The following is a 57,671-nucleotide window of genomic DNA, read 5'->3' as shown; positions in this document are numbered from 1 at the left end:
GTCATTCTCTACAACTTCCCCGCCCGCACCGGCAACGATCTCAGCCCCCAGCTGGTGGCACAGCTGCAGAAACGACATCCCACCATCGTCGGGATCAAAGATACGGTGGACACCATCAGTCACACGCGCAAGGTCATCAACGCAGTCAAGCCGACGAATCCCGACTTCTCGGTGCTCTCCGGCTATGACGAGTACTATCTGGTCAATCGGGTCTCCGGCGGCAACGGCGTACTGTGCGGACTGACCAATGTGGAGCCGGAGACCTTCGTCGCCATGCATCGCGCATATCAGGCCGGAGACTACGCCACAGCAGTGAAGGCTGCTCAACGCATCAGCCATCTCATGGCCATCTATGATTGCGCAGACCTGTTCATCTCGGCGATCAAGGGAGCCGTCAAGGCCAAGGGCCTGCCGATCTCCACACTCGTTCGCGAACCGGCCGTACAGCTCACCGACGAACAGTACGAAACGATTCGCCAGCTGTGCCAGCAGGATGACTGAGGGCAGTTATAGACAGTTACCGATCGACCGATTATCGGATTGTCTGATTGTCATGGCGGCGGAATTGACTTCATGACAATTGGATGCCATCGATGGACCGCAACACATTTTTTGCAGGATGCATTGCAGTCCATGACAATCAGCTGGATTCCGATGGACTACGTCGCATATCAGGAGTTTTGCGGAGTAGTCCATCGGAAAAGCGCGGCATGAAATCCGAGACCGTTGGAATCATGCGGTTTCTTGGAGAACGATAGTCTTCGGCCGATGGACTGCGTCGCATTTACCGCGAAAAACGCCCCAGTCCATGGAAATCGGGCCAATATTGATGGATTGCGCCGCAAAACCATGAATACGCGACGCAATCCATCACATCGAACCAAAACCTCAGACCGGGACCTTGACGACGACCTTGCGCACGTGTTCGCGATTGCCCGGCCGAGCGGAGCAGCGCGGCTTGTGCGCGTCCTCCGGCGCGACCACGACGAACGAACCGGCTTCGAGCAGCAGGCCGCCGTCGATGGCCGGATCGTCATACAGCGAAAGATCGATGTCGTCGTCGCGCTCGTGCAGCGCGAGTCCGTTGCGCTTGCACAGGTACACGCGTTCGCGTCCCTCGATGACGTAGTGCACGTCGAAGAAATGATCGTGGGTTTCGAAACGGCCTTCGTCGGCCTCGCGGGTGTCGTATTCCTGCACGTAGGCGACGCTATGCGAGCCTTCGATCGGGTACGTGCCCGGCTCGAGCGACGCGAGCGCCGGATCGCGCAGCCAGGCGTAGACGGTCTTGAACTCGTCGTCGCAGTAGTCGTATCGTTCCGCGGCGTCGATGCCAGCAGCGAACATATGGATTCCTTTCGTTCGATGGTGGAATTATCCGCCGTCCACCTTACTCGGAGGAACCCTGAAAAATGGAATCGGTTTCATGCATCGACGATTCCATGTCCACAGACGTGTCACCGACGGACGGGCCATCAACGGACGGGCCACCAACAAGTGAATCGCCAACAAACGAATCGCCAACAGACATGCCGACAAACAGACATGCCGCCAAACAGCCGAGCCGTCGGCCGATATCCCGGACCAAAGCCCAAGCGAAACTGCGAATCATGGACCCACGACTCAGACCCATGAAGAACGTCTATGGGGAAAAACAAACAGAGGCCCGGAACATCACGAGGATGTTCCGGGCCCCCTTGGGCTAATGGCCGTTAGGCCATACATCCGGCATGGAATCATTTCGAAGGCGATCCCATGCCTTCAACTGCATGTGAAGAAGCTTGACCGGACACCAACCCAAGTATGAGAATCCCGGATTGGGTCGTTACCGGTCAGGCGCGCTTGCGCAGCTGCAGGACGACGGCGGCACCGGCGAGCGCGACGACCGCGAACACGGCCACGCCGGCGACGGCGGAACCCGTCTTGCTCAGAGTGGCGCCGGTGTTCTGCTTCGCCGCGGCCTTTTTGGCCTCGGACTGCTTGGCTTCGGCCTTCTTCGCCTCGGACTTCTGGGCCGGGGTGAGGGTGGCGGCGGGCACGACCTTGGTCCACTGGGCCACGAGCTTGTACACGTCGCCGCTCACGGTGTCCGTGGCCTTCACCGCGGTGCCGTCCTTGTCGGTGCCGGTCTCGGCGTAGGCCCAGCCGGAGAGCTTGTAGCCGTCACGCTTGATGGTGGAGGAGGTCGGCAGCTTGTCGAGAATGGTCTCGCCCTTGCCGAGCTGCAGGGAGAAGTCGCCGGTCTCGCCGTCGATGTTGCCGCCGTTCGTGTTGTACACGACCGTGTACTGGGCGACGTTCATGTTCGGGTCGACGTCCGCGGCATCCCACAGAGCGACGACATGCTCGTCGGCGGTGAACACGTCGTCCTTGCCGACGGTGGTGTTCGTGCCGTGCGCCTTGGTGTCGGCGTAGTGCCAGCCACGGAAGGTGTAGCCATCACGCTTGAGCTGGGGCAGCACGGACAGCACGTTCTGGTTCTCGCCGACGGTGTACTGCACGTCACCGAACTGGCCCTTGAACTCGCCGTCCTAGATGGTGCCGCCGTTCGTGGACACGGTCAGCGTGTAGGTCTTGACGGAGGCGCCCGGATCGACCACGGAAAGATCCCACGTGGCGTAGACAGCGACGTCACCGGAGATGACGTCGTTCTCGCCGACGGTGGTGGAGGTGCCGTGACCCGTCGCATCGGCGTAGTGCCAGCCGTGGAAGTCGAAGCCGTCACGCTTGAGCTGAGGCAGCACGGACGACAGCTTCTCGCCCTCGCCGACGGTAAGCTGCACGTCACCGGTCTCGCCCTTGAACTCGCCGTCCTGGATGGTGCCGCCCCTGGTGGAGACGGTCAGCGTGTAGGTCTTGACGGAGGCGCCGGGATCGACGTCGGCCAGATCCCAGGTGGCGTAGACCGCGACATCGCCCTTGACGACATCGTCGGCGCCGACGGCGGTGGAGGTGCCGACCGCCACAGCGTCGGTGTAGTGCCAGCCACGGAAGGTGTAGCCGTCACGCTTGAGCTCCGGCAGCACGGACGACAGCTTCTCGCCCTCGCCGACGGTGAGCTGCACGTCACCGGTCTGACCCTTGAACTCGCCGTTCTGGATCACACCGCCCTTGGTGGACACGGTCACGGTGTGCGTGGTCACGCCCATACCGGGGTCGACCTCGGCGGCGGTCCACTTGGCGAACACGGAAACGTTGCCGGTCACCGTATCGGAGGCGCCGACGGCCTTGCCGTTGTCGTAGTACCAGCCGCCGAACACGTAATCGAGACGGTTCAGCGTCGGCAGCGAAGCGGACAGGTTGGCACCCTCGTTGAGGGTGAGCTGCACGTCACCGGACTGGCCGGCGAATTCACCGTTCTGGATCACACCGCCCTTGGTGGATACGATCACGGTGTGCTTGACGGGAGCCGGGGCCGCGACATCCTTCAGCACGGCGTCGAGCGTGGCGCCGGGAACGCCGGCGACGTTCGTGGCCTTGAACTCGGGCTCGCCGATCTTGGCGCCGGTGTTCACACGCTGGCCGTTCAGCGTCCAGTAGTCAATGGCCTTGCCTTCCGGCACGTCAACGGAACGCTCGACGTTGGCGAATGCAGTGGCGACGGTGGCGTCGCAGCTGGTCTGCGATGCGACGATATACGTATTCACACGGAAATTGACCGTGCACTCATTTGCGGGGTTCTCTTCGGCCTGCGCGGTAAACGGTGCCGAAACCGTCAGAGCGGCCACTGCTGCGACACCCGCAATAACCTTCTTGAAACTCATAATTGGACCTCGACAGTACTTCCTACTATCTCCTTGCTTAAACCATCCCAATAGGAAGCCTTCGAAAATCCCCTGGGAGATGCGCGACCCCTCTTCACTTGAACCGCACGGTGAAAAAAATACCCCCCCCCCATGACAATCCTGTTAATTACCGCAGCCGAATACAAATGGAGGGGCGGACACCGAACATAGTCGGTGTCCGCCCCTCCATGGGTCAGATCACATGCGGATCCGCAAGAGGACCATCAGTCCTCGAATGCCGAGCCGTTAAGCGGAGAACCCGGCAGGCTCTCCGTAGGCAAGGGGAGCGACCGCCAAGGTCGCGCACGGATCCGTGAGAGGACTATCAGTCCTCGAACGGATCGAAGTCACGACGGACGCGACGGCGCGGACGCTCGGAACGCTCCTCGCGATCGGCGCGGTACTCGTCGTAGGAGTCGTCGACGGCGTAGCGCGGAGCCTCGCGACGGCCGCCACGACGGTCATCACGGTAGTCGTCGCGACGACGATCGTCACGGTCGCGACGGCCGCCACGGCGGTCATCGCGATCCCTGCGGTCATCGCGATCGCGACGGTCATCGCGGTCACGACGACGATCATCGCGGTAGTCACGGTCATCATCGCGATCGAAATCGCGGTCGTCCTCATAGTCGTCGTAGTGACGGCGACGGCCTCGACGGTCATCGCGGTCACGACGGTCATCGCGATCGCGACGGTCGTCACGGTCACGACGGCCACGACCACGGTAGCCGCGATCGTCACGGTCTCCACGGCCGCCACGACGGTCGTCGCGATCGCCGCGTCCACGGCCGCCACGGTCGCCGCCGCGACCGGCGCCGGACTCCTGGTCCTCGAAGCCGGGGATGGCCAGCGAAATCTTGCCGCGGTCGTCCACGCCCTGGACGATCACCTCGACGGTGTCGCCTTCCTTGAGCACGTCCTCGACGGCGTCGATGCGCTCGCCGTTGGCGAGGTTGCGGATCTGGCTGATGTGCAGCAGACCGTCGGTGCCCGGAGTGAGGTTCACGAACGCGCCGAACGACGTGGTCTTGACGACCTTGCCGTTGTACTGCTCGCCGGCCTCCGGCACGTGCGGGTTGGCGATCTGGTCGATGATCTGCTTGGCCTTCTCGGCGCCCTCGCCACCCTCGGAGGAGATGAACACGGTACCGTCGTCCTCGATGGCGATCTCGGCGCCGGTGTCCTCCTGGATCTGGTTGATCATCTTGCCCTTCGGGCCGATGACCTCGCCGATCTTGTCGACCGGAACGGTGGTGGTGATGATGCGCGGAGCGTACTCGCTCATCTCGGCCGGGCCGTCGATGCACTCGTTGATGAGGTCGAGGATCGTGGCGCGGGCCTCGTGGGCCTGCTGCAGGGCGGCGGCCAGAATGTCGGCGGGGATGCCGTCGAGCTTGGTGTCGAGCTGCAGGGCGGTGATGAACTCGCTGGTGCCGGCCACCTTGAAGTCCATGTCGCCGAACGCGTCCTCGGCGCCCAGGATGTCGGTCAGGGTCTTGAAGACGTGCTGGCCGTCGACGTCGCCGGAGACCAGACCCATGGCGATGCCCGCGACCGGCGCCTTCAGCGGCACGCCGGCGGCAAGCAGCGACAGGGTGGAGGCGCACACGGAGCCCATGGAGGTGGAGCCGTTGGAACCGATGGCCTCGGAGACCTGACGGATGGCGTAGGGGAACTCCTCGCGGCTCGGCAGCACCGGCACGATGGCCTTCTCGGCGAGGGCGCCGTGGCCGATCTCGCGGCGCTTCGGGGAGCCGACGCGGCCGGTCTCGCCGGTGGAGTACGGCGGCATCTCGTAGTTGTGCATGTAGCGCTTGGTGTTCGGGCCGGAAAGCGCGTCGATCTGCTGCTCCATCTTGAGCATGTTCAGCGTGGTGACGCCCAGGATCTGGGTCTCGCCGCGCTGGAACAGGGCGGAACCGTGCACGCGGGGCACGATGTCCACTTCGGCCGACAGAGTGCGGATGTCGCGCAGGCCACGACCGTCGATGCGGTAGTCCTGCGTGAGGATGCGGCGACGCACGATCTGGCGCTGCAGCTCCTTGAACGCGTTGCCGATCTCCTTTTCCTTCTCGGCGTCGTCCATGTCGGTGAACTCGCCGGCGAGGGTGTCCTTCACCTGCTGCTTGATCTCGGCGATGCGGTCCTGACGCGGCAGCTTCTCGGCGATGGACAGGGCCTCGTCGAGCTGGCCGTGGGCGATCTCGTCGATGCGGTTGTACAGGTCGTCGGTGTACTCCGGGAAGAGCTGGAACTCGCGGGTCTCCTTGGCGGCCTTGGCCTTGAGCTCGTTCTGGGCCTCGCAGATCACCTTGATGAACGGCTTGGCGGCCTCGAGGCCACCGGCCACGACGGTCTCGTCGGGCTTGATCTGGCCGTCCTCGTAGATGAGCTTCCAGGCGTTCTTGCCGGCACCGGCCTCGATCATGGCGATGGCGACGTCGCCGTTCTCGATCACGCGGCCGGCGACCACGATCTCGAACACGGCGCGCTCGCGCTCGCTCCAACGCGGGAAGGCGACCCACTGGCCGTCGATGAGGGCCAGACGCACACCGGAGACCGGGCCTTCGAACGGCAGGCCGGAGATCAGCGTGGAGGCGGAGGCGGCGTTCAGCGCGATGACGTCATAGGCGTCCTCGGGGTTGATGGCGAGGATGGTCTCCACGACCTGCACCTCGTTGCGCAGCGTGTGCGGGAAGAGCGGACGCAGCGGGCGGTCGATGATGCGGCAGGCCAGGATGGCCTCGGAGCTCGGACGGCCCTCGCGGCGGAAGAAGGAGCCGGGGATCTTGCCGGCTGCGTACATCTTCTCCTCGACGTCGACGGTAAGCGGGAAGAAGTCGTAGTTCTCCTTCGGGCTGGAACCGGCGGTGGTGGTGCTCAGCACCATGGAATCATCATCAAGATAGGCGGCTACTGCCCCATCCGCCTGCTGGGCGAGACGACCCGTCTCGAAGCGCAGCGTGCGCTTGCCGAATGAACCATTGTCGATGACGGCCTCTACGGCCTTGATTTCGGGACCCTCCATCAGGGTTCCTCCTTTTGTCGATATTCCTACTATCTATCCATGCCTCTTCTTTTCCCGCCGGCCCGTGCCGGTCCCGGCGGTCCGACGGCTGCACGCCGCACGGCCGGGAAGGCGAAGGCCTCGGGGGGAGCCGGTTTTCTTCCGCGCTCCCTGCGCGTGATATGCCATGGATCACGCGTCTTTTGCATGCCGGGCGTATTCCTCGATGAGATTCCATACCTCATCCGAATCCCAGGCCGCCCCTTTCGGCCGCGCCGCTCTAGCGCCCTTCGCGACCAACCTCCGTGGCCAGGGGGATTCTTCCTCGTCTTTCCTCACAGTCGGCAATCCCCCGACATGCAAAAGCGCCCGAGCAGGTTATGCCCGGGCGGAAGAATTCAATTATCGGCGCAGACCGAGGCGTTCGATCAGGGAACGGTAACGTTCGATGTCGACGCGCTTGAGGTAGTCCAGCAGACGGCGACGATCACCGATCATGAGCTGCATGCCACGACGGGAGTGGTGATCATGCTTGTGCTCCTTGAGGTGCTCGGTCAGATCCGAGATGCGCTTGGACAGCAGCGCCACCTGAACCTCGGGCGAACCGGTGTCGCCCTCGTGCGTCGCGTACTCGGAAATGATTGCCTGCTTTTCAGCGTTGCTAAGAGCCACAGCTCCTCCTTGTGTTCAGTGTTGTTGCGCGGTGCCGTGGGCACGATGCTCACAGCGCTCTCTATCCGCGGGCGAAACACGCCAAAATTTAAGTATACACGCAGGCCGGACGAAGCCTCGGCCTTGCGCCACGCTCACACCGCGGTGACGAGGCCGCCAAGCAGTACGACCAGCAGCGCCGCCACCTCGATGACGAAGAACATCGAAAGCGCCGACCAGCTGCGCGTGAGCGTATTGAGACGCGAATCCTTGTGAATCGTGACCAGCAGGCCCACATAGACCACGGCGAACACCGCCAGCCCCACCGCCGCGGCGATGATGCCGAGATTGGCCGCGTTGATCGGAGGCGCGGCCTCGCCGTACACCACGTACGTGGAATTCCAGAAGTTCAGCCGCAGTAGCCCGACGCCGGCGACCAGCTGCTCCAACGCCAGCGCGAGGATGAACAGCACGCGCCACAGCACGCGCCTCGTCTCCATGACCGCCATGCCCAGCGAAGCGAACATGACCACGGTGATCGCCCACGACAGCAGCGCCATGCCGCGCGGATCGAACGGCTCGACGAAGTCGACGACAAGCTGCGTGCCGTTCATCGCCAGCAGGCGGCCGCCGCCGTACGGCACAATGATGGCCGCGATCAATGCGATGATGAACGCCGCCCAGCGGCCCTTGTGCCAGTGGCGGCGCCCCAGCTCCGCGATGGACGGCTCGCGGGGATGCGATTCACTCGGATCGGTCAGCCGGACCTTCCTGCCGGAGGTCGTCGCGCCGGCGGTCTTGGCATCGGCGCCCTTCATATCAACGGCCTTGGCATCGGCGTCATGCTGCGCTGCAACGCCGTCCGGCGTCCCGTCCATGTTGCGACTCGTCTTGCTTGATTCGGTTGCCATGCACGCTCCAATCGTTCGTCCCCGCGGAAAATCGGGCTTCCCGAATACAAGAAAACCGTTGCCATGGCAACGGTCTCAAGTGGAGCGGATGACGGGAATCGAACCCGCGTAATCAGTTTGGAAGACTGAGGCTCTACCATTGAGCTACATCCGCAGCGGAAGCGCAAACTTCCGAAAAACGATTATTACATACGTTCCTGATTTTGCAAAATCCATTGTCGGACGGCTCCGTCATCCGGAGCCGTCATTCAACATTGTCATAGGTCGATAAGCATTGTTGCGGGCCGGCGCGGCGCGTGCCGCCCGCCGGCCCGATACCGTACTACTATGCGCTACGACTTTACCTCCATCATCGACCGCCGCGGCAAGGACGCGATCGCCGTGGACGGCGTCGGCTCCATGCCCGGATTCGCGCCCGACGCGCCCAAGCCCGGATTCGACGAGATCCCCATGTGGATCGCCGACATGAACTTCGCCACCGCGCCGAGCATCACGCGGGAGATCGTCAAACGTACGGAGCATCCGCTGTTCGGCTATTTCGACCCCAGCGACGACTACTTCAACGCCATCATCGACTGGCAGCGCGACCGCAACGGCGTGACCGGCCTCGAGGCAAAGCACATCGGCTACGAGAACGGCGTGCTCGGCGGCGTGGTCAGCGCGATGAAGGCGTTCGCCACGCCCGGCGACGCCGTGCTGCTGCACTCCCCCACCTACGTCGGGTTCACCATGTCGATCGGCGGCAACGGATACCGCATCGTGCACAGTCCGCTCAAGCGTGACGAGAACGGCGTGTGGCGCATGGACTTCGACGACATGGACCGCAAGATCAAGGAGAACAACATCCATGTGGTGGTGTTCTGCTCGCCGCACAATCCCTGCGGCCGCGTGTGGGAGCGCTGGGAGATCGAACGCGCGATGGAGGTCTACGCGGCCAACGACTGCGTCGTCATCTCCGACGAAATCTGGTCCGACATCATCCTGCGCGGCAGCCATCACATCCCCACGCAGTCGGTGAGCGACGACGCCCGCAACCGCGTCATCGCGTTCTATGCACCGAGCAAGACGTTCTCGCTGGCCGGTCTCGTCGGCAGCTACCACATCGTATACAGCGACTATCTTCGCGATCGCCTGGTGGCCGTGAGCGAGAAGACGCACTACAACGCCATGAACGTGCTGTCGATGCACGCGCTCGTGGGCGCCTTCAGCCCCGAAGGCCGCGAATGGCTCGAACAGCTGCTCGACGTGCTGAGCGACAACGTGGACTATGCCGCCGACTACATCGAACGGCATTTCGATGGGATTGCGGTGTCGAAGCCGCAGGGCACGTACATGCTGTTCCTCGACTGCACCGAATGGTGCGAGAAGCATGGCGTCACGATCGACGAGCTGGAGAAGCGCGGCTCGGACGTGGGCGTCGGCTGGCAGGACGGCCGGCAGTTCCAGCATCCGTGCGCGATCCGCATGAATCTGGCGTTGCCGAAGTCGCGCGTCGAGGAGGCCATGCGACGCCTGAGCGAATACGTGTTCGCGCAGTAGCCGCTCCCCCGAAATCCCCGTGCCGTAGAGCCGCACGCGAAAGGGCCTCCCGAATCGGATGGAAACCGATTCGGGAGGCCCTCTTTGCTGTGAATCAGGGATTCAACGCGTCAGCGTGAACGGCTGCGGCGATTGCCGACGGTAATCGTCCCAGCCGTTCGGCAATCAGTCCTTGCGGCCTTCGTGCTGAATCTGCGCCTTGGCGGCGGACGCCTCGGCGGAGGCGATGATGTCCTCCGCGGCGAGCGGACGGACGAAGTTCCACACGAGGAACAGCACGCCGATGACCAGCATGCCGATGCCGGTCCACAGGTTGATGGCGATGCCACCGGTCTTGGCGACGTCGGCGGCCGGGTCGGCGATGCCGACGATGGTCACGATGACGCCGTAGATCACGAACAGCACGCCAATCAGCAGACGCAGATCGTTGCGACGGGCGGCCTTGACGGCCTGGTCCTTTTCGGCCTGAGTCAACAGGCCCTTGCCGGAAGCACCGGCCTTGGTATCTTCTGCCATTGCAAACTCCTTAGAAAATTATGCTCAAACCGATGTTTAGAAGAACGGGATGTAGAACACGAGACCAAGGATGAAGATGATGGAACCGAGAACGGCCGGCTTCTTGAACCACGGGACCTTGACCAGTGCGGTGTCCTTGACGCCCTTGGCGGCGCGCTTGGCGTCCTCGAGCTCCTCGTCCTTGGCGGCCTTGAAGTACTTCATGCCACCGGTGGAGAAGGTGAGGCCCTCGAGCTCCTCCTCGGTCTTGGCCTTGGTGAACGGCGTGAGGATGGCCGCCACGACCCAGGTCGCGAACAGGGAGATGATGGCGCCGTACCAGGTCTCGGCGGTCGCGGAGCCGAAGATCGGGTTGCCGGCGGCCACGGAGTTCAGGTACAGGATGTAGGTGATGAGCGGGGCGATGATGCCGGCCACGTAGGCGACGGTGCCGGCCACGTTGGAGACGCGCTTCCACACCAGGCCGAGGATGAACACGGCGAACAGCGGGGCGTTGAAGAAGCTGAACAGCGTTTGCAGGTACGTCATGATGTTGCCGAACTGGCTGGCGATCCATGCGGTGCCGACGGAGATGATGATGCCGGCGAAGGTGATCCAGCGGCCGAGCTTGAGGTAGTACGAGTCCTTCTCACCGGGCTTGATGTAGTCCTGCACCAGATCGTAGACGACGACGGTGTTGAACGAGGAGACGTTCGCGGCCATGCCGGCCATGAAGGAGGCCATCATACCAGTGATCGCCACGCCGAGCACGCCGTTCGGCAGGTACATCTTGAACAGGTACGGAATGGCTTCGTTGTACTGCAGCACCGGGTGGTCACCGGCGAACAGGTTGCCGACGGTGGCGGCGGCCACAAGACCCGGGATGATGATGATGAGCCAGATGAGCATCTTCGGGATGGCGCCGATGATAGGCGTCATACGGGCGGCGGTCATGCTCTTCGCAGCGAATGCACGTTGCACCTCGGTGAAGTTCGTGGTCCAGTAGCCGAAGCCGAGCACGAAGCCGAGGCCCATGAGGATGGAGAACCAGTCGCCGCCGACCGGGTTGGTCACGTTGCCGAAGCCGGTGCCGGCCCAGGCGTGGATGGAGCCGGACCAGTCCTGCATGGAGGACAGCTTGGCGGTCAGGCCGCTCCAGCCGCCGACCTGGTGCAGACCGACGATGGTGACGGGGATAAGGGCCGCGACGATGACGAAGAACTGCATGACCTCGTTGTAGATTGCGGAGGTCAGACCACCCAGCGTGATGTAGGCGAGCACGAAGATCGCGGAGAGGATGATTGCGGTCCACTGGCTCCAACCGAGCATGGCCTGCAGAATCAGGGCCATGGCATACAGGTTGATGCCGGCCTGCAGAATCGTGGAGACGGCGAAGCAGAGCGACACGATGAGCTGCGCGCCCTTGCCGAAGCGCTTGCGCATGAACTCAGGAACCGAGCGCACGCCGGAGCCGTAGTAGAACGGCATCATGAAGATGCCGAGGAACACCATGCCGGGGATGGCGCCGATGAGGTAGTAGTGGATGGTCGGCATACCGATCTGGGCGCCGTTCGCGGCCATACCCAGAATCTCGGTGGCGCCGAGGTTTGCGGCGCAGAACGCGAGGCCTGCGATCCATGCCGGCATCGAACGTCCTGCCAGCAGGAAGTCCTCACTCGACTTCTGCTGCTTGTGGATGGTGTAGCCGATCCACACGATCATTGCGAAATAAATAACGAGGATAAGCCAATCCACCCAGCTTAGCGACAGGCGAATCGCAGACTCCCCGACAGCACCAGTAATCATGCTGCTCCGTCCTTCCTTCCATGCGTCCCTCCAGCTGCGGCGCCGGAGTGCAATACCTTCATCGGTTTGCGTGAACAACGCCATTGTGGCCCCAAAAACGCAATTAGTCAAACACGAAGGAAACAAATGGGAACAACAAATATGGCATATACGCTCGCAAAACGGTCAACTAAACAATGAAATATGTTCGATTTGGATAGTTTTCAAGCATCCAAGAGCATTTATCCTATTTTGTGAGATATTTCACAGGAAATATCGTCGTTGATATCACTGTCTTTCGAAGCATAAAACGAACATTTTTGAACGTCTGGCGGCGAAATGTTGATTTGTGAGTTTTTCGGTCGGTATACGACCGTCGTCCAATCGTCATGCGGCCGCCGTCCGACCGACATGTGGCCGTCGCCCGACCGATATCCGATCGTCATTCGTCCAGTATCCGGCTACCGTGCGGTTATAGCGCGCCGCAACCGCGCGGCTGCGAAAAAGCTCCCTCTCCGCGGTCCTATCCGTCGGGTTTTACGCATGCGTGCGTTATAACCGACCCGCACCGCCCCTGAGAGGCGGTTATAACGGATGGTTGCGGAAAACCCTCCCCATGGCGGCTCCACGCGTCGGGTTTTACGCATGGATGCGTTATAACCGACGCATCGAGAGTGAACAGAGCGCCGATCGCGGAAATCATTCGCGGACCAGCAGGATGACGGCAGAGGCGACGGGACCGTCGTGGCTCAACGAAACATGCCACGCCAGTCGGGAGTACGACGAAGAGACCGGCTGAGCAGCCGACGAAGAGACCGGTCGAGCGGCGAGCGACGGAGCGGACGACAACGCCGTCGAATCATCGGCAAGGGACCCATGCAGCGTCCGGTCGACGTCGGCACGCAGCGTCACGCTCGGTCGGCCTCGCGAATCGTCAAGGATCTCGATGCCGGACCAGGGAAAATCGTCGAGCGTATATGGATTCGGACGGGACTCAAGCGCCTCGCTCCACGCCTTGAGCACGGCCTCCTTGCCGGCCCATCGCACGGCGAGATGCGCGGATTCGTCGTCGTGCTTGACGCGGGCGCGCAACGCCGCCTGCCGCAGTTCGCGCGATGAGAACAACGCACGCATGCGCGAGCCGGGCTCGGCCAGCTGCTCGGCGAACGCGGCGATGTCGACCACGTCGTGGCCGAGTCCGAGGACCGTGGACGGGCGCGGGAGGTCAATCGAATCAGCGTTCATGATGCCGTGTCCCTTCATCCATTGTCTCCAGCCGCTCCGGCGGTTCGGCGGCCGCGACCGATCCGACGATTCAGTCGACGTAATCATCTTACGAACGGAACGGGTGGCACGGAATGCCATATTCACGGGCAGACACGTCTCCCCGCCGCATTCCGTTGGCACGGAATACGATTCCCGCAATAGTCGCGATTCGCTGCCGGAATCCGGCGTGCAGCAGCCATCAACATTATTGCAATTTCAACGTTTATCAGGAGGCATATCCCATAGGAACCGCCACGGAATAACAAATCCGGCTCGATGACGCTTCCGTGCCACGACATTGCGGCACAAAGTACGAAAATCAACAAATACGACATCCGATGACACGATTCAACGGCACGGCGCCACCCGGAAATAACAACGGTCGGTTCCTACAGGGAGAAACCGACCGAGGAGAGACGAAAGGCCAAGTCCGGAAACTCACGTCCGAGCAGCCAACCCATGAAACCAAACCCGAGCGCTCAGACCCGACCCCGGAAACTCACAGGTGGATGAGCTTGGCCTCGTAGGGCTTGAGGTCGGTGGAGACGCGGGCGATGAGGCCCTCGCTGCCGTCGAGATGCACCGACTGCTCGAATCCGGAGAAGTTGAACAGGCCGATGAGCGTACGATCGCCGGACTTGCGAATCACGGCGAGGACGGCATTGTTGTGCGTGTCCCACGTGCTCGTCCAGGCGTCGGGCGCGAAGCACGGGTCGTCACGCATCTCGCGCAGGCCCTCCATGCCTTCCCACAGACGGTTCTGCAGGGTGCCGGGCTCCTCGCGCAGCGCGGCCTTCTCCCAGTCGAACTTGCTGCGGTGCAGGTTGCGGCTGTCCTCCACGCGGGCGGAGTCCTCCTTGTAGTCCCAACCGTTGAGCTGGCCGATCTCGTCGCCGCAGTTGAGCATGGGGAAGCCGCGCAGGAACGCCATGGCGCGGTGCATGAGCAGATCGCGCTGGAGGGCTCGCTCGTAGGAGGGGTGGTCATGCGTGATGAGCGCCTTCTCCACGCCGCACAGGCTGGCGGTGGTGCCGCAGCTGCGGGCGTCCTTGGTGGCGGGGTCGTAGTTGTAGAGCTCGCCCATGGCCCAGCTGCCGGGCACGCATCCCTCGTAGAAGTGGTAGAGGAATTCCTTGTGCTTGAGCGGATCGATGCCGATCTCCTCCTCGACGTCCTCATCCAGACCCCAGCCGATGTCGTCATGGCAACGCAGGTAGTTGACGAACCAGCAGTTCTCGGGAAGGGCGTTGAGCTTGTCGATCTGGGTCTTGAGCAGGCGCGTGTCCTGGCTGGCGAGCGCGCTCCACAGGTTCACCATGATGGAGACGTTGTACAGCATGTGGCATTCGGGGGCCTCTTCGGTGCCGAAGTAGGCGGCAAGCTCCTTGGGGGCCATGACGACCTCGCCCTTGAGCACGACGGCCGGGCACACGCATTCGAGGGCGATGCGCAGCATGCGCACGATGGTGTGGACCTGCGGCAGGTTGCGGCAGTTGGTGCCGAGCACCTTCCAGATGTAGGGCACGGCGTCGATGCGCAGCACCTCGACGCCGAGGTTGGCGAGGTGCAGGGCGCTGGAGAGCATGGCGACGAGCACCTTGGGGTTGCGGTAGTTGAGGTCCCACTGGAACGGGTAGAACTGGGTCATGACCCACTTGCCCATCTGCTCGTTCCAGCTGAAGTTGCCGGGGGCGGTGCCGGGGAACACCTGCGGCACGACGGCGTCGTACTGGTCGGGGATGGTACGGTCGTCGTAGCAGAAGTAGTAGTCCTGGTATTCGGGGTCGCCGGCCTGCGCGGCCTTGGCCCAGCGGTGCGACGAGGCGGTGTGGTTCATCACGAAGTCGAGGCAGAGGCTGATGCCGGCCTTGCGCAGCTTGGCGGTGAGGGCGGCGAGGTCCTCGTTGGTGCCGAGCGTGGGGTCGACGTTGTCGAAGTCCTCGACCGCGTAGCCGCCGTCGTTCTGCGGGTGCGGCATCTGCAGCAGCGGCATGAGGTGCAGGTAGGTGAGCTTCTGCTCCTCGAGGTAGGGCACGCGGTCGGCGAGCTTCTTGAGGTCGCCGGCGAACAGGTCGGTGTAGAGGGTCATGCCGAACATGTTGCCGCGCTTGTACCAGTCGGGGTCGGCCTCGCGCTTGGCGTCGAGCTCCTTGAGGTCGTCGGGGCGGGCGGCGTACGCCTCGGCCATGGCGGCCTTGAGGTCGTCGAGGGCGGAGGCGTCGGAGTAGAGTTCGGAGAACAGGCGTCCGAGCTCGTCGGCATGACGGGCGAGGCGCTCCTGGAAGACGGAGTCGTCCACGACGGGCTTGGCGGGTTCCGTTGTCTTTGCGGCGGTTGATTTCGTGACGCGCGTGGAGCGTGCGGCGCTCTTGGTGGCGGTTTTCGCGGTGGTCTTCTTCTCGGCTTTCGGCATGGGAAACTCCTTCGTTCCATCAAACGCCTGATTGTTGTGAATACATCTCTCATCGTAGCGCATCGAACCGTCGTATCAAACCGGTTCGATACCGTGTCGCGCAAGGCGAGCGCTCACATGAGGAAAAGGGAGCACTCCCACGAAAAGGAAGCACTCCTGCGATTCCCGTCCGTCACAATCGACACGACGAACAGGAACGCGGCACCTCGCACGGTTCCCATCCGTCATGCCCGCCACATCGCACAGGAACCCTATTTCCTTGCTCGATTCCCATCCGTTGCCCCCGTCGCAACAAACGAGAACGCTGCATCCCACACGGTTCTCATCCGTTGCCATCACCACAACGCACAGGAACGAAACAACGTCCACGATTCCTATCCGCCGCGCCTTCCACAACACACGGGAACGGGACGTCGAGCGTCCGGCAGCCCGCAATCCGACGCGGCATCCTAGCGGCGCATCATGATGAGCATCATCTTGGAGGGTTCCTCGGCGTAGACCGCGTGGGGCAGACGGGTCGGGAAGTGCAGGATGCCGCCCGGGGTGAGGTCCACGGTCTTGCCGCCGCCGGTGATCCTGAGCCGGCCTTCGAGGCACTGCACGAGCACGGGCATGGCGGCGGTGTGCTCGCTGAGCTCCTGTCCTTTGTCGAAGGAGAAGAGCACCACGTTGGCGCCCTCCACCTGCATCACGGTGCGTGAGACGGTGGACTCGGGCTGCACCTCGACCATGGACCTGAGGTCGTCGATGAACTCCATCGTCATCAGCTGGGGCTGGCCGTTGGATGATGTCACTGAGTTGGGAGACGTTGCGTTAATCGTCGTTTCATTGGCCATATCGGGACTCCTTTGTTCTCAAGAACAACTCTATCCCGAGGAACAATGGCAGAGAAGAAGGAAACAAAAAATAAGAGAGTTGAGAGAGCCTCGAGCGAGAATCGGACTCGCGACCTCTTCCTTACCAAGGAAGTGCTCTACCACTGAGCTATCGAGGCGTGGCGGATAGTGGATTCGAACCACTGAAGCACGAAGCGGCTGATTTACAGTCAGCTCCCTTTGACCGCTTGGGAAATCCGCCGGGCCGTTCCCCTCGCGATCAGGACGCTGTGTTCGTTCGCGTTTGGCCTGCTCGCTTCAGGCAACCTGAATATGATGACACGGGAACGGGGTTCGCGCAAGTCGACGCCTCCACACGTTTCACAATCCAATATCTTTCCCAATATGCACAACGGAGCTCGGGAAGCTATGGAAGATGCGCGACGTGCCGGCCTCCCTCAGTCAGTCTTACGACGGCCGGTTCCCCTCATGCTTGAGGGTCCGAGGGGCGGAAGGCGGGAGGTCGCGCACGGAATCCGGACGCGAACTTGGCACGGAATGACGAAAAGGCGACATATGGAACTCCGTGACAACGACCGTTAAGACCCACGATTGACATTCGTTGCAATTCCAACGTTTTTGATAATCATGGAATGCGGTTTTTCGTCGAAATGCGTTTCCGCGACAGATGGCCTGGCAGGGAAACGCATTATGTGGATTCTCGACGTTCCGTACCGCAAAATCCTGGCACGGAATACGCAAATGGACGGATAAGTGATTGCGTGACATGAAAAAGGCTCCCTTCCGAAGAAGGGAGCCGGATGGCTTGGCGAGACAGCAACTCCCCTCAGTCGGCTACGCCGACAGCTCCCCTCATACTTGAGGGGAGCCGAGGGATGGAGTCACACCTCGTAGTAGCCGGAGGCGCCAAGGCGGGCGTCCAGCTGAGCCGTCAAGAGGACAGTCCAGTGGACTGTCCGTAGGCGAAGGGAGCGGGACGGCAACTCCCCTCAGTCGGCTACGCCGACAGCTCCCCTCATACTTGAGGGGAGCCGAGGGGTGAGGTCACGCCTCGTAGTAGCCGGACTCACCCAGGCGGGCGTCCGGATCGAGGAGCATGGCCTTTTCGACCTCGTGCGAGTCGTAGCGGCCGCCGTCGGCGAGCTTCGTGCCGTCCTCGCGGAAGCGACGGTTGTCGATTGGCTCGTAGAGCGCGGCGCGGCCCATCATGCCTTCCTCGAGTCGGCGCTGGCCGGCGGCGAGGCGGGCGTTGGCGCGCCTACGCCATTCGTCGAGCGCGTCGGCGCCGGCGGTGTTGGCCACGGAGGCCTCGAACGCGCCGGGGTTCACGATGGCGGCGAAACCGCTCACGTGGCCGAAGCCGAGCGAGGTGGCGAGACCGGCCTTCACCTTGCCGATGTGCAGCGGCGAACGCAGCCAGACCATGTGGTCGTCGCGGCGCAGCTTCGGGTCCACGCAGTCGAGCGAGGCGTTGGCGGGGATGACGCCGCTGTTGAACAGCTGCGTCAGGCCGTTGACCTGGAAGATGCAGGCGCCGCCCTTCGCGTGGCCGGTGAGCGTCTTCTGCGAGATGACGAACAGCGGGTTGCCGTCGGTGCGGCCGATGGCGTGGGCCAGCGTGTTGTGCAGTTCGGACTCGTTCGGATCGTTGGCGTTGGTGGACGTGTCGTGCTTGGAGACCACGGCGATGTCGTCCGGCGTGACGCCGAGCTTGGCGAGGTCGTGGACCAGCTTGGAGTCCTTGCCGCCGCGACCGGCCGCGAGCGCGCCGAGGCCGGGGGCCGGGATGGACGTGTGCGCGCCGTCGGCGTAGCTGTGGATGAATCCGACCACGCCGGCGACCGGCAGGCCGAGCTTCAGCGCGATGTCGCCTCGGGTCAGCAGGATCGTGCCGCCGCCCTGGGATTCGAGGAAGCCGCCGCGACGACGGTCGTTGGCACGGCTGAAGAAGCGCGCGTCGATGCCCTTGTCGTACATCTCCTGCGAGTTGGCGGTGGCGTTCATGTTGCCGAAGCCGATGACCGATTCCACGCCGATGTCGTCGATGGCGCCGGTGACGACGAAGTCGGCCTTGCCGAGCGCGATCTTGTCGGCGCCCTCCTCGAGGGAGACGGCTGCGGTGGCGCAGGCGGAGACCGGCTGGATCATGTTGCCGTAGCCGCCGATGTAGGACTGCATCACGTGGGCCGCGACGACGTTCGGCAGGGCCTCCTGCAGGATGTCGGTCGGGATCTCGTGGTTGAGGAAGCGGTCGAGGTAGAGCTTGCGCATCGAGGCCATGCCGCCGAAGCCGGTGCCCTGCGTGCTGGCCACCTGCGAGGGGTGGATGGACTCAAGGATCTCAGCGGGCGTGAAGCCGGCGGAGAGGTAGGCGTCGACCGTGGTGACGATGTTCCACAGCGCGATCTTGTCGACGTCGCCGACCATCGAGGCGGGGATGCCCCACTTGAGCGGGTCGAAGCCCTTGGGGAACTGGCCGCCGACGGTTCGGGTCATCGTGGCGCGGCGAGGCACGCGCACCATGGAGCCGGCGTGGCGGGTGACGTTCCACTCGCCGGATTCGGCGTCGGGCGCGACGCTCGTGTGCTTCGGGTCGAGCTTGACGTATTCCTCGGCGATGTCCCTGGTGGGCACGGAGAAGGTGACGTCGTGGTCGAGGTAGACCTCGGCCTCCTCCTCGTCGGCGCCGTCCTTGTAGTCGTCGCCCATGCCCTCCTCGAACGGGCGGATGCCGGAGCGGGCCACGACCTCGTCGTGGTAGCGTTCGGCGATGTCCTCCTCGGGCACGAGGTTGCCGTCGGTGTCGTACCAGCCGGGGTTCGGGCTGTCGTTCCACGTGAGCAGGCCCATGTTCCAGGCGAGTTCGAGGACGGCGCCGGCGGAGAGGTCGACCTCGCCGTCGGAGTGGATGCCGAGTTCGGCCTCGAAGCGCGTGCGGCCGGAGCCCCACGGGCCGAGCTCGCCGACGGAGACGATGACGATTTCGTCCTCGGGCTTCGCGGTGACGTTCGTCCAGTCGGCGAGGTCGACCGGGGCCTGATGCGGCACGTGCGGCGTGGGCAGGGCCTTGATGGTCTCGCCCTTCGCGGCGGCCTCGGACGGCTGCTCGGCGGCTTCATCGGCTTCGGCCGCTTCGGCCTTGGCGGCATCCGCCATGGCCTCGGCGCGCAGGGCCTTGATGTCGATGGGCTCGTTGCCGAGACCACCGGTGAGGTCCACGTCGAGCGGGACCTGGACGGCCTTGGCACGGGCCTTGGCGTCGGCGAGGTCGAGCAGCTTCACGGCCATGTCGGCGGTGGAGTACGTGTGGATGCCGTGGCGTTCGACGACGGCGACCAGCGGGTCGTTGCCGCCCATGAGGCCGGTGCCGCGCACCCAGCCGATCTTCGGATGGGCGAACGTGACGCGGCCGGACCACACCTTTTCGGCGCGGGCGCGGTTGACGATGGCGTCGAAGGCGGACTTGACCTCGCCGTAGGCGCCGTCGCCGCCGAAGATGCCGCGGTTCGGCGAACCGGGCAGCACCACGTGCAGCTTGTGCTGTACGTCGGTGTCGGCGCCGATGCGGCTCAGCCCGGCGATGGCACGTTCGACGCCCCAGAGCATGAGGCGCGCCTGGGATTCGAACAGTTCGCCCGAATCGGCCAGGGTGCCGTGCACCGGCGGGGCCGCGAACGGGAAGAACAGGCTCGGCTCGTAGGCGGGCTTGAGAATGGTCGTGGTGGCGCCGTTGACCTTCTTCTGCACGTTGCCGACCCATGCGACCAGCTCGTCGACGTCACGGTAGCTGGAGAGGTTCGCGGGAACCAGCCACAGCTTCGCGTCGCCGGCCGCGTGCTCGCGGTAGGTCTGCTTGGCCCATGCCTTCACGCTCGGCTTGAAGCTGTGCGAGGTGGCGATGACGGTGGCACCGCCGGCGAGCAGGCCGTTGACGACCTGCGCGGCGATGGAGTTCGGGGCCACGCCGGTGACGACGGCCACGTCGCCCGCGAAGCGGGATGCGGTCTCGTCGTCGGCGGCCGGCTCAAGGGCTTCCTTGGCGATGCGGGCGAATTCTTCGGAAAGGTTCACGAACGTGTCGCCGGTCTCACCGGACTGGCGGAACACGTCGGCGACCCCGAACGAATCTTCGTGACGTCGCGACACCTGCGCGGCGAACCACCTGGCCTCGGCGGCCACGGCTTGGCCGAGGCCGAGGAACGAACCGTTCAGCGCCTCGGCGTCGTTGTTGTAGAACGCGCGGGCGAGGTCCTCGCGGGCGGAGGCCCAGCGGTCGTCGAACAGGATGGCCTTGTTGGCGTCGAAGCGCGGCTCGACCTGCTTGGGCCAGTCGGCGCCGAGCTCGGCGTTGACGGCCTCGACCACGGCGGCGTTCTCGTCCTCGCCGGGTTCGGCCACGGGTGCGGCCACACCGAGTTCGTTCAGCACGAAGCGGGCGGTGGAGGCGAGCACACCGTTGGCGCCGGTCACCTTTTCGGCGAAGGCGTCGAGCGCGGCGGAGTCGACCACGGCGCCGCCGGCGGAACCGCCGGCGTTCGGCTTGGAGACGGCCACGCCCTTGGTCTGGCCGACGAGCACGACCGCGTCATCGATGAGCTTGTCGGCGGCGGCCGCATTGGCCACGGCACCGGTGGGCAGCTTGGCGAGGTCGTCGCCGCGGGAGCTGGCGCCCTCGCGGGTGTCGAGCAGCAGGGCGGCGGTGACGGCGGCCACCCAGCCTTCGCCGAGCTGCCACGTGCCGGTCACGCGGTCGCGGATATGCGCCGGCTTGACGCCGGCGGCGCCGAACAGCGAGCGCATGCGGTCGCGGATGGCGTCGGAGAGGACCGGTCCGAACGGCTTGTAGTTCGGGGCCACCTTGTTCACGATCTGCGCGAGCTGCGGCAGCGTGGCCTCGGCGGCGCCGTCCACGCTGGCCACGCCCAGCTCGGAGCTGATGTCCATGAGCAGCTGGTTGCGGCGGGAGGAGACGCCGTTGGTCAGCGTGTCGGTGGTGTCATTCGCGCCAATCTGGTCGAGACGAATCTTGGTGGAGTAGGCCATGAGCACGCCGATGGCATCCGACGCCTTGAACGGCAGGTCCTCGACGGGGCCGGAGACGGCCGAGCCAAGCTGGCCGACGGCGGAATCGGGCGCGGCGGCAGCGGCCGGTGCGGGTGCCGGGGCGGCGGCAGTCGCGGGGGCCGGAGCCGCAGGAGCCGCAGCCGGGGCGGTCTGCTGCTCGGCGGCGGGCGCCTCCGTCGGCTCCTCCTCGGGAACCAGCGAATCGGAATCCGTCATGTATACGCGTCCCTCGTCGCGACCGACGTTGTAGACGGTGACCTTGCGGTTCTTGAAGTCGGGCAGGCGCAGGGTCTTGGTGCCGAGGTTGGCGAGCGTCGGGGCGTTGCCGAGGCCGACCTCAACGTACTCCTCCACGCCGAGACCGCCCTTGGCCTGCTCGCCGAAGAGCAGCGCCTGGGTCTCGATCCAGCGCACCGGGGAGGCGAACTGCCAGGAGAGCAGTTCGGTCAGCAACAGTCGGCCGAGCTTCTGGTCGTCCTCGGCGTAGGACTGCCATACGGCGTCGTCGTCCAGGGCGGCCTTGATGCGCTCGGAGGGCACGACCTCGAGAATCTTCGCGGCGAACTCCTTGGTCATCTCGAACGGCGTGGCCACGAGGTTCGGGATGTAGCGGCCGACGAGGCGTCCACGGTAGTCGATGTGCTTGGGGAGCAGGGCGTCGAGCTTGTCGCGGAACTCGGGCACGCCCTTCCTGAGCAGCGTGGAGTGGAACGGCACGTCGATGCCGGGCACGAGCATGAACGCCGGCTTGCCGCCGTATTCGGCGACGCGGCGGGCGGCATCGGCCTTGAGGGCCTTGAGTCCGGCAATCGTGCCGGCGACGGCGTACTGCTGGCCGGCGAGGTTGTAGTTCACGATCTGCAGGAACTCGCCGCTCTTTTCGGCCACGGACTCCACGTATTCCTTCACGTGGGCGTCGTCCACGCCGAACTGGTTCGGACGCAGGGCTCCCATGCGGTAGTTGGAGCGGCCCTGGGCGTCGCGCGGAATCAGATGGTGCATGGTCGAGCCGCGGTGGAACACGAGTTCGAGCACGGTCTCGAGCGGAATCACGTTGGCGAATGCGGAGAGCGCGTTGTACTCGCCGAGCGAGTGGCCGGCGAAGTAGGCAGGCCAGATGTCGCTGCCGGTCTCGCGCAGGCGCGCGGTCTGGGCGAACGCCACGGTGGCGAGCGCCACCTGCGTGAACTGGGTGAGGTTGAGCAGCCCGTCCGGGTGGCGGTAGGTCACGCCGTTGGCGGTGAGCTCCTTCGGGTTGTCGCGCACGACGGCGAGGATCGAGAACCCGAGCTTGGCGCGGGTGAGCCTGTCGGCGCGCTCCCACACGTCGCGGGCGGCGGCGGACTTGGCGCGCTCGTCGAGCACCATGCCCTGCTTCTGGATGCCCTGGCCGGGGTAGACGAACGCGGACTTCGGTGCGCGGACGATGGCTGTTCCACGTGAAACAATGTTACCGTCGATGCGGCTGGTGACTTCAAGCACCATGCCGCCGTGGCTCACCTTGCCCACGCGTTCGACGGAGATCTCCACCTCGTCGTTCAGCTGGACCATGCCGTACATGTTGTACGTCCAGCCGGCGATCTCGTAGTGGGCGCCCTTGTCGTCGACGGCCTGCACCGCGTGCTGGGCGGTGGCGGACAGCCACATGCCATGCACGAGCGGGGCGGCGAGACCGGAGACGGCGGCGCCGCGGTGCGAGGTGTGGATGGGGTTGAAGTCGCCGGAGGTGCGGGCGAACGCGGTCATCTCGCCGGGGGCGACGACCTTCACACGGCGCAGCAGACGGCGCGGCGTGTCCAGCGTCTCGGCGTCGATGCCGCCGAAGTCGGGCGCCTCGGCGGGCAGCGCGTCGGAGTAGGCGCGGCCGCGGATGGCGAAGCGCTCGGTCTCGTTGGCGAGCACGGTGCCGTCGGCGGCGGCGTGGGTCACATGGATGGTGACGACGCGGCCGGAGGCGGACTCGAAGTAGTCCTCGGCCCACGACGTGAGCGAGATGGTCTCGCCGGTGTGGGCGAGCAGCTCGTCCTCGGTGACCTCGAGGCGGATGAGGTGGTCGAGGTGCACGGCGTTGAGCAGGCCTTCGATGACCGGGAAGCCGTGCACGTACACGGAGCCGAGCGCCGCGTAGATGGCCGGCCATGCCGGTCCGACGAGCGCGTCGGGCGCGATGCGCGACGGCACGAGGCTGGCCGGCAGCGCGCCGCCGGTGGCGGCCTCGTGGTCGAAGCCGAGGTTGGCGCTCAGCGTGTATGTCGCATGCGCCTGGCCGAACGGGTACGTCGCGGTGTCGGTGACCTTCTCGATCTCGGGCATGGCGGTGAGCTTGTCGCCGGTGATGGCGGTGTTGCCGATGCCGGCGGTGTCGGCCAGCATGCGATACACATGCTCGGGCAGGCGCTCGCGGTCGACGACCGGGAACAGGCCGGTCTCGTTGCCGTTCACGTTGAGCGGGATGACGATGTCGCGCACGGCGTGCTTGCTCTTGCCGCCGTCGGGATCGTTGTCCCAGTACGTGTCGAGATGGATGTCGAGATCGAACTTCTCGACGGCGCCGTCCTCGCCGACCTTGCGAATCTCGTAGTATTCGTCGCCGACCTTGGTGCCGTAGGCGGGGTTGGCCATGAGATGGCCGACCCAGGAGATGTTCGGGCTCTTGCGGATGAACTCCTCGGCGGAGGTCGAGCCGCCGAGCGTGGAGAAGGCCGCGGATGATTCGGCGTCAGCAGCGGCCGAAGCCTCGTTGACGCGATCGACCATGGCGGACTCGAAACGGCCGAGGATGCTGGCGATCGGCTCGTCCACGGTGGTGATGGCGGCCACGGAGATCGGGCCGGGGATGATGCGCACGGAGTCGGCGGAGTAGCGCGGGTCCTCGGACTGCCACAGCTGGTCCTGGCCCCACCAGCGCAGCAGGTCGTTGTCGATGACCGGCACGAACGGCATGGGCTTCGGGTATTCGCGAACCAGCACGGGGAACCATGCCACGTCGCTCGGCACCACGGTGATCTCGTCGGACTGCGGGTAGGCGTCCTTGAGCCTCTTGAGCGCGGCGGCCGGCTCGAGCACGTCGTCACGGCCGGCGAACAGCGACTCGAACTCGCCGGACTCCTGGTCGCGCACACGGGCCTCGATGCGCTGCAGCAGGTGCAGGAAACGGTCGGCGTAGGTCTCGTCGGCCCACGGGTAGGACAGGTCGGCGAAACGCTTGGCCCACGCGTAGTAGGTCATGGTGTCGAGGTCGCCGAAGTAGGGCTTGGCGGTCTTGTTGAGGGCGGCGATGATCTCGTCGCGGCGGGCCTCCAACTCCTCGGGGTGCTTCATGACGCGCACGAGCAGGCGGCCGCACACGGCGGAGGAGTTCTCCACCTCGTAGATGTCGGCGTGCAGGTGGCTCAGGCCGGAGGCTACGCCGCCGACGGACTTGCCGGACGGCACCCAGCGCTCGCCGAGCGGGGCGAACGGATCGGCGTCCTTGTCGTCGCCGGTGATGCCGGGGGTCTCGACGAGCAGCTGCTTGACCTGCGGGCTGGTGTGCGCCTCCTTGGCGGTCATGGCGGCGGTGCCGACGAGCACGCCGTCGACCGGCATGAGCGGCAGGTCGTAGGCGCGCGACCACTGGCCGGTGATGTAGTCGGCCGCGCGCTCGGGCGTGCCGGCGCCGCCGCCGACGACGAGCACGAGGTTCGTCTGCTCGCGCACCTCGGCGTAGGTGCTCATGAGCAGGTCGTCCAGCGACTCCCAGCTGTGGTGTCCGCCGGCGGCGCCGCCCTCGACCTCGATGAGGACCTTCGTGGGGGCCACGGCCTTGGCGATGCGCACGACCTGTCGGATCTGGTCGACGGTGCCGGGCTTGAAGCTCACGTAGGGGAAGCCGTCGGCGTTGAGCGTGCGGATGAGCTCCTCGGCCTCGTCGAGCTCGGGGATGCCCGCGGAGACGACCACGCCGTCGATGGGCGTGCCCGAGGCGCGTTTCTTCGGCACGATGCGCTGCGAGCCGAACTGGAGGTTCCACAGGTAGCGGTCCATGAACATGGCGTTGAACTCCACGGTGCGGCCTTCCTCGAGCTCCTCCTCGAGCTTGGCCACGTGGCGGTCGAACACCTCGGCGGTCACCTGGCCGCCGCCGGCGAGCTCGGCCCAGTAGCCGGCGTTCGCGGCTGCGGCCACGATCTCCGGGTCCACGGTGGTGGGCGTCATGCCGGCGAGCAGCACCGGAGGCTTGCCGGTGAGGTCGGAGAACGCGGTGCGCACCTTCGGGCCGGCCGGGGTCTCGACGACGCGCGGCGCGTAGCGGGTCCAGTTCTGGGTGCGGGCCGGCTCGCTCTCAAGCGTCGAGAGCGTGGTGCGGGTGTCCGCGGTGGAGGCGTCCACCACGCCGACGCCGGTGCCCTGTGCCACGGTGCTCAGCAGCTTGCCGACCACGGTGCCGGGGCCGAAGTCCACGACCCACAGCTTGCCCGGGTCGGTGGATTCCAGAGCCTCACGCACGCGGGTGGCCCAGTCCACATGGTTGAGCAGCACTTCGGCGGCGAGCAGACGGGCGCGGTCGGCGTCCAGTCCGCACTCGCGGGCCCAGGCCACGGCCTGCTCCACACCGTCGGCCATGATCGGGCTGTGGAACGGCAGGGTCACGTCGAGGTATTCGAGCGTGGGGTCGAACACGCGGCCGCCGCGCACCTTTTCCTCGCGCAGCTTGGCCTGGTGGCGGTGCTCCTTGCCCGCCTCGATCTCGAAGGAGGCGAGGTCCTCCGGGTAGCCGGAGAGCACGTAGTGGTTGCCGGAGTTGGTCACGGCCACGGAGATCGGGCCGCGCGGGTTGACCACGCGGGCCACGAGCGCGTCGATCTGCTCGCGGGTCACGCCCTTGACGGAAAGCATCGGGGTGGCGTCGCCGCTGCGGCTGGCGAGCGCGCTGCTGCGGGCCTGTCGGGTGCCGGCCACGCCGATCAGCGTGGCGATGGCGAGAATCTCGTCGATGGCGTCGGATGCGGCGTCGATGGAGCCGGCCTCCTGCATGGCCTTGACCATGTGCACGGCGAGGATGCCCTGCGAGTGGCCGAGCACGGCAACGGGCTTCGCGGCCGCCACGTCGTAGCCGAGGTCGGCGGCGTCAAGCAGCGCGCCAAGCTGGGCGAGGGCGATGCCGGGCACGCTGGCGGGCGCGTCGGCGGCGGCGCCAAGGCGGGCCGGGTTCGGTTCGAAGCCGAACAGGTCGACCGGGCGGCCGGTGGTGGCGAGCAGTTCGGCGGAGACGGGCGTGAGCAGTCGCTGGGCGGCGGCTGCGTGGCCGCGCAGCGTCTCGGCGAGCGCGGGGTTCTGCAGTTCGTCGGCGAGCGCGACCGGCCACGGCGTGGACTGGCCGGCGAAGGCCAGTGCATGGGGCTGGTCGGCAAGACGGCTCAGGAAGAATTCGTTGGTCATCATGTGTTCCTTATGGTCTGTTGGTTGATTTGAAGTCTTGGATTGCGGGCGCGGCCCTCCTGGTCGGAGGGGAGGCCGACGGTCACATCGGCTGGTTGCCGTGGTGCTTGCCGGTCAGGCGGCGGCGCCGCTTGGTGGAGAGGAGCTTGAGCGAGCGTTCGATGACGTCGCGGGTCTGTTCGGGATCGATCATCGCGTCGATCTCACCCATTTCGAGCGAGAGGTTGGCGTTCACGGTGGTCTTCTCGTAGTCGTCGGCGAGGCGTTGGCGCAGGGCGTTGACGTCCTGTCCGGCCTCCTTGGCCTTCTGCAGGTCCTTGCGGTGGATGATGTTCACCGCGCCGGCCGCGCCGAGCACGGCGATCTGCGAGCTGGGCCATGCCACGTTCACGTCGGCGCCGATGGCCTTGGAGCCCATCACGATGTACGAGCCGCCGAACGCCTTGCGCAGGATGACGGTGATCATCGGCACCTGCGCGTTGGCGTACGCGTAGATGACCTTGGCGCCGCGGCGGATGATGCCGCTGTGCTCCTGGTCGGCGCCGGGCTTGTAGCCGGGCGTGTCCACGAGCGTGATGACGGGCAGGTTGAACGCGTCGCACAGCCGCACGAACCGCGCCACCTTTTCGGAGGCCTCGACGTCGAGGATGCCGGCCAGCACGTTCGGCTGGTTGGCGACGACGCCGACGGGACGCCCGTCGATGCAGGCGAAGCCGACGACGGCGGACTGGGCGTAGAGCTCCTGCACCTGCACGAATTCGCCGTAGTCGACGATGCAGCGGATCACGTCGAGCACGTCGTACGGCTGGCGGTCGTTGTCGGGCATGATGGTGCCGATGCGCTTGGCGGCCTCCTGCTCGGCGTGGCCGGACGCGTACGCGTAGGTCGGCGCCTGTTCGTCGCTGTTCGACGGCAGGTAGGCGAGCACGGTGCGCGCGTAGTCGATGGCGTCGGCCTCGTCCTCGCCGAGATAGTGGGCCACGCCGGACTTGGCGTTGTGCACGTAGCCACCGCCGAGCTCGTCCATGCTGATCGTCTCGCCGGTCGCGGCCTTGACCACGTCGGGGCCGGTGACGAACATGTTCGAGTTTTCCTTGGTCATGATGATGAGGTCGGTGAGCGCCGGGCAGTAGACGGCGCCGCCGGCGCAGGGGCCGAGGATCAGCGAGATCTGCGGGATGAAGCCGCTGGCCTCGCACGTCTTGCGGAAGATGTGCCCGTACTGGGCGAGCGCGGCCACGCCGTCCTGGATGCGCGCGCCGCCGGAGTCGATGAGCGCCACGACGGGGATCTTCAGGTCGATGGCCATGTCCATGAGATGGCAGATCTTGCGTCCTTCGGCCAGTCCCATGGTGCCGCCGCGCACGGAGAAGTCCTGCGCGTAGACGGCCACCTTGCGGTCGTAGATCTTGCCGAAGCCGGTGATGACGGCGGCGCCGGCCTTGCCGGCGTTGATGTCGCCGCCGTTGAACCGTCCGATCTCCTCGAACGTGTCGGTGTCGAACAGCAGATCGAGACGTTCGCGCGCCGTGTACTTGCCTTTGGCGTGCTGACGCTTGACGGCGTTCGCCTCGGCGTCGCGCGCGAGCTCGGCCGCGCGCGCGATGGCCTCGCGCACCGGCTGGTGCCGGGCGGCGGCCGCGTTCGTCAGGTCGACGGAGACTCCCAGCGTATCGGTCATCTCAGGCCTCCTTTCCGTCGGTCGGATGCGCGTCGCCGGCCGTCTCGCCGCCGTTCGCGGCGGCGTCGGCGGACGCGTCGGCGTCGCGATGATGTTCGTTCGTCGCGCCTTCGATGTCCATCGAGACGAGCGTCTGGCCGGGGTCGACGCCGTCGGCCACTCCCACGCTGATCTCCTTGATGACGCCCTTGGCGGGCGCGTACACGTAGTTCTCCATCTTCATGGATTCGAGCACGACGAGCAGGTCGCCCTTGTCGACCGTCTGGCCCTCGGCCACGTTGATGCGCGTGACGACGGCCTGCATGGTGGCGACGATGATGCCGGATCGTGCGGCGTCGTCCGTATGACGGGTGTTCTCGCCGACGTCGTGCAGTCCGGTGCCGCGCAACGGCTGCGTGGGACGGCGCGGGCCCGAGCCGCCGCGGCCGGAGCCGATGCCGGCGAGCAGGTCGGACGGCACGGCGAGCTTCACACGCTTGTTGTCGACCTCCACGTTGAACGTCTCCATGGCGGGACGGCGTTCGTCGCGGCCGCTCACCGAGGCGGGCTGGCCGGCGGACACGGCCTGCGGCTTGGCATTGAGGTAGTTGCGCTCCAGCCACTTGGTGGTCACCTCGAACGGATGGCCGTTCTCGGCGGTGAAGTCGGAGTTGGTGAAGATCTTCTGGAAAAGGCTGGCCGGAGTGGGCACGCCCTCGATGCTCAGCTCGCGCAGGGCGCGGCGCACGCGGGCCACTGCGGCGAGACGGTCCTGGGCGGTGACGATGACCTTGCCCATCATGGAGTCGTCCTTCGGGGAGACGGTGTCGCCCACCTCCACGCCGGTGTCGATGCGGATGCCGGGGCCGGAAGGCCAGGTGATGGATTCGATGGTGCCGGAGCTGGGCGTGAGGTTCGTCGCCGGGTCCTCGCTGGTGATGCGCAGCTCGAACGCGTGGCCGCGCGGGGCTGGCGCCTTGGTGAGCTCGCCGCCGTCGGCGATGATGAGCTGCTCGCGCACGAGGTCGAGGCCGCTGACCTGTTCGCTGACGGTGTGCTCCACCTGGAGCCTCGGGTTGACCTCCATGAAGTAGACGCGTCCGGCGGGGGTAACGAGGAACTCGCAGGTACCGAGGCCCACGTAGTCCACGGTGTTGAACAGTCGTTCGGAGAAGCCTTCGAGCTGGGCGCGCACGTCGTCGGTGAGGAACGGGGCCGGGGCCTCCTCGACGAGCTTCTGGTTGCGGCGCTGCACGGAGCAGTCGCGCGTGGAGTAGACGGTGAAGTTGCCGTGGCTGTCGCGCCCGGACTGCGTCTCCACGTGGCGGGCCTTGTCGACGAACTTCTCGATGAAGTAGTCGCCGAGGTCGCCGCCCTGCAGGGCGTCGTGGTTGAGGTAGAACTGGCGCAGCTCGTCGTCGTTGTGGATGAGCGTGATGCCGCGTCCGCCGCCGCCGTCGGCCTTCTTCATCATGACCGGGTAGCCGTTCGCGTTGGCGAAGTCGAGCAGCGTACGCATGTCGGTGACCGGCTCGGCCAGGCCCGGCACGACCGGCACCTTGGCGCGCGCGGCAACCTTGCAGGCGCTGATCTTGTCGCCGAGCTCGTCGAGCGCCTCGGGCTTGGGGCCGACCCATGCGATGCCGGCGTCCTTCACCTTGCGCGCGAACGACGAGAACTCGGAGAGGAAGCCGTAGCCCGGGTGCAGCGCGTCGGCGCCGGAACGCCTGGCGATGTCGACGATGAGGTCCTCGTTGAGATACGTCTTGAGGTTCGTGTCGCCGGAGAGCAGATACGCCTCGTCGGCCATCTGCGCGTACATGGCGTCACGGTCCTGTTCGGCGTATACGGCGACCGTGCCGATGCCCATCTCCTGGGCGGTTCGCACCACGCGCAGGGCGATCTCCCCGCGGTTGGCGATCAACAGTTTTCGCATAGGGTCCTTCGGTTCGTGGATTTCGTATTGTTCGTATTGGATGTGAAAGATCGTGGATTTCAGACGGACGGCACGTCCGGCATCGGCATGACGCCGACGTCGCCGGTCGTGACGACGTGGTTCTCGCCGGCATCGTCACGGATGGTCAGCGAGGCGTCGGGATTGATGGCCGTCGCCGTACCGCGGACGCTGCCGCCGTCGGCGAGCCGCGCCTCGACTCGGCGGCCGAGCGTCCAGCTGACGGCCTCGACCTCGCGCAGCACGTCGGCCGCACCGGCCGTCGGGTCGGCGTAGAGACGTTCCAGCCGCTCGCGCAGATGACGGACGATGCCGGCCATCAGCGCGTCGCGCAGCGTCGCATAGTCGGGCAGGCCGGCGTAGTGCAGCTGCATCGACGTGGCGATGTCGGTCGGCAGGTCGTTTCGCGGCACGAACAGGTTCAGTCCGATGCCGATGACCACGGCCGACCAGCGTTCGTCGACGGGCACGAATTCGCTGAGCACGCCGGCCAGCTTGCGTCCGTCGCAGAACACGTCGTTCGGCCATTTGATGGTGAGCTTCCCCCGTTCGACGCCGTCGTCGCCGACGATCGCCGAAAATCCGTATTCGCCGGCGGCGTCATGCATGGCGTCGAGCACGGCGAGGCCGGCGCTCATGGTGATCCAGCCGCCCATCGACGCGCCGATGAGCGTGGTCGGCGCGGGCACGGCGAACGACGCGAGCAGCGACCGGCCCGGCCGGTTGTACCAGACGCGGCCGAGGCGACCGTGGCATTTGGTCTGCGTGTCCGAGACGGCCACGGCGACCGGCAGCGTATGTCTTACGTCATTCGCCGCGGATTCCCCGCCGTACAGGTTCGCGACGCGGGACACGGCATCCCCACCGTGCGCTCCGGCCGCGATGTCGCGGGTCATCATCGTGTTGGTGGAATCGACCGTATCCAGAATCGTCAGCGAATCCGCCTCGGCGGCGGTTCGCGGGGCGGGCGCCCGCCAGACAAAGTCATGAATCGGCATATTCGTCACGCTATCAATCCGCACGGGTGCGACGGAATCCCGAAAGCGACAAAATCCGCCGCCGGTTTTTGTACGTTCATACAAACGGTTCCGTAAGGCCGTTTTCTATGCTGGATTACCAGCGGCTATCTTCTGCACATGATGCTTGATTTTTCAACGATTTTGACAATCACGGCCGTAGAACGTTTGACGCATGGGCATTATCGCCTGCGTTGCCTCATGAAGGGATTTTGTATGATTTCACAACACCATCGTCCGGCACTTGACCGTATCTCCCGAACGGCCGACGCCGTCAGCGCGCGGCGTCTGCTGGTCTCGGGAGCCAAGGCGCTGCTGTTCGCCGGTCTGATGTGGGCCGCGGCGGCCGCCGGCGAGATTCCGGTGCCGGGCACGCCGGTGCCCATCACGATGCAGACGTTCGTGCTGATGCTGGCCGCGCTTACGCTCAGTTGGCGCGAGGCCGCGAGCGCGGTGGCCACGTATCTGATGGCCGGCGCGGCGGGACTGCCGGTGTTCGCCGGCGGCGCGTCCACGCTGGCGCTGGTCGGCCCGAGCGCCGGCTTCCTCATCGGGTTCCTGCCGGCGGCGGTCATCACGGCGCTGGTGCGCGGCGAGGCCCGCACCGATTCGGCCCGTGGGCGCGTGCTGACGGCGCTGCGCTATTTCGGCGCCATCGTGCTCGGCGTGATCGTGGTGCTCTACCCGTTCGGCGCGTTCGTGCAGTCGGTGCTGACCGGCGTGCCGTTCGCCGCCGTGATGACCGCGTCGCTGGGATTCCTCGTCGGCGACCTGCCCAAGGCCGTCATCGTCTCGGCCGTCTGCGCCGGCATCGCCCGCCGCAGATAATCTCCGCCAATTTTCGCGCACGATTCGTCAAATATGCCGGTATCACACGATTCGTGAATCGCATCAACGATCATGAATCCACCGATATCGCCGTAACTGGCGATTCGTGCGTCAATTATTCGTATATGAATCGTTGGATATCCCCATATGTGTTGATTCATGTGACCGAAATTCATTCACGAATCAGCGGATATATATCGATATCTCGTAATTCGCGAGAAAGCCGCTTGTGCATGAATCGCCGGATGCATGTATATTCCGCGATTCGTGGACCAACTACTTGTACATGAATCACCGGATGCATGCGTATTTCGTGATTCGTGCCGGCGCCATGCGTCACGTGAATCGACGGATATGTATGCATCCGACGATTCATGACGCGCAATGACGTGCTCCCGATAGAATCGGGGGCGATGAATACGGTTTGGAATGTTTTGCGATGGACGTTGGCGGTTCTGGCCTGCCTGTGGCTGGCCCTGTGCACGGCGGTCGGACCGATCTACCGCGCGGACGGGTCGATAGCCGATTTTTCGTGGGGCAACGCGGCGATCGGCATCGTGGCGTTCGCCGCGTATTTCGGCCTGGTCGCCGGATTGGCGAGGCTTTCGCGCGGCAAATGGAATATCCCCAGAGTTGTGCGCGAAAACAGCGCCGATGGTGGAAAACCCCGAGGATTCCTCACGCGGCATGAGGCGACAATCATACGCGCGACCGACCGCGCATGGAAGCTTGCCGCTGTGTTCATCGTCGGATGGCTGTGGTGCTATGTGACGCTGCTCAGCGCGTTCGGCGCCGACCTGTTCTCGCAGATCCGCGAATTCACGTCGTTCTGGGAGCAGTCCCACGGCAATCCGCAGGTCTATCTTGACGGCACGGGCGTGGTGAACACCATCATGGACGTCTATCCGACCGCGCATTATCTGTGGCCGACCGACCCGACGTTCCTGACGAACCAGCACAACATCCTGCTCACGCTGCTCTACGGCGGCGTCGCGTTCGCCAGCCGCTCGCTCACCGGCGCGGCCGATGCCGGCATCATCCTGCTTTCCGGCCTGCAATTCGTGTTCGCCGCGTTCTGCTGCGCCGCCACGGCGAACCGCTTCCTCAACGTGCCGTTTCTGCGTAGTGGCATCTCCGACTCCGCAGACGTATCCCTCCCCCGCTCCGCCTCGGCCGTCACACGCGTCATCGTGCTCGCGCTGCTGCTGCTCAATCCCATCGTCGTGACGAGCACCATCGCCCTGACGAAATCGCCGTTGTTCGCGTTCGCGTTCGTCTGGTGGTTCGGCGTGCTGTACGAGATTCATGCGACGCGGTCCCGCAGCGGCGGAGCGGCAGACGCTCAGGATGACAGGGAAAGTGGGAAGCCTGCCGTTCCAGATGGCCGAATCGACGGAAGCCATCCCACCCCAGACCGCAGGGCAGACGACCGCCCCGCCGCCCGAGCCGGTGAAACCATCAGCCGCCTCCCCGTGCCGCCGCACACCGTCGCCGCGCTGGCCGTCTCCACGCTCGTCATGCTGGCGAGCGCCAAATACGCGCTCTACATCGTCGCGCTGCAGCTCGTGCTCGCGCTGCTGGCCGACCGCCGCCGCTGGCGCACATGGACCGTCGCGCTGCTCATCCCGCTCCTTGCGTTCCAGGGCATGCTGACGGCGCTCACCGCCACGAACACCATCATCAATGGCGACGGCATCGAAAGCAAGGGCATCCAGCTGCAGCAGATCGGACGCATCGCACAGCGCGACCCCGGCAGCATCCCCCAAAGCGCACGCGAGGAGATCTCGCCGATCGTCGACCTCGACGCCGCCGCGCAGGCCTACTTCCCGCAGGACGCCGACCGTATGAAATCGTCCGGCTCGGCCGAGGACAAGCTCATCGCCTACAAGTGGCAGACCGTCACCGCCGACGACATGACACGGTTCAACGACGCGTGGATGCAGATCGTCAAGGCCAGCCCCGTCGTCGCCATCGACGCGCTGCTGGCCGAATGCTACGGCTACTTCGACGTGACCGACGTACCCTACGTCTCCGCCATCTACTACATGGACAACGGCGTGATCAAAGCCAACGCGCCGTTCATCGGCGGCTGGCTGGGCGGCTGGCGAGACGCCGTCGCCTGGGCGTTCAACGGCTGGTCGCATATCCCGGTGCTCGGCTGGCCGGTCCATGGCAACTTCTGGACGATTCTCGTGCTCGTCGTCGGCGCCGCCGAAGTGGTGCTGCGGCGTTGGCGGGCGCTCGCATTCCATCTGCCGATGCTGCTGCTCATGGGCGTGATGATCACCGCGCCGGCCAACAACTTCGACCGCCACATGCTGCCGCTGGTCTTCACGTTCGTGTTCCTCGCCCTCTGGCTCCGCCGCGATGCCGACGCAACGTCGGAAATCGGAGGCGGGAGTGAAGAAGTGCACAGCGCCTGCTGACTCGTCATGATTGCAGTCGCCCAGTCAATCACCAAATCAGGTTTGTGGGTCTAATCGTTCACAAGGAACGGGTTTTCGTCGTCCCCGTATATGCGATAGACTCACAAACCCAGCCCTCCCGACACAAGAGACCCACACATCCCACGTCGGGATAGTCCTCTGTCATAGGATGCGACGACTATGCTAATCGGTATGAAATTCTCGGTTCTGCATTCCCGCAAGACGCGCGACGACGCCGACCGCAACGCCACCGACCGCGATGCCGCCGACCGTAAGGCGGCGACGCGCGACACCGATCGCGAGTCGGCGATTCGCGACGCCGCCGTCGACGTCGAACGCAGGGCCGGACGCGCACACGAAACCGACGGTACGTCGACAGAGCCGAAGACCACGAAAGGCAAGCGCAAGCAGCCCGTGCGCAAAACGCCCGCACGCACGAAGATCGTCCGGGCACGGACGGCACGCAAGAACGCCGTTCCCGCCCCCAGGCAGGCCGTCTCATCGGCGACGACGACCCCCACCGCCATGCCGATGACGACCGACGAATCGACGATAGCCTGCCGACCGGATGCAGGCTCCCGACCGGCAGCAACCACGTCGACCGGCACAACGGCGGCGCCCGCGACACCCGTGGCATCAGCCGCATCGCTCCACGACGCACCGCACTCCCCCACGTCCGACCAGGTCGCGGCAGACGTGCGGCACATCACCGAACACGAGCCCGACGTGGCCGAGGAGGCGCAGGCGCTGGCCGAACGTTTCCGCCTCAGGCAGCCGCATATCGACACGCATCCCGACCTGCCGCCGATCATCCGCCAGATCGTGCTCACCGCGCAGGACAAGATGAACGCCGACGTCGCCTGGTACCGCGCACTGACGCCCGACGACAAGAACCAGCTGAACATCGTGGCGGAGACCGCCGTGGCGAACTTCGTCAGCTGGTATGAGGAGGTCAAGGACATCATCCTCGACCCGAACGTTCCCGCGCAGGATCTGCCGCGACCGCATACCGACGAAATCTTCTTCGTGGCGCCGTTGGAGTTCACCAAGTCGATCTCGCTCAACCAGGTCGTGGAGCTGACGCGGTTCATCGTGGACCAGATGGAGGCGAACGTCTCGCGGTTCGCCGAACCGGGCAAGGAGCAGGCCACATCGGGCGCGATGCTCTATTATTCGCGCGAGGTCGCGTTTTCGGCGGCGAACGTGTATGCGTCGAGTGCGCAGGCGCGCGGCGACTGGGATGCACGTCTCGAGGCGCTGACCATCGCCGACCTGCTCGACGGCACGACCAGCCATCAGGTGGCGTCGCGTTTGAATCTGTTGGGATGGCGCAGTGATTTCTCGTGTTTCGCCATCGTCGGCATGCTGTCGCATACGGGCGACATCAGTCTGGCGCTCGCACATCGTCATGTGCGCGAGGCCGTGCGCACGCTCGGCGGCGAATGCCTAATCAGCGAGCATGACGGGCTTACGGTGATGCTCATCGATCCGCGTCATGGCATGGAAAGCACCGATTTCACGTTGGCGTTGCTGCCGTTGTTCGATGACTCGGCAGTATGCGTCGGACCGGTGCGTGACGGCCTCGCCGGCGCATCGTATACGATGCGTGCGGCGATGCACAGCCGTCAGGCGTCGAAATGTCTGACGAACGTGCCGCGGCCGCTGCGCGCCGACGACGTGCTGCCGGAGCGCGCGCTGCTCGGCGACGACGACGCACGCCGCGAACTCTACGACAACGTGTATCGCGTGCTGCGCGGCGACGACGAGCATAATCCGCTGCTGCTGACGCTGTCGACGTTCCTGCGGTCGGGCAATTCACTAGATATCACGGCGCGTGAGCTCAACGTGCATCCGAATACGGTGCGCTACCGTCTGAAGCGGTCGGTGGAGGTGACCGGCTGGGATCCGATGGACCCGCGCGAGGCGTATGTGCTGCTCACCGCCATCAAGATCGGCATGATGCTGGAGGGGTAGGTGTCCCCCATGACGAACAGGAACCACAGACAGGAACCACAGAGGTACGTTCGGTTCCTGTTCGTTGGATTCCACGCAACGGATGGGAACCTTAGCCGCATCTTGATTCCCTTGCTTGGATTCCGCACAACAGAGGGGAATCGCAACGGCCTCAAGGTTCCTGTTCGTCGTGATATTGGCGCAGATACGAAAGGCCCCGGGAGCCTTGCGACTCTCGGGGCCTTCGTGTTGCAATCTTTGCTTGTTAAAAGCTGGAGCGAAATCCGTCTCCGTCGTGCCGACCGCCGCGACGATCATCACAGCGGCGTGGGCCGACTGGAACGGATCTCACCGAATACCATGTCCTTCACCCGGCTGTCGTTCGCATCGTCGTCGCGTAATGCCGCGACGATGCTCCGACGGCCGGCCGATTATCCGGCAAGCCGGAAAAATCAGGCGAGGGTGGCGACGTCCAGCGGGACGCCCGGGTTCATGGTGGAGGTGATGGTGGCCTTCGTGATGTAGCGGCCCTTCACCGTGGACGGCTTGAGGCGCTTGATCTCGTCGGCGACGGCCTTGAAGTTCTCGTCGAGGGCAGCCTCGTCGAACGAGAGCTTGCCGATGAGGAAGCTCAGGTTGCCGTGCTTGTCGACGCGGAACTCGATCTTACCGCCCTTGATGTCCTTGACGGCCTTGGTGACGTCCATGGTCACGGTGCCGGTCTTCGGGTTCGGCATGAGGCCGCGGGGACCGAGCACACGACCGAGACGGCCGACCTTGCCCATCATGTCCGGAGTGGCGACCACGGCATCGAAGTCGAGGAAGCCGCCCTGGACCTTGGCGATCAGGTCGTCATCACCGACGATGTCGGCGCCGGCCTCGGTGGCCTCGGTGGCCTTCGGGCCACGGGCGAACACGAGGACCTTGGCGGTCTTACCGGTGCCGTGAGGCAGGTTGACGGTGCCACGGACCAGCTGGTCGGCCTTGCGCGGGTCGACGTTCAGACGGTACACGGCTTCGACGGTCTGGTCGAAGTTGTAGGCCGGCATGCCCTTGAGCAGGGCGATGGCCTCGTTGGCGGTGTAGAGGTTGGTGCGATCGATCTGCTCAGCAGCTTCGCGGTACTTCTTGGAACGCTTTACCATGTGTCCTTATCCCCTCTCAGTCCTCAACCGTGATGCCCATGGAGCGAGCGGTGCCGGCGATGATCTTCATACCGGCCTCGATGTCGCGAGCGGACAGATCGGCCATCTTGATCTCAGCGATCTCACGAACCTGAGCCTTGGTGACGGAACCGACCTTGTGGGTCAGCGGGTTGTCGGTGCCCTTGTCGATGCCGGCGGCCTTCTTCAGCAGAGCCGCGGCCGGCGGGGTCTTCAGGATGAAGGTGAAGGAGCGGTCTTCGTAGACGGTGATCTCGACCGGGATGACCTGACCCATCTTGTCCTGCGTCTGGGCATTGTATGCCTTGCAGAAGTCCATGATGTTCACGCCATGGGAACCCAGGGCCGGGCCCAGCGGCGGGGCCGGGTTGGCCTTGCCAGCCTGAATCTGGAGCTTGATCAGCGCCGAGACTTTCTTCTTAGGAGCCATTGTATGGTTCTTCTTTCTGTGAAGCGGTGATATCGGCGAACGTCCGCGCCTGCCGGTCGGCGAGCCGTCCGGTTCGGCGGCGGCGAACTCCTCCCGCAACCTGAATATTGCTATGTGCTGTGCTAGCGGGTGACCATGCGTTCACGGCGACAAGCCGCGTTCCGCATCGCCCGAATCCCTCCAGACACAAGCTTTCCTATTATGCCGACGACGTTGGACAAGACGTGTCTGCAACGGCGTCGCCCCATAATTTGGTAAAAAACGATATGAGGTCCTCCACAACGACCCGTTCATAACCGTTCTTGCCAAGTTTCCGAGGCCGGATACGACCGGATACGACAAAAGGGACTCCCGATGGGAATCCCTTTTGTCACGTTCTCAACTTTTGAAATTAACTGATGCGTGCGGCTTCAAGGCGTGGAGGACGAAGGCGTACGAAGGTACGTCGAGTCTTCCACAACGCGGAAGACGCTCCATCAGCTAATTTCAGTATGAAATTCGATGATGCGTGTGTCTCCTAGGCGCACCGAGAGAAGACGTACGAAGGTACGTCGACCGAGGAGCAACGACGAAGACACTCCATCACCGGATTTCAGTCGATCTTCTCGACCTGGTCGAAGTTAAGCTCCACCGGCGTATCGCGGCCGAAGATGGACACGAGCACGGTGAGCTTCTGCGTGGCCGGGGAGACTTCGGAGATGACGGCGGACATGGAAGCGAACGGACCGTCGTTGACGGTGACGGATTCGCCGACCTTGAAGGAGACCTCGACGGTGCGCTTCTTGGCAGCGGCGGGCTTGTCGCCGGCGGCCTTGAGCGCTTCGGAGGCAATCATCGGAGCCATCATCTGGACGACTTCCTTGCGGGTGAGGGGCGCCGGATCCTTGGTGGGGCCGACGAAGCCAGTAACGGCCTCGGTCTCGCGGACGATGCGGCGGGCTTCCTCGTCGTCGGTCATGCGGATGAGCACGTAGCCGGGGATGCGGACACGGGTGATGATCTTCTTGCCCTTGTCGGTGTGCTTCTCGACTTCCTCCATGGGGACCTCGACCTGGAAGATCTGGTCTTCGAGACCGAAGGAGGTGACGCGGGACTCGACGTTGGTCTTGACGCGCTTCTCGTAGCCGGAGTAGGTGTGCAGGACGTACCACTTGCCGGGCAGTCCGCGAAGCTTCTTGGAGAAGGCGTTGACGGCGGCCTGACCGGGGTCGACGTCCTCATCCTCGGCATCGGCTTCCTCGCTGCCGTCGGAAGCAGTGTCGGCCTCATCGGATTCGACGGCATCTGCCTCGGGCTCGTCGTCGCCCTCTTCGGAAGAGGTTTCATCGGCGGAGTCCTCGGCTTCGACGGCATCCTCGCTGGATTCGACGTCGGATTCGGAATCGGAGGCGGTTTCGGCGGGAGCCTCGGTCTCGGCCTCGACGGCTTCCTCGGCGACGGGTTCGACGTCGACCGGGTTTTCGACGGATTCTTCGTTCACATCAAGTTCGTCAGTCATACCATGCATCCTTTAAAGCAGTGAGATTCCAATGGCGTTCGTTGTTCGAGAACCGCGGTTCAGACGTGCCGTCGCAGCAGCTGCGGCTCAGCCGAATACCCAGAAGACCAGCTTACCCAGTCCGAAATCGAGGGCGGAGACGAACAGCATCAGGAAAATAACGAAGATGAACACAGCGATGGACCACAACAGCAGTTCCTTGCGTGTGGGAGTGATGACCTTGCGAAGCTCATCAATGATCTGCTTGATGAACAGGCCAATACGCATGAAGATGTTCGGCTTCACCGTTTTCGCTTCAGCGTCTGATTTCTTGGCCATCGTTCATCCTCACTGGTTGGCGGAACCGTTGTTCATCTCTAGCAGGGAAGGCGGGACTCGAACCCACAACCTACGGTTTTGGAGACCGTTGCGCTACCAATTGCGCCACTTCCCTAAGTAACCTCGCCTATCATACACACATATGCGAACATCGGTGTTAGACGGGCGGTGAAACCGCCAAGTGAAGATAATAGCGGCATTTGTCGATTCCGTCCAGTCGAGGGGCGAAGTCGCCGAAAAACGTTGGGAATTCGCGGCGAGTCGCGACCGACAATATATGAAAACACGAGTTGTGAGGCTTTGATTTCAAAGCGTCCCGAATGCCATCCGTCTTGTCGTCACGCCAGGACCGGAATTTCAACGTTTTCGCATATGCGTGAGGCTTCGTCGGTCGGTGTTTCGCCAGACGAAGCCTCACAACTCGCAATTACTCGCGGCCGAGCCGCGATCGGACCGTATCGGCCGCCATCAGGCGGCGACCCAGTCCTGGAAGCGCTTCATGCCTTCGGCGAGCTGGTCGTCGGCGAGCGCGTAGGAGAATCGCAGGTAGCCGGGGGCGCCGAACGCCTCGCCGGGCACGGCGGCGATGTGCGCCTCGTCGAGCAGGAGCGCGGCGAGGTCGGAGCTGGTGGCGGCCACGGAGCCGTTGGGGCCGAGCGGCTTGCCGAGCAGGGCCTCGACGTTGGGGAATGCGTAGAACGCGCCGGTGGGGGTCGGGCAGTCGACGCCGGGGATGGCGTTGAGCGCGGCGACGATGGCGCGGCGACGCTTGTCGAATGCCTCGCGCATCACATGGACCTCGTCGAGCGGTCCGGCGACGGCGGCGAGCGCGGCGCGCTGGGAGACGTTGGCGACGTTGGAGGTCATGTGGCCGGAGAGCTTGGCGATGGCCTTGGCGACCGGTTCGGGGGCGATGGACCAGCCGACTCGCCAGCCTGTCATGGCATAGGTCTTGGCCACGCCGTTGAGCACGATGAGCTGGTCGCGTACCTCGGGCACCACGGCGCCGACGTACGTGGTCTTGGTGCCGTCGTAGTTGAGGTGTTCGTAGATCTCGTCGGAGATGACCCACAGATGGTTGGCGACGGCCCATTCGCCGATGGCGCGCACGGTCTCCTCGGGCCAGACGGCGCCGGTGGGGTTGGACGGGGAGTTGAGCACGATGGCCTTGGTGCGCTCGGTGCGGGCGGCCTCGAGCTGGTCCACGGTGGGGGTGAAGTTCTGGTCGGAGCCGGAGAACACCTCGACGGGCTTGCCGCCGGCGAGCTTGACGACTTCGGTGTAGGACGTCCAGAACGGTGCGGGGATGATGACCTCGTCGCCATCGTTGATGAGCACCTGGAACGTTTCGAAGACGGCCTGCTTGCCGCCGTTGGTGACGACCACCTGGCTCGGGGCGACCTCGTAGCCGGAGTCGCGCAGGGTCTTCGCGGCGATGGCCTCGCGCAGCTCGGGCAGACCGGCGGTGGGCGTGTAGCGGTGGTTCTTCGGGTCGCGGCATGCTGCGGCGGCCACGTCGACGATGTAGTCGGGGGTTGGGAAGTTCGGCTCGCCGGCGCCGAATCCGATCACGTCCACGCCCGCCGCCTTGAGGGCTTTCGCCTTGCCGTCCACGGCCAGCGTGGCGGAGGGGGAAACGGAATTGATTCGATCGCTCAGGGTCTGCCATGATTCGAGTTCAGCCATGGTTTCAAGCCTATAACCATATGGCGATGATTGCGAGAAATCGTGGCGTCGTTTTTTTACGACGTCGTATGCCGTAGTGGTCAACTCCCCTCAGTCGGCTGCGCCGACAGCTCCCCTCAATCATGAGGGGAGCCAGACGAGAGGCCGCAGGCTACCACCACCCTCAGTCTCGGCTCCGCCGAGCCAGCTCCCGCCAGCGGGAGCCAAAGTCCCGCCTCCACAGCTAGTGATTCCGCGCAGGACGCGCGCGGATTCGGCGTGCCGGAGGATGAAGGCGTACGCAGCCGGATTCCATACGCAATGCGTGCGGCATCGGTCTGGCGGAAGACGAAGGCGTACGAAGGTACGTCGAGTCTTCAGCCGGACCGATGACGCTCCATTGCGCGCGGAATCACTCGATGGAGTCGTTGGCGGCGGTCTTGTATCCGAGCTCCGCGCTGATGCGGCTGGCGGCGTCGACGACGACGGGGCCCAGTGCGCGCATGCGCTTGGGCGGCATGAACTGTATGGCGCCGGAGACGGATATGGCGGCGACGGTCTTGCCGCGGCCGTCGCGCACGGGGGCGGATACGCAGCGGATGCCGGGCTCGTTCTCCTCGAGGTCGTAGGCGAAGCCCTGTCTGGCGAATTTGGCCATGGCTGCGGAGAACGCGGATTCGTCGGCGTAGTCGTGTTCGGGGTCGCGTCCGGTGAGGTTGCGATCCTGGATGTATTGGGAACGCCAGCGGTCGGGCGAGTCGAGGAGCAGGGCCTTGCCGATGCCGGTGTAGGTCAGCGGCATGCGGCAACCGGGCCACGATCGGATTTCGATGCCTCGGGTGCCGTGGATCTTGTCGAGGTAGAGGGCCATGCCGGAGTCTTCGACGGCGAGGTGGATGGTGTCTTTGGCTCGTTGGGCGAGGTCGAGGAGTATGGGGTGGGCGACGGCCTGCAACGACACGCTGTTGAGGGCCTGGAAGCCGAGCTCGATGAGCGCGGGTCCGAGCAGGAGGCTGCCGTCGGAGTTTTCACGCAGGAAGCGTTCGATGCGCAGGGCCTGGATGAGACGGTGCGCGGTGCTGCGGCTGAGTCCGGTGGCCTCGACGACTTCGCGCAGCGATGCGGCGCCGTTCGCTACGCTGCGAATGACCTCGATGCCGTGGATGAGCGTTCGTGTACCCGATGGGGCGGCGGTGTTTTCTGCCATGGGATTCAACCTTAGTGGATGGGGTATCGGCAAATGCGTGCAGCCGCCGGACGATGGGCGGGCCGAAGCCCGTGCCATCGACTGGCGGCTGCATGCGTCAGCAACAGGGGAGGAAAAGCGATATCGGCAGGCACGGCTTATGCGCGCACTCCCCTCGGACCGCCTTCGGCGGTCGGCTCCCCTCATATGCGAGGAGGAGCCGAAGGGGCAAGCGGCACGCCGGACCTCAGCCCTTGAAGGGCTTGATGCCTTCGGCGAGGGCGCGCACGTAGAGGTCGGTGTCGCCGGCGACGGCCACGAAGTTGGCGCCGCGGGCGAAGGCCTCCTTGGCGGTGGCCACGTCGAATGCGAGGAAGCCGACGGCCTTGCCGTGCGACTTGATGACGTCGAACGCGTCGTAGACCTGGTCCATGATGGCGGCCGCGTCGTCGGGGTGGCCGAGCGAGGCGGAGAGGTCGGCGGGTCCGATGAAGATGCCGTCGACACCTTCGACGGAGGCGATGTCGTCGATGTGGTCGAGCGCCTCCTGCGATTCGCACTGCAGCAGCAGGCAGATCTCGTTCTTGGCGTCGCGCATGTAGTTGGGGATGCGTCCCCAGCGGCCGGAGCGGGCGATGGGCGATCCGACGCCGCGGATGCCTTCGGGCGCGTAGTTGACGGCCTTGACCATCAGCTCGGCCTCTTCCTTGCTGTTGACCATGGGCAGCAGCAGCGTCTGGGCGCCGAGGTCGAGCACCTGCTTGATGAGCACCGGGTCGGCGGCGGCGGGGCGGACGACGGGCGTGGTGTCGTATGGCGCGACGGCGCGCAGCACGTCGAGGATGGTGTTGAGGTCGTAGGGACCGTGTTCGCCGTCGACCAGCAGCCAGTCGTAGCCGGCGTCTGCCGAGATCTCGGCGGCGGTGGCGGAAGCCATGGCCATCCACAGACCATACTGCTCCTTGCCTTCCTTCAGTGCCTGCTTGAAAGCGTTGTGCGGTAGTGATGTCATTGCGTGTTCTCCAGTATGGGTGCCGTAGCTCATCGGTCTCCTTTGGCGCGGGCTGCGGGGATGCGGTGCGTTGACGACGAAATCGTTACGACGAAAAAGTCGGGAGGCGACCGGACGGGAGGATGCTCCGCCGTCCGGTCGCCTGGTTGATATCGGTATTGAATTATGCGTGTTCAGTTATATGGGGTCATCTGCGCCGGTGATCGGCGGCCGATTGATTCGGCCGGCCAGCCGATCAGTGCTCGAACGGACGCTCGAGCGGGCAGCTGCGGTTGAGTTCGACGCCGAAGCCGGGCTTGTCGAGTTCCTCGGCGGTGATGATGCCGTCGTGCGGAACCGGCTCGTCGAGCAGGACCGGGTCGAACTGCGGCCGGACATGATCGGCCTTCGGCGCGGTCATCAGCATCTCGCTGAACGGCGTGTTGGTGAAGGTGATCACGGCGTGGTGCGAGTAGACGGAGGAGCCGTGGGGCACCACGAGCTGGCCACGGGACTTGGCGATCGCGGCAATCTCGCACAGCGAGGTCACGCCGCCGCACCAGCCGACATCGGGCTGGAGGATGTCGACGCCGGCGTCGGAGAGCTCCTTGAAGCCCTCGAGGGTGCCGGTGTGCTCGCCGGTGGTCATGAGCATGCCCTTCGGCATGTTCTTCTTGAGCTCGCGGTAGGACTCGATCTGGTTCGGCGGGAAGCACTCCTCCATCCACTTGAGCTTGTAGGGGGCGGCCGCGTGGGCGAGCTTGGTGGCGTAGTTGACGTCCTGGCTCATCCAGCAGTCGAACATCAGCCAGAACTTGTCGCCGACGCGTTCGCGCATGTCGGCGAGGGTGGCGATGTCCTTCTCGATGCCTTCGTCGCCGAATGCGGAGCTCCAGTGGGTCGGCAGCTTGCCGCCGATGAAGCCCATCTTCTGCGCCAGGTCCGGACGGGCGCCGGTGGCGTAGAAGTGGATCTCGTCGCGCACGGCGCCGCCGAGCAGCTTGTAGACCGGAAGCTTGACGACCTTGCCGTAGAGGTCCCACAGCGCCAGGTCGACGGCGGAGATGGTGTTGATGACGACGCCGCCACCACCGGAGTAGAACAGGGTGGAGTTGAGCATCTGGTCGTGGATCAGCTTGATCTGATCGACGCGCTTGCCCTCGACGAAGCGGGACAGATGATGCTCGACGATGAAGCAGCCGATGGTTCCGGCGGTGGAGATGGCGAAGCCGGTGGTGCCGTCGGAGGCCTCGACTTCAACGACCAGCGTGCCGAGCACGTTCAGGCCGAAGGACTGGCGGGACTGCTCGTACTCCTTGTACTTGGACATCGGCGTCGCGATATGGTTGTCGATCCAGTGGTCCTTGCCCTGATCGTGGTAGTCGCCGCCGCCCTGACCGTGGATCTTGGCTGCGGCGCCGCCCATGCTGTACGCACGGATGTGCGTGATCGTGGGCAGCTTCAATGCTGGTGCTAGTGCCATTGTTGCTCCCTCCGTGGTTTGGAGTGTTATGTCTGACCGTCACGCGTCTTCGCGTCCGTCGACGTTGTTGTCGAGCGGTTGTCGTGGTGACCTCGGCGATCTCAGTTACCGAATATAGACGCCTTGAACAGGCGTACCAAATATAGGGACGCAGTACCGACGTTTACCGATATGCAACGATTGAGAATCCCACATATCGGCACACCCTTCCATGCGCCATATAGTGGGTTTCGTCAGCCATTGTGCAAACAACGGCAACAACGAGAAGACAACCGAAAACTTACGAAAACCCAATGTCTGCAACGTTGTAGGCGTTGGGAGGCGACACCGGACAGGTCAACATACGGCAGGTCCAGGCAACGAAGCCGAAGTCAAAGGAGATCATCAATGGAAGCTCCAGTCGCAAAGCAGCCATCCATCTGGGAGAGGCTACGGTCCAAGAACCCCCTGCTCTTCGCCATCATCCTGGTGGTCATCGCGGGTTCCTGCAACTACGTCGGCACCGGATTCCTCACCCCGGCGTTCGACACCGTCGGCGGCGTGCAGGTGGCGTGGGTCCGCCTGAGCATCACCGCCATCGTATTGCTGCTGTGGCGCCAGCCGTGGAGGAAGAAGTGGACGAAGGAGCAGATCATCTGGCTCGTGCTGTTCGCGGTCTCCATCGGCACCATGTACACCTCCTACAACATCAGCGTCGACAACCTCGCGATGGGCATCGCCGTCCCGATCCAGTTCCTCGGTCCGGTGGCCATCGGCGCCATCACCGGCAAGAACTGGAAGCAGCGTTCCGCCATCGTCGTGGCGGCCATCGGCGTGGCCATGCTCGCCGGTCTGTCGCTCTCCGGCAACAAGTCCGACACCATCGTCATCGGTCTGGTCGCCTCCTTCGTCGCCGCCCTCGCGTGGGCCGGCTACATCTTCTTCGGCAACAAGATGGCCCACAACGGCGCCCTCGACGCCCTGTCGCTGGCCATCACGCTCGCCGCGCTCGTGCTCGCCCCGTTCGTCGGCCCGTCCGCCGTCAAGCAGATGGCCATCGACCCCGGCAACAGCGTGTGGCGCATCATCCAGTTCACGATCCTCGCCTCGGTGATCGCCGCCGTGCTCGACCAGGTCATGCTCAAGACCATCGCGCCGAACGTGTTCTCCGTGCTGCAGGCGCTCTACCCCGTGATCTCCCTCATCATCGGCCTGTTCTTCGGACAGTTCCCGACCCTGCTCGAGGTCATCGGCCTGCTCATCGTGAGCGCCTCCATCGTGCTGACCGCATTGAGCGGCGTACAGGACGAGAACGATGACGACAAGGCCGTCGCGAAAACGCCCGCGAAGACGTCGACGACCGACGGCAGGCCCGCCGCCGCGGCCGCGAAGTGACGACGTCGTCATAACGGCAGACGCCCCGATATCAACCAATCCGTCGTGCCGGCCCGCTCCGATGTCAACCAGGGTCGGCACGATTCCAACCGAAGACATCACACAACAACATACGCGTCGATGAACCGACATCCATCGGCGCGGCAAACCAGACAACATCACAAGGATTCAGCAGAATTCAAAGGAGAATCGCCATGACCCTCAATGAGGAATACACCGGCACCGCACCCAGCCGCCTCTACACCATCGTGCCGCAGTCGGAGGAGAACGCCCGCAAGACGCGCACCATCATCGACGCCCACGTGCACATCATCCAGCCCGACCTGTTCTCGTGGTTCGACCCGGCGAAGAAGGGCATCACGTTCGAGGGCGACTGGACCCCGATCATCCACGCCTACCATCCGCGCGACCTCGTCGCCGAGGCCGAAGGCTCCAACATCAAGGTCATCGGCGCCGTGCACGTGCAGATGAACGCCGACGACCCCGTGGCCGAGGTGGCCGCCGTGCAGCGCATGAGCGAGGAGGACGGCCTGCCGATCTCCATCGTCGGCGGCGGCGACCTCTCCTCCCCCGACTTCGAGGAAATCGTCGAGAAGGAGAAGGCCGCGTCCGACAACGTCCACGCCATCCGCCAGATCATCAACACCCACGTCGACCCGCTGTACAACTACGTGAACAAGGAGTACATGGACGACCCGAACTGGCTGGCCGGCCTGCGCGTGCTCGCCAAGCACGGCCTGGCGTTCGACCTCCAGCTCTACCCCACGCAGTACCGCCGCGCCCTGCAGGTCATCGACTCCAACCCCGACATCATGTTCATCGTCAACCACTCCGGCATGTGGGCCGACCGCAACCTCGCCGGATTCCAGCTGTGGAAGAACGGCATCTACGAGCTCGGCAAGCGCGACAACGTGACCATGAAGATCTCCGGCCTGGCGTCCACCGACCACTACTGGACCATCGAGAGCTTCAAGCCGGCCATCTTCACCCTGCTCGACGCCTTCGGCATCGACAAGTGCATGTTCGCCTCGAACTTCCCCGTCGACAAGCTGCACGGCTCCTACGTCGACACCATCGGCGCATTCATCCGCTCCACCGAGGACCTCAGCCAGGACGAGCAGAACAAGCTCTTCGTCGACAACGCGAAGAAGTACTACAAGTTCTGATTCACGGCGGCGACCGTCCGACGCCATCGGCGTCCGAAGGCTCCCGTTCCCGTTTCACGGCGGGGACGGGAGCCTTCCCGTATGGGACGGGCGTCCGGCCGCCCTATGCTGGTCGTGATGGATAGGGGGATTCCATGGAACTCATATTGAAAACCGGCTCGCTGCTGCTCATCATCGTCGGCGCCTACGCGTTCAAACGCGCCGGCATGTTCAGGGAGCGCGACTACAAGATCCTGCAGGTCTTCGTGTTCAACGTCACGCTGCCCGCGGCCGTCATCCATTCGTTCGCGCTGAACAGGCACGACATGAGCATGCTCTGGATAGTGCTGCTCGGCTTCCTCGGCGCGTTCATCCCCCTGTTCGTCATCTATTTCGCCACGCGGCGCGAAAGCGTCGAACACCGCACGTTCGAGATGCTCAACGCCACGACGTTCAACATCGGCAACTTCACGCTTCCGGTGGTGACGACCTTCATGGGGCCCGCCGCCGGGGTCCCCGTCGTCATGTTCGACATGGGCAACGCCATCATGTGCTCGGCCGGCTCGCTGGTCTTCACCAACGCGCTGCTGCATCTCGATTCGGACGGTGAGCATCAACAGACCGTCGGGCAGAAGCTGCGTGCGGCGGCGCGGAACTTCTACACGTCGGCGGCGTTCGACACCTATGTGGTGATGGTCGTGCTGCTGTTCGCCGGCATCGCGATCCCCAAGGAGGTCGTCACCGTCATCGAACCGCTGTCGAACGCCAACGCGTTCTGCTCCATGGCGATGGTCGGCATGATGATGGACATCCCCGAGCTTTCGGACGACCGCCGGGAGATGCTCAAGGTACTGGCGTGGCGTTTTGTCATCGCCGTCGTCGGGTCGCTGGCGGCATGGTATCTGCTGCCCATATCCCCGTTCGCCCGCAAGATCGCCGTGATCTGCATGTTCGCCCCCATCGCCATCTTCGCCACGAAGTTCACCGACATGACGCTCGGCAAGGCCAAGCTCGCCGGCTTCTCGCTGACGGTCTCGGCGGTGATATCGCTCATCGTCATGGCGGCGCTCAGCGCGTTCCTGCCGGCGTAGGCCACAGGTCACGAAACGGCTCCGCCGGTTGGGTTTCGGCGGAAACGGGGCTTACGACGGGCCACCGGGTTTTGTGGTGGTCATCAATACGCATGGTGATGGCAAAAACAGCAAGTTTCACATATAGGGATGAATGTCCATTTTACCTATACTGATGCTTGAACACGTTGACACCGTTGTCGAACGCTCAACGAATCCCAACCAGAATTTCGGCAATCATAGGAGATGCACCAACATGACCGCAAACACTTACGACTTCAACGGCAAGGTCGTCATCGTCACCGGAGGCGGCACCGGCATCGGACGCGCCATCACCCGCGGATTCCTCGACAACGGCGCCACCGTCGTCGCCGTCGGCCTGCGCCAGGCCCCGCTCGACGAAACCGTCGCCGGATACGACAACGGACACACCCACATCACCGACGTCTCCAGCCACGAACAGGTGCACGACCTCGTGCAGGACGTCGTCAAGGAATTCGGCCACCTCGACGTCGTCGTCTCCAACGCCGGCATCTTCGAAGGCGGCGAGATCGAAAACGTCTCCGATGAGGTATGGCACAAGCTCTTCTCCGTCAACATGGACGGCCTCTTCTACCTCACCAAGGAAGCCCTCCCCTACCTCAAGGAGACCAAGGGCAACATCGTCGTCGACACCTCCGTCTCCGGCCTGTTCGGCGACTGGGGCCAGACCGCCTACAACTCCACCAAGCACGCCATGAACGGCTTCGTCCGCTGCGTCGCCCTCGACTACGGTCAGTACGGCGTACGCATCAACGCCTTCGCCCCCGCCTTCATCGAAACCGACATCAACAAGGAAGTGTGGACCGACCCCGAGCGTCTCAAGCCGTACATCGAACGCGTCGCCCTCGGCCGCACCGGCCGCCCCGAGGACTGCGCCGACCTCGCGCTGTTCCTCGCCTCCCCCGGCGCCTCCTACCTCACCGGCCTCGTCGTCCCCGTCGACGGCGGCACCACCGCGGCAACCGGACAGGGACGGAATAGCTACGAATCCGACACCCGCTCCGTACTGTGATGGTGCGTAATGGAGCGTCCGCTGCGTTGCCGATGACTCGACGTATGTCAATACGCCTTCGTCATCGGCGCCTTGCGGCCACACGCATTACACGCCATCACTCGTAATCCGTGATGGCGTGTACGCCTTCGTCCTCCGCGCCTAGAAGCCACACGCGTCAATCAACCATCACCTGAGTGGCGTCATCGGCGCCTCGCGGCCGCACGCATCATTGCAAATCACCTGAGAACGTGACTTAAGAACCCTGAAATCTGCAATCGGCGGTGTCTTTTGGTTGTTTTTCGCCTTGAAAACGACCAAAAGACACCGCCGATTCCGTATAACGGGGATCCGACGGAACCGACCCCCTATGCGAGGACGCCGACTCGGGCGGCATCGGCACGACGACGGGCGGTAAGACGCACGACGAGACCGCCGAATACGCCCGACAGCGCGGCGACGGCGACGAACGCCCACAGTGCCACGTCGATGACGCCGGGCACAAGCAGCGACGGCAGCACAAGCGAGGCGAACGCGCAGGGAATGCGGCCGATGCCGAGAATCAGGCTCTGCGCCTCGGCGGATACGGCCACGGGGAACGTCTCCTGCGTCCACACCTTGGCGTTCATCTCGCCGGCGAAATTGCCGAAGAACTGGAACAACACCACGGCGACGGCGGTGGACCACATGGTACCTCCGGCCGCCATGATGGCCATGGCCGCCACCTGGGCCGCCGCGCCAAGCCAGAACATGCGGGCGCGCCACGGACCGGAGGCTGGAACGCGGCCGTACATCACACCGCCGAGCACGCACAGGACGGCGGAGACGATGCCGATGAACACGGCCTGCATCTGACTGGCATGCTGCGAAACCAGCAGATACGTCTGGAACTGGTTGATGGTGTTGGCCATGAGATTCCACATCACATAGAACAGCGCGAGCACGGCGAACAGCAGCGCATAGCGGCGGCCGGTACGGGCGTCGATGGAACGCAGCACCTCGGCCATACCCATGGGCCGGGCGGATGCGGTGGCGGAATCCGAAGCCGTGCCCGAAGCGGCGCGGGCGGCGGACTCACGTTCCACGGCCTCGCGATGAAGTCGTGCGATACGCGGATCGGCCACTCGCCAGACGGCGGTGAACAGCGCGACCGCGGTGATTACGCTGAATACGATGCGCGCGCCGAGGAATCCGGCCGGAGACACGATCAGCGCCAGCACGTACGGACCGAGGATGCCGGCCGACCACAGCACCTGCGTGCGGCTGACGAGACGCCCCTTCAGCGTCTCGTCCGGCACGTCATGCGTAATCACGCTGATGGAGACCGGCAAATCCATGCCCACGGCGAGCGCGGCCACGCCGATGCCGACGGCCAATACGATGAAGCTCGGCGCAAGCGTGCAGGCGGCCAACGCCGCCGCGCACAGGAACGCGTTGATGTTGAACAGCCGGACGAGTCCGAAACGCTGGGCCACGAAGCCACCGCAGAACGAACCGGCCGCAAAGGCGAACGTGAGCACTGCGGAGACGGCGCCGACCTGCGCGGCGTTCAGCCCCAGTCCGGTGCGCCACAATGCGAGCGTGGAGCTCAGCGCGAGGATGGTGCCGGCGCCGAGGAACGAGCCGAGTCCGGCCGCGAGGCCCAGCGTGGTGTAGGCGCGGGTGGAGTTGGTCGAGTTATCCGCCGAAGCGGGAGAAGTCTGGGGATTCATGCCACTCATGATGTGTGCTCTATGCTCTCTACGTTCTCTACATTCGTTGCATCAACGTGTCGTCGGAGTGCTTTCCGACAGGCCGAGAACACGATACCGCGGTTAGGATGCCGTCCCCACATTTGGCATTTTTGCAGGGGGATCAACTCCCCTCAGACCGCCTTCGGCGGCCAGCTCCCCTCACTCATGAGGGGAGCCGATTGCTGATTGCCGACTCCCCGTCATCCTGAACGGAGGCCGCAACCACCTCTGTCATCCTGAGCGGAGCCGCATAGCGGCGGAATCGAAGGATCTTGACGATGTCATAAGATCCTTCGACTCGCTCCGCTCGCTTAGGATGACGAGATGGGGCCTACGCTCGCTCAGGATGGCACAAAGGAGCTCTGCTACATAGCTCCTCGGCTCCCCTCGGGAGGGGAGCTGTCGGCGAATGCCGACTGAGGGGAGGACCCACACCTCCACAGCCGGGCCCGACTTGGCAGCCGATAAGCACGGGCAGTGACCGGAGGACTCACACCCTCCACAGCCGGCCCAGCCCTCCCCTACAGCAGCACGAGGTCGTCGCGATGGACGAGCGGATGGGCGTATTCGGCCCCGAGCAGCTTGCGCAGCTGGGCGCTGGTGCGGCCGAGCGTGGCGGGAATCTCCTCGGAATCGAATCCGGAAAGTCCCTTGGCCAGCTTGTTGCCCTGCTCGTCGACGATGAGCACGGGGTCGCCGGCGGAGAATTCGCCGGTCACGCCGACCACGCCGGCGGAGAGCAGCGAGGCGTGCCCGCCGCGCACGGCCCTGGCGGCGCCGGCGTCGGCGACGAGCGTGCCGCGCGGGTCGGCGGCGAATCCGATCCACAGCCGGCGCGAGGTGCCGCGACGCTTGATGGGCGCGAACACGGTGCCCACGCGGTCGCCCATCAGTGCCGGTCCGGCGTTCGTCGCCTTGGTCAGCACGGAGGGGATGCCGGAGACCGCGGCCACGCGGGCCGCCTCCAGCTTGGTGACCATGCCACCGGTACCGACGCCGGACCCGGTGCCGCCGATGCGCACGTTGCCGAGCGTATCGAGCACGTTCGGCACGTAGGAAATCTGCTTCGCACCCGGTTCCTTGGGCGGTGCGGTGTAGAGGCCGTCCACGTCGGTGAGCAGTATCAGCGCGTCGGCGCGAACGATGTTCGCGACGAGCGCGGAAAGCCGGTCGTTGTCGCCGAAGCGAATCTCGTTGCTGGCCAGCGCGTCGTTCTCGTTGACGATCGGCACGACGCCGAGATCGAGAAGCCGGCTCAGCGTTCGCTGCACGTTGCGGTACTGCGTGGCCTGGATGGTGTCGCGCGCGGTGATGAGAATCTGCCCGACCTTGAGTCCGTAGCGGGCGAACGCCGCCTCGTACTGGCTCATGAGCAGGCCCTGGCCCACGGATGCGGCGGCCTGCTGCGTGGCCACGTCGGTCGGACGCGCGTCGAAGCCGAGCGGGCCGAATCCGGCGGCGATGGCGCCGGAGGAGACGAGCACGATGCGCGCGTCCATCCGCACGGTCTGCGCGAGGGCCGAAACAAGGTTGAACAGCCGTTCGGGGTCGAGGTGTCCGGAACTGGACGTCAGCGAGCTCGATCCCACCTTGACGACGATGGTGTGCGCTTCGGCGATGGACCGGCGGACTTCACTCTGTGACTGCGTGGACATGCTGCCTTCTTATCAAAACGTCATCGGCACCGGCAACCGCCACCGCGGCATACGATACGCGCCGCCTCGGGTATGCGATTGGCCGGAGACTCCCATGAGAATGAGAATACTCCGGCCAAGGTTACGGAATCACACGGACTCAGTTCTCGTCCCCGTCGGCGGAATTCTCGCCGATGCGGTCGATGAGGCTGGTGTGGTCCTCGGGATCGTCGAGCACGGTCGGGTCGGACCAGTGGCCGGCCTCGTGCTCCGCCTGCATGGCGGCACGCACGGCGGCCTTCGCGTCCATCCACTCGTGGTACTCGCGGCGACGCTCCGAGTTGGTACGACGGCGCGAATGGCCGGCGCCCTCCTGCAGTCGCAGGTCCTCGCCTCGGCTGGACTGCGGCGTGCCGTCGAGCATCTCGGCGCCGGCGGCGATCGTCGGATCCCAGTCGAACGAGACGGCGCGGGCGCCACGGCCGATGCGCACCTCGTCGCCGGGACGCGCGCCCTTCATGCGCAGCGCATCCTCCACGCCGAGCTTGGCCAGACGGTCGGCCAGGTATCCCACGGCCTCCTCGTTGTCGAAGTTGGTCTGCACGACCCAGCGTTCGGGCTTCTCGCCGGTGACGGTGAACCAGAAGTTGCCGTCGGCGTCCTGCTCGCGCTCGATGTCGAAATCGAAGCCCAGGCCGATCTCGTTCGGCCTGCGGCGACGGTTCTTCGTCTCGAGCGGTCGGATGACGACGCGCTCGTCCTCTTCGGCGGCCTCCTGCGCCTGCACGCGCTCACGCATCTCGTTGACGATGCCCATCAGCGCGAACGACAGCTCCTTCAGGCCCTCGTGCGAGGCGGTGGAGACGACGAACGTCTTCAGGCCCATCTCCTCGAATTCGGGGCGCACGAATTCGGCCAGCTCCTTGGCCTCGGGCACATCGACCTTGTTGAGCACGATGATGCGCGGGCGTTCGGCGATCGGGATAGCGCCGAGCGGCAGGTCGAGTTCGTCGGCGTAGATGGCCAGCTCCTTCTCCAACGCCTTGTAGTCGGAGATGGGGTCGCGGTCGGGTTCGAGCGTGGCGCAGTCGATCACATGCGCTATGACCTCGGTGCGTTCGATGTGACGGAGGAACTCGAGGCCGAGGCCCTTGCCCTGCGAGGCGCCGGGAATCAGGCCCGGCACGTCGGCGATGGTGAAGCGGCCGTCGCCGGCCATCACGACGCCGAGGTTCGGCACGAGCGTGGTGAACGGGTAGTCGGCGATCTTCGGCTTGGCGGCGCTCATCGCGGCGATCAGCGACGACTTGCCGGCGCTCGGGAAGCCCACGAGCGCCACGTCGGCGATGGACTTGAGCTCGAGCACGAGGTCGCGTTCCTCGCCCGGCTCGCCGAGCAGCGCGAAGCCGGGGGCGCGGCGGGCGCGGTTGGCCAGCGCCTTGTTGCCGAGACCGCCGGCGCCGCCCTTCGCGGCGACGAAGCGGTCGCCGGGATGACGCAGATCGGCCAGCGGCTCGCCCGGCCGCTTCTGCTCGCCGGCGGCGCCCTTCGCGGTGAATACGATGGTGCCGACCGGCACCTTCAGCACCATGTCGGCGCCACGGCGGCCGTCCTTGTAGTCGCCGAGACCCTGCGTGCCGGAGTCGGCGCTGCGATGCGGCATGAATCGCAGGTCGAGCAGGCTGGTGGCGTTGGTGTCGGCCACGAAGATGACCGAGCCGCCGTCGCCGCCGTCGCCGCCGTCCGGACCGGCGAGCGGCTTGTACTTCTCGCGGCGAATCGACGCGGCGCCGTTTCCGCCGTCGCCGCCCTTCACGTGCACGGTCACGCGATCGACAAAATCACTCATGGTTCAAACCTTACTGATATCAACGAAAATCGTTGGTCATGAATCGATGGTAATCGGTAATAAAAAAGCCGCTCCCGTGGAATTATGGAATCCCAAGGGATGCGGCTGGAAGTCAGACTTCGACGAATCGTCTGCCGGGAAATCAGGCGGCGATGACGTCGACGACCTTGCGGTCACGGCGAACACCGAACTTCACGGTGCCGTCGGCAAGAGCGAACAGCGTGTGGTCCTTGCCCAGGCCGACGTTGTGACCGGCGTGGAAGTTGGTGCCACGCTGGCGAACGATGATGTTGCCGGCGACGACGGCTTCACCGCCGAACTTCTTCACACCAAGGTACTGAGGATTCGAATCGCGACCGTTGCGAGAGCTGGACGCACCCTTCTTATGTGCCATTTGACTTGTCCTTTCGGGATAACCTAAGCCTTTAAAATATTAGAATATTTCAGGCGATCGCGGTGATCTTCACCACGGTCTGGGGCTGACGGTGACCCTTGCGACGAGCAACGCCAGTCTTGTTCTTGAACTTCTGGATGTTGATCTTCGGACCCTTGGCCTCGTCGTCAACAACCTCAGCCTTGACGGTAACCTTGGCCAGATCCTTGGCGGCGACGGTCACGTTGGAACCGTCGACGAGCAGAGCGACGGGGAACTCCACCGTTTCGCCCTTCTTGGCTGCGAGACGGTTGACGATGATCTCGTCGCCGACCTCGACCTTTTCCTGATGGCCACCGGCCTTCACAATCGCGTACATAGCCCTACCTTGCCTGTTTTGAAAGCTAATTGTCGTCTAGCACGATTTTTGCCCTCACACAGGCATGGCTAGACACCGACAATCTAATTTACACAACACGCCGGACTTTCGCAACTCCGGCGTGGATTTTACTTGAATTTTTGGTGCCGTGTTCCACGGCGCGCCCCGCTTGGCCCGGCTCCCAGCAAATCATGACGGGAACCGGGCCGCCGAGGCCTGCGACGGCGGCTGCGCCGACGTTTCGAAGCCAGGTTCCCTCAGCCCCGCTCCTCCTCGGCCCCACGCTGCGCAGCCGCAGCAATCTTGGCGAGCTTGGCCTTGACGTCGGGCGTGGAGCCCTTCGGCATGGCCGGGTCCTCCTTGGGGGCGGCCGGGGCCGCGGTGCCGTGGTTGTGCTTGTTCGTCTTGATGAACGGATCGCCGCCCTTCAGGGCGTACGGGTCGTCATACGAGGCGGAGACGGTCGGCTTGTCGTGCAGGATGAAGCCGCGGCCCTTGCAGGTCGGGCATTCCTCGGAGAACGCCTCCACAAGACCCTGGCCGACACGCTTGCGCGTCATCTGCACGAGGCCCAGCGAGGTGACCTCGGCGACCTGGTGCTTGGTGCGGTCGCGCGCCAGGCATTCGACGAGTCGACGCAGCACGAGGTCGCGGTTCTGGGGCATGACCATGTCGACGTAGTCGATCATCACCATGCCGCCGATGTCGCGCAGTCGCAGCTGGCGGGCGATCTCCTCGGATGCCTCGAGGTTGCATCGGGTCACGGTCTCCTCGAGCGACTTGCCCTTGCCGATGAATCGGCCGGTGTTCACGTCGATGGTGGTCATGGCCTCGGTGCGGTCGATGACGAGCGAGCCGCCGGACGGCAGGTACACCTTGCGCTCCATGCCCTTGCGCAGCTGGCTGTCGATGCGCCACTGGTCGAACACATCGGCGCCGCCGTGCTCCTCGGGGTTCCACTTCTCGAGCTTGTCGCGCAGGTCGGGCGCCATCGACTCGAGGTAGTCGCTGATGCGCTCATAGACCTTGTCGCCTTCGACGACGAGCTTGTTGAAGTCGTCGTTGAAGATGTCGCGCACCACGCGGATCGCCACGTCGGGCTCGCCCTGCAGCAGCTTGGGACGCTTGGAGTTGCGGGCCCTGGTCTCGGCCTCCTTCACGTGCTCCCACTGCTTGGTGAGGTTCTCAAGGTCCTTTTCGATGGCCTCCTTGGAGGCGCCTTCGGCGGCCGTGCGGATGATCACGCCCATCTCGCTCGGCGCGATCTTCGAGACGATGCCCTTGAGGCGCGTACGCTCGCGCTCGGGCAGCTTGCGGCTCACGCCGGTCATGCCGCC

The 57,671-nt window shown here is 64.6% G+C and carries 38 protein-coding genes and 4 tRNA genes (2 of these 42 only partly in view); 9 read left to right on the top strand and 33 right to left on the bottom strand.

Features of this window, described 5'->3' with window-relative positions:
• Positions 1–501, top strand: partial view of a dihydrodipicolinate synthase family protein gene (locus tag CS006_RS04590; protein WP_100510616.1) — the 3' portion only. The gene continues 396 nt to the left of window position 1, outside the view; only the last 501 of its 897 coding nucleotides appear in the window; the start codon falls outside the window, past its left edge; the stop codon is at positions 499–501.
• A 387-nt stretch (positions 502–888) separates the two neighbouring features.
• Here the strand turns inward: CS006_RS04590 and CS006_RS04585 are convergent, their stop codons facing one another.
• The 7 genes from CS006_RS04585 to CS006_RS04555 form a co-directional block, all read right to left on the bottom strand.
• Positions 889–1,347, bottom strand: coding sequence for a NanQ anomerase/TabA/YiaL family protein (locus CS006_RS04585; protein WP_100510615.1), 459 nt, complete (start codon positions 1,345–1,347; stop codon positions 889–891).
• A gap of 485 nt (positions 1,348–1,832) precedes the next feature.
• On the bottom strand, positions 1,833–2,501 hold the full coding sequence (locus CS006_RS04580; protein ID WP_100510614.1) for an InlB B-repeat-containing protein: 669 nt from the start codon (positions 2,499–2,501) through the stop codon (positions 1,833–1,835).
• 30 nt (positions 2,502–2,531) lie between these two features.
• Positions 2,532–3,764: an InlB B-repeat-containing protein gene (locus CS006_RS04575; protein WP_100510613.1), complete on the bottom strand. Its 1,233-nt coding sequence runs from the start codon at positions 3,762–3,764 to the stop codon at positions 2,532–2,534.
• A gap of 346 nt (positions 3,765–4,110) precedes the next feature.
• The gene (locus CS006_RS04570; RefSeq protein WP_100510612.1) at positions 4,111–6,813 is read right to left on the bottom strand and encodes a polyribonucleotide nucleotidyltransferase; all 2,703 of its coding nucleotides are present in this window, start codon (positions 6,811–6,813) and stop codon (positions 4,111–4,113) included.
• A gap of 381 nt (positions 6,814–7,194) precedes the next feature.
• Positions 7,195–7,464, bottom strand: coding sequence for a 30S ribosomal protein S15 (rpsO, locus tag CS006_RS04565; RefSeq protein ID WP_100510611.1), 270 nt, complete (start codon positions 7,462–7,464; stop codon positions 7,195–7,197).
• A gap of 134 nt (positions 7,465–7,598) precedes the next feature.
• A complete protein-coding gene (locus CS006_RS04560) occupies positions 7,599–8,354 on the bottom strand; it encodes a hypothetical protein (protein WP_100510610.1) in 756 nt (251 codons plus the stop codon).
• Between the two features lie 80 nt (positions 8,355–8,434).
• Positions 8,435–8,508, bottom strand: a tRNA-Gly gene (locus CS006_RS04555).
• Between the two features lie 173 nt (positions 8,509–8,681).
• Between CS006_RS04555 and CS006_RS04550 the strand changes: the two genes are divergently transcribed.
• Complete coding sequence (locus tag CS006_RS04550; protein WP_100510609.1) at positions 8,682–9,893, top strand: MalY/PatB family protein; 1,212 nt, start codon at positions 8,682–8,684, stop codon at positions 9,891–9,893.
• A gap of 165 nt (positions 9,894–10,058) precedes the next feature.
• On the opposite strand, the gene CS006_RS04545 is transcribed toward CS006_RS04550, so the two are convergent.
• From CS006_RS04545 to CS006_RS04495, 11 genes are all read right to left on the bottom strand, one after another.
• On the bottom strand, positions 10,059–10,409 hold the full coding sequence (locus CS006_RS04545) for a hypothetical protein (protein WP_100510608.1): 351 nt from the start codon (positions 10,407–10,409) through the stop codon (positions 10,059–10,061).
• A 36-nt stretch (positions 10,410–10,445) separates the two neighbouring features.
• Positions 10,446–12,194: a sodium:solute symporter family protein gene (locus tag CS006_RS04540; RefSeq protein ID WP_100510607.1), complete on the bottom strand. Its 1,749-nt coding sequence runs from the start codon at positions 12,192–12,194 to the stop codon at positions 10,446–10,448.
• Positions 12,195–12,872: 678 nt separating this feature from the next.
• Complete coding sequence (locus CS006_RS04535; protein ID WP_100510898.1) at positions 12,873–13,418, bottom strand: holo-ACP synthase; 546 nt, start codon at positions 13,416–13,418, stop codon at positions 12,873–12,875.
• A gap of 520 nt (positions 13,419–13,938) precedes the next feature.
• A complete protein-coding gene (locus CS006_RS04530) occupies positions 13,939–15,852 on the bottom strand; it encodes an alpha-amylase family protein (RefSeq protein WP_100510606.1) in 1,914 nt (637 codons plus the stop codon).
• 449 nt (positions 15,853–16,301) lie between these two features.
• Positions 16,302–16,616, bottom strand: coding sequence for a cupin domain-containing protein (locus tag CS006_RS04525; protein ID WP_243386796.1), 315 nt, complete (start codon positions 16,614–16,616; stop codon positions 16,302–16,304).
• Positions 16,617–16,774: 158 nt separating this feature from the next.
• A tRNA-Thr gene (locus CS006_RS04520) sits at positions 16,775–16,846 on the bottom strand.
• 1 nt (position 16,847) lies between these two features.
• Positions 16,848–16,929: transfer RNA gene (locus tag CS006_RS04515), tRNA-Tyr, on the bottom strand.
• 803 nt (positions 16,930–17,732) lie between these two features.
• Positions 17,733–27,176, bottom strand: coding sequence for a fatty acid synthase subunit beta domain-containing protein (locus CS006_RS04510; RefSeq protein ID WP_423734829.1), 9,444 nt, complete (start codon positions 27,174–27,176; stop codon positions 17,733–17,735).
• Between the two features lie 79 nt (positions 27,177–27,255).
• Positions 27,256–28,854, bottom strand: coding sequence for an acyl-CoA carboxylase subunit beta (locus CS006_RS04505; RefSeq protein WP_100510605.1), 1,599 nt, complete (start codon positions 28,852–28,854; stop codon positions 27,256–27,258).
• 1 nt (position 28,855) lies between these two features.
• A complete protein-coding gene (locus CS006_RS04500; RefSeq protein ID WP_100510604.1) occupies positions 28,856–30,769 on the bottom strand; it encodes an ATP-binding protein in 1,914 nt (637 codons plus the stop codon).
• A 59-nt stretch (positions 30,770–30,828) separates the two neighbouring features.
• Positions 30,829–31,785, bottom strand: coding sequence for a biotin--[acetyl-CoA-carboxylase] ligase (locus CS006_RS04495; protein WP_100510603.1), 957 nt, complete (start codon positions 31,783–31,785; stop codon positions 30,829–30,831).
• Positions 31,786–32,019: 234 nt separating this feature from the next.
• On the opposite strand from CS006_RS04495, the gene CS006_RS04490 reads away from it, so the two are divergent.
• From CS006_RS04490 to CS006_RS04480, 3 genes are all read left to right on the top strand, one after another.
• The gene (locus tag CS006_RS04490) at positions 32,020–32,631 is read left to right on the top strand and encodes a biotin transporter BioY (protein WP_100510602.1); all 612 of its coding nucleotides are present in this window, start codon (positions 32,020–32,022) and stop codon (positions 32,629–32,631) included.
• Between the two features lie 374 nt (positions 32,632–33,005).
• Positions 33,006–35,057 (top strand): DUF6020 family protein, encoded by a 2,052-nt coding sequence (locus CS006_RS04485; RefSeq protein ID WP_341476069.1) that lies wholly within the window; start codon positions 33,006–33,008, stop codon positions 35,055–35,057.
• Positions 35,058–35,249: 192 nt separating this feature from the next.
• Positions 35,250–37,031: a PucR family transcriptional regulator gene (locus CS006_RS04480; RefSeq protein ID WP_165777244.1), complete on the top strand. Its 1,782-nt coding sequence runs from the start codon at positions 35,250–35,252 to the stop codon at positions 37,029–37,031.
• Positions 37,032–37,462: 431 nt separating this feature from the next.
• Here the strand turns inward: CS006_RS04480 and rplA are convergent, their stop codons facing one another.
• From rplA to rhmD, 9 genes are all read right to left on the bottom strand, one after another.
• Positions 37,463–38,155, bottom strand: coding sequence for a 50S ribosomal protein L1 (rplA, locus tag CS006_RS04475; protein WP_100510599.1), 693 nt, complete (start codon positions 38,153–38,155; stop codon positions 37,463–37,465).
• 16 nt (positions 38,156–38,171) lie between these two features.
• The gene (gene rplK / locus CS006_RS04470) at positions 38,172–38,603 is read right to left on the bottom strand and encodes a 50S ribosomal protein L11 (protein WP_100510598.1); all 432 of its coding nucleotides are present in this window, start codon (positions 38,601–38,603) and stop codon (positions 38,172–38,174) included.
• A 592-nt stretch (positions 38,604–39,195) separates the two neighbouring features.
• Positions 39,196–40,101 carry a transcription termination/antitermination protein NusG gene (gene nusG / locus CS006_RS04465; protein WP_100510597.1) on the bottom strand — a complete coding sequence of 302 codons (906 nt, stop codon included), beginning with the start codon at positions 40,099–40,101 and terminating at the stop codon, positions 39,196–39,198.
• 87 nt (positions 40,102–40,188) lie between these two features.
• Positions 40,189–40,419, bottom strand: a complete 231-nt coding sequence (gene secE, locus CS006_RS04460; RefSeq protein ID WP_100510596.1) for a preprotein translocase subunit SecE — start codon at positions 40,417–40,419, stop codon at positions 40,189–40,191.
• A gap of 42 nt (positions 40,420–40,461) precedes the next feature.
• Positions 40,462–40,534: transfer RNA gene (locus CS006_RS04455), tRNA-Trp, on the bottom strand.
• Positions 40,535–40,887: 353 nt separating this feature from the next.
• A complete protein-coding gene (locus tag CS006_RS04450; protein ID WP_100510595.1) occupies positions 40,888–42,105 on the bottom strand; it encodes a pyridoxal phosphate-dependent aminotransferase in 1,218 nt (405 codons plus the stop codon).
• A 391-nt stretch (positions 42,106–42,496) separates the two neighbouring features.
• Positions 42,497–43,291: an IclR family transcriptional regulator gene (locus CS006_RS04445; protein ID WP_100510594.1), complete on the bottom strand. Its 795-nt coding sequence runs from the start codon at positions 43,289–43,291 to the stop codon at positions 42,497–42,499.
• A 226-nt stretch (positions 43,292–43,517) separates the two neighbouring features.
• The gene (locus CS006_RS04440; protein ID WP_100510894.1) at positions 43,518–44,282 is read right to left on the bottom strand and encodes an aldolase/citrate lyase family protein; all 765 of its coding nucleotides are present in this window, start codon (positions 44,280–44,282) and stop codon (positions 43,518–43,520) included.
• Positions 44,283–44,517: 235 nt separating this feature from the next.
• Positions 44,518–45,744 (bottom strand): L-rhamnonate dehydratase, encoded by a 1,227-nt coding sequence (gene rhmD / locus CS006_RS04435; RefSeq protein WP_204313988.1) that lies wholly within the window; start codon positions 45,742–45,744, stop codon positions 44,518–44,520.
• Positions 45,745–46,131: 387 nt separating this feature from the next.
• On the opposite strand from rhmD, the gene CS006_RS04430 reads away from it, so the two are divergent.
• The 4 genes from CS006_RS04430 (at position 46,132) to budC (ending at position 50,387) form a co-directional block, all read left to right on the top strand.
• The gene (locus CS006_RS04430; protein ID WP_165777243.1) at positions 46,132–47,118 is read left to right on the top strand and encodes an EamA family transporter; all 987 of its coding nucleotides are present in this window, start codon (positions 46,132–46,134) and stop codon (positions 47,116–47,118) included.
• 194 nt (positions 47,119–47,312) lie between these two features.
• Positions 47,313–48,284 (top strand): amidohydrolase family protein, encoded by a 972-nt coding sequence (locus CS006_RS04425; protein WP_100510591.1) that lies wholly within the window; start codon positions 47,313–47,315, stop codon positions 48,282–48,284.
• A 134-nt stretch (positions 48,285–48,418) separates the two neighbouring features.
• A complete protein-coding gene (locus CS006_RS04420) occupies positions 48,419–49,354 on the top strand; it encodes an AEC family transporter (RefSeq protein WP_100510590.1) in 936 nt (311 codons plus the stop codon).
• A gap of 235 nt (positions 49,355–49,589) precedes the next feature.
• Complete coding sequence (gene budC, locus CS006_RS04415) at positions 49,590–50,387, top strand: meso-2,3-butanediol dehydrogenase (RefSeq protein WP_100510589.1); 798 nt, start codon at positions 49,590–49,592, stop codon at positions 50,385–50,387.
• Between the two features lie 347 nt (positions 50,388–50,734).
• Here the strand turns inward: budC and CS006_RS04410 are convergent, their stop codons facing one another.
• From CS006_RS04410 to CS006_RS04385, 6 genes are all read right to left on the bottom strand, one after another.
• Positions 50,735–52,087, bottom strand: coding sequence for an MFS transporter (locus tag CS006_RS04410; RefSeq protein WP_100510588.1), 1,353 nt, complete (start codon positions 52,085–52,087; stop codon positions 50,735–50,737).
• A 533-nt stretch (positions 52,088–52,620) separates the two neighbouring features.
• A complete protein-coding gene (gene proB / locus CS006_RS04405; protein ID WP_100510587.1) occupies positions 52,621–53,754 on the bottom strand; it encodes a glutamate 5-kinase in 1,134 nt (377 codons plus the stop codon).
• A gap of 139 nt (positions 53,755–53,893) precedes the next feature.
• Positions 53,894–55,582, bottom strand: a complete 1,689-nt coding sequence (gene obgE / locus CS006_RS04400; protein ID WP_100510586.1) for a GTPase ObgE — start codon at positions 55,580–55,582, stop codon at positions 53,894–53,896.
• Between the two features lie 142 nt (positions 55,583–55,724).
• Positions 55,725–55,976 (bottom strand): 50S ribosomal protein L27, encoded by a 252-nt coding sequence (gene rpmA / locus CS006_RS04395; RefSeq protein ID WP_100510585.1) that lies wholly within the window; start codon positions 55,974–55,976, stop codon positions 55,725–55,727.
• A 49-nt stretch (positions 55,977–56,025) separates the two neighbouring features.
• On the bottom strand, positions 56,026–56,334 hold the full coding sequence (gene rplU / locus CS006_RS04390) for a 50S ribosomal protein L21 (protein WP_100510584.1): 309 nt from the start codon (positions 56,332–56,334) through the stop codon (positions 56,026–56,028).
• Between the two features lie 257 nt (positions 56,335–56,591).
• Positions 56,592–57,671 carry the end of an Rne/Rng family ribonuclease gene (locus CS006_RS04385; RefSeq protein ID WP_423734828.1) on the bottom strand. 1,941 nt of this gene lie beyond the right edge of the window, so the window shows 1,080 of its 3,021 coding nt (coding positions 1,942–3,021); its start codon lies beyond the right edge, outside the window; it ends in the stop codon at positions 56,592–56,594.

The organism is Bifidobacterium primatium (assembly GCF_002802875.1).
Lineage (GTDB): Bacteria > Actinomycetota > Actinomycetes > Actinomycetales > Bifidobacteriaceae > Galliscardovia > Galliscardovia primatium.
The sequence above is the reverse complement of the archived record's forward strand: the minus strand, read 5'-3'. Positions and strand labels throughout refer to the sequence as shown.

What these genes read in the sequence shown, in the direction of transcription:
- CS006_RS04550 (WP_100510609.1), top strand. Translation starts at nt 8,682, where the DNA reads ATGCGCTACGACTTTACCTCCATCATCGACCGCCGCGGCAAGGACGCG.
- proB (WP_100510587.1), bottom strand. Translation starts at nt 53,754, where the DNA reads ATGTCCACGCAGTCACAGAGTGAAGTCCGCCGGTCCATCGCCGAAGCG.
- CS006_RS04420 (WP_100510590.1), top strand. Translation starts at nt 48,419, where the DNA reads ATGGAACTCATATTGAAAACCGGCTCGCTGCTGCTCATCATCGTCGGC.
- CS006_RS04505 (WP_100510605.1), bottom strand. Translation starts at nt 28,854, where the DNA reads ATGACCGATACGCTGGGAGTCTCCGTCGACCTGACGAACGCGGCCGCC.
- nusG (WP_100510597.1), bottom strand. Translation starts at nt 40,101, where the DNA reads ATGACTGACGAACTTGATGTGAACGAAGAATCCGTCGAAAACCCGGTC.
- CS006_RS04490 (WP_100510602.1), top strand. Translation starts at nt 32,020, where the DNA reads ATGATTTCACAACACCATCGTCCGGCACTTGACCGTATCTCCCGAACG.
- CS006_RS04530 (WP_100510606.1), bottom strand. Translation starts at nt 15,852, where the DNA reads ATGCCGAAAGCCGAGAAGAAGACCACCGCGAAAACCGCCACCAAGAGC.
- CS006_RS04535 (WP_100510898.1), bottom strand. Translation starts at nt 13,418, where the DNA reads ATGAACGCTGATTCGATTGACCTCCCGCGCCCGTCCACGGTCCTCGGA.
- CS006_RS04445 (WP_100510594.1), bottom strand. Translation starts at nt 43,291, where the DNA reads ATGGCAGAAAACACCGCCGCCCCATCGGGTACACGAACGCTCATCCAC.
- rpmA (WP_100510585.1), bottom strand. Translation starts at nt 55,976, where the DNA reads ATGGCACATAAGAAGGGTGCGTCCAGCTCTCGCAACGGTCGCGATTCG.
- rplA (WP_100510599.1), bottom strand. Translation starts at nt 38,155, where the DNA reads ATGGTAAAGCGTTCCAAGAAGTACCGCGAAGCTGCTGAGCAGATCGAT.
- rplU (WP_100510584.1), bottom strand. Translation starts at nt 56,334, where the DNA reads ATGTACGCGATTGTGAAGGCCGGTGGCCATCAGGAAAAGGTCGAGGTC.
- CS006_RS04410 (WP_100510588.1), bottom strand. Translation starts at nt 52,087, where the DNA reads ATGAGTGGCATGAATCCCCAGACTTCTCCCGCTTCGGCGGATAACTCG.
- CS006_RS04495 (WP_100510603.1), bottom strand. Translation starts at nt 31,785, where the DNA reads ATGCCGATTCATGACTTTGTCTGGCGGGCGCCCGCCCCGCGAACCGCC.
- CS006_RS04570 (WP_100510612.1), bottom strand. Translation starts at nt 6,813, where the DNA reads ATGGAGGGTCCCGAAATCAAGGCCGTAGAGGCCGTCATCGACAATGGT.
- CS006_RS04425 (WP_100510591.1), top strand. Translation starts at nt 47,313, where the DNA reads ATGACCCTCAATGAGGAATACACCGGCACCGCACCCAGCCGCCTCTAC.
- CS006_RS04485 (WP_341476069.1), top strand. Translation starts at nt 33,006, where the DNA reads ATGACGCGCAATGACGTGCTCCCGATAGAATCGGGGGCGATGAATACG.
- secE (WP_100510596.1), bottom strand. Translation starts at nt 40,419, where the DNA reads ATGGCCAAGAAATCAGACGCTGAAGCGAAAACGGTGAAGCCGAACATC.
- CS006_RS04440 (WP_100510894.1), bottom strand. Translation starts at nt 44,282, where the DNA reads ATGACATCACTACCGCACAACGCTTTCAAGCAGGCACTGAAGGAAGGC.
- CS006_RS04450 (WP_100510595.1), bottom strand. Translation starts at nt 42,105, where the DNA reads ATGGCTGAACTCGAATCATGGCAGACCCTGAGCGATCGAATCAATTCC.
- CS006_RS04540 (WP_100510607.1), bottom strand. Translation starts at nt 12,194, where the DNA reads ATGATTACTGGTGCTGTCGGGGAGTCTGCGATTCGCCTGTCGCTAAGC.
- CS006_RS04510 (WP_423734829.1), bottom strand. Translation starts at nt 27,176, where the DNA reads ATGATGACCAACGAATTCTTCCTGAGCCGTCTTGCCGACCAGCCCCAT.
- CS006_RS04480 (WP_165777244.1), top strand. Translation starts at nt 35,250, where the DNA reads ATGAAATTCTCGGTTCTGCATTCCCGCAAGACGCGCGACGACGCCGAC.
- obgE (WP_100510586.1), bottom strand. Translation starts at nt 55,582, where the DNA reads ATGAGTGATTTTGTCGATCGCGTGACCGTGCACGTGAAGGGCGGCGAC.
- budC (WP_100510589.1), top strand. Translation starts at nt 49,590, where the DNA reads ATGACCGCAAACACTTACGACTTCAACGGCAAGGTCGTCATCGTCACC.
- CS006_RS04585 (WP_100510615.1), bottom strand. Translation starts at nt 1,347, where the DNA reads ATGTTCGCTGCTGGCATCGACGCCGCGGAACGATACGACTACTGCGAC.
- CS006_RS04560 (WP_100510610.1), bottom strand. Translation starts at nt 8,354, where the DNA reads ATGGCAACCGAATCAAGCAAGACGAGTCGCAACATGGACGGGACGCCG.
- rhmD (WP_204313988.1), bottom strand. Translation starts at nt 45,744, where the DNA reads ATGGCACTAGCACCAGCATTGAAGCTGCCCACGATCACGCACATCCGT.
- CS006_RS04575 (WP_100510613.1), bottom strand. Translation starts at nt 3,764, where the DNA reads ATGAGTTTCAAGAAGGTTATTGCGGGTGTCGCAGCAGTGGCCGCTCTG.
- rplK (WP_100510598.1), bottom strand. Translation starts at nt 38,603, where the DNA reads ATGGCTCCTAAGAAGAAAGTCTCGGCGCTGATCAAGCTCCAGATTCAG.
- CS006_RS04525 (WP_243386796.1), bottom strand. Translation starts at nt 16,616, where the DNA reads ATGACGATGGAGTTCATCGACGACCTCAGGTCCATGGTCGAGGTGCAG.
- CS006_RS04545 (WP_100510608.1), bottom strand. Translation starts at nt 10,409, where the DNA reads ATGGCAGAAGATACCAAGGCCGGTGCTTCCGGCAAGGGCCTGTTGACT.
- CS006_RS04430 (WP_165777243.1), top strand. Translation starts at nt 46,132, where the DNA reads ATGGAAGCTCCAGTCGCAAAGCAGCCATCCATCTGGGAGAGGCTACGG.
- CS006_RS04500 (WP_100510604.1), bottom strand. Translation starts at nt 30,769, where the DNA reads ATGCGAAAACTGTTGATCGCCAACCGCGGGGAGATCGCCCTGCGCGTG.